General features: G+C 60.7%; 49 protein-coding genes (1 of these 49 only partly in view). 25 read left to right on the top strand and 24 right to left on the bottom strand.

The window, feature by feature from the left end; genetic code table 11:
* The 3 genes in view from FXV83_RS23465 to FXV83_RS23455 are tightly spaced (at most 25 nt apart) and all read right to left on the bottom strand, a layout consistent with a single transcriptional unit that may run on beyond the window.
* Window positions 1–928: the 5' portion of an acyl-CoA dehydrogenase family protein gene (locus FXV83_RS23465; RefSeq protein ID WP_148741728.1), read on the bottom strand. The gene continues 203 nt to the left of window position 1, outside the view; only the first 928 of its 1,131 coding nucleotides appear in the window; its start codon is at window positions 926–928; its stop codon lies off the left edge, out of view.
* Window positions 929–953: 25 nt separating this feature from the next.
* Window positions 954–2,135, bottom strand: coding sequence for an acyl-CoA dehydrogenase family protein (locus tag FXV83_RS23460; protein WP_148741727.1), 1,182 nt, complete (start codon window positions 2,133–2,135; stop codon window positions 954–956).
* Window positions 2,136–2,145: 10 nt separating this feature from the next.
* Complete coding sequence (locus FXV83_RS23455) at window positions 2,146–2,883, bottom strand: SDR family oxidoreductase (protein ID WP_148741726.1); 738 nt, start codon at window positions 2,881–2,883, stop codon at window positions 2,146–2,148.
* Between the two features lie 503 nt (window positions 2,884–3,386).
* Between FXV83_RS23455 and FXV83_RS23450 the strand changes: the two genes are divergently transcribed.
* Window positions 3,387–4,130 (top strand): SDR family NAD(P)-dependent oxidoreductase, encoded by a 744-nt coding sequence (locus FXV83_RS23450; protein ID WP_148741725.1) that lies wholly within the window; start codon window positions 3,387–3,389, stop codon window positions 4,128–4,130.
* A 1-nt stretch (window position 4,131) separates the two neighbouring features.
* Complete coding sequence (locus tag FXV83_RS23445) at window positions 4,132–4,809, top strand: glutathione S-transferase family protein (protein WP_148741724.1); 678 nt, start codon at window positions 4,132–4,134, stop codon at window positions 4,807–4,809.
* Between the two features lie 26 nt (window positions 4,810–4,835).
* On the opposite strand, the gene FXV83_RS23440 is transcribed toward FXV83_RS23445, so the two are convergent.
* Both FXV83_RS23440 and FXV83_RS23435 read right to left on the bottom strand, forming a co-directional pair.
* On the bottom strand, window positions 4,836–6,035 hold the full coding sequence (locus FXV83_RS23440) for a CaiB/BaiF CoA transferase family protein (RefSeq protein WP_148741723.1): 1,200 nt from the start codon (window positions 6,033–6,035) through the stop codon (window positions 4,836–4,838).
* A 99-nt stretch (window positions 6,036–6,134) separates the two neighbouring features.
* The gene (locus FXV83_RS23435) at window positions 6,135–6,767 is read right to left on the bottom strand and encodes a 2-hydroxychromene-2-carboxylate isomerase (RefSeq protein ID WP_148741722.1); all 633 of its coding nucleotides are present in this window, start codon (window positions 6,765–6,767) and stop codon (window positions 6,135–6,137) included.
* A 238-nt stretch (window positions 6,768–7,005) separates the two neighbouring features.
* On the opposite strand from FXV83_RS23435, the gene FXV83_RS23430 reads away from it, so the two are divergent.
* Window positions 7,006–7,518: a winged helix-turn-helix transcriptional regulator gene (locus FXV83_RS23430; RefSeq protein ID WP_148741721.1), complete on the top strand. Its 513-nt coding sequence runs from the start codon at window positions 7,006–7,008 to the stop codon at window positions 7,516–7,518.
* A gap of 26 nt (window positions 7,519–7,544) precedes the next feature.
* On the opposite strand, the gene FXV83_RS23425 is transcribed toward FXV83_RS23430, so the two are convergent.
* The 6 genes from FXV83_RS23425 to FXV83_RS23400 form a co-directional block, all read right to left on the bottom strand.
* The gene (locus tag FXV83_RS23425; protein ID WP_148741720.1) at window positions 7,545–9,347 is read right to left on the bottom strand and encodes an AMP-binding protein; all 1,803 of its coding nucleotides are present in this window, start codon (window positions 9,345–9,347) and stop codon (window positions 7,545–7,547) included.
* Between the two features lie 56 nt (window positions 9,348–9,403).
* Window positions 9,404–10,603, bottom strand: coding sequence for an ABC transporter substrate-binding protein (locus tag FXV83_RS23420; protein WP_148741719.1), 1,200 nt, complete (start codon window positions 10,601–10,603; stop codon window positions 9,404–9,406).
* A gap of 595 nt (window positions 10,604–11,198) precedes the next feature.
* Window positions 11,199–11,819: a TetR/AcrR family transcriptional regulator gene (locus FXV83_RS23415; protein WP_347341079.1), complete on the bottom strand. Its 621-nt coding sequence runs from the start codon at window positions 11,817–11,819 to the stop codon at window positions 11,199–11,201.
* 102 nt (window positions 11,820–11,921) lie between these two features.
* The gene (locus tag FXV83_RS23410) at window positions 11,922–15,032 is read right to left on the bottom strand and encodes an efflux RND transporter permease subunit (RefSeq protein ID WP_148741717.1); all 3,111 of its coding nucleotides are present in this window, start codon (window positions 15,030–15,032) and stop codon (window positions 11,922–11,924) included.
* A 3-nt stretch (window positions 15,033–15,035) separates the two neighbouring features.
* Entirely contained in the window at window positions 15,036–15,494 is a 459-nt protein-coding gene (locus FXV83_RS23405; protein ID WP_148741716.1) for a nuclear transport factor 2 family protein, read from the bottom strand.
* A 40-nt stretch (window positions 15,495–15,534) separates the two neighbouring features.
* Window positions 15,535–16,641, bottom strand: a complete 1,107-nt coding sequence (locus FXV83_RS23400) for an efflux RND transporter periplasmic adaptor subunit (RefSeq protein ID WP_148741715.1) — start codon at window positions 16,639–16,641, stop codon at window positions 15,535–15,537.
* A gap of 178 nt (window positions 16,642–16,819) precedes the next feature.
* Here FXV83_RS23400 and FXV83_RS23395 point away from each other — a divergent pair, with 178 nt between their 5' ends.
* From FXV83_RS23395 to fabF, 3 genes are all read left to right on the top strand, one after another.
* A complete protein-coding gene (locus FXV83_RS23395; protein ID WP_148741714.1) occupies window positions 16,820–17,398 on the top strand; it encodes a TetR/AcrR family transcriptional regulator in 579 nt (192 codons plus the stop codon).
* Between the two features lie 35 nt (window positions 17,399–17,433).
* The gene (locus FXV83_RS23390) at window positions 17,434–18,594 is read left to right on the top strand and encodes an iron-containing alcohol dehydrogenase (RefSeq protein WP_148741713.1); all 1,161 of its coding nucleotides are present in this window, start codon (window positions 17,434–17,436) and stop codon (window positions 18,592–18,594) included.
* 168 nt (window positions 18,595–18,762) lie between these two features.
* The gene (gene fabF, locus FXV83_RS23385; protein WP_148741712.1) at window positions 18,763–20,025 is read left to right on the top strand and encodes a beta-ketoacyl-ACP synthase II; all 1,263 of its coding nucleotides are present in this window, start codon (window positions 18,763–18,765) and stop codon (window positions 20,023–20,025) included.
* A gap of 74 nt (window positions 20,026–20,099) precedes the next feature.
* Here fabF and FXV83_RS23380 read toward each other — a convergent pair whose 3' ends face one another.
* A complete protein-coding gene (locus tag FXV83_RS23380; protein WP_148741711.1) occupies window positions 20,100–20,279 on the bottom strand; it encodes a hypothetical protein in 180 nt (59 codons plus the stop codon).
* Between the two features lie 465 nt (window positions 20,280–20,744).
* On the opposite strand from FXV83_RS23380, the gene FXV83_RS23370 reads away from it, so the two are divergent.
* Both FXV83_RS23370 and FXV83_RS23365 read left to right on the top strand, forming a co-directional pair.
* Window positions 20,745–20,930, top strand: a complete 186-nt coding sequence (locus FXV83_RS23370; protein ID WP_148741710.1) for a hypothetical protein — start codon at window positions 20,745–20,747, stop codon at window positions 20,928–20,930.
* A 29-nt stretch (window positions 20,931–20,959) separates the two neighbouring features.
* The gene (locus FXV83_RS23365; RefSeq protein WP_148741764.1) at window positions 20,960–21,187 is read left to right on the top strand and encodes a hypothetical protein; all 228 of its coding nucleotides are present in this window, start codon (window positions 20,960–20,962) and stop codon (window positions 21,185–21,187) included.
* Between the two features lie 190 nt (window positions 21,188–21,377).
* Here the strand turns inward: FXV83_RS23365 and FXV83_RS23360 are convergent, their stop codons facing one another.
* A complete protein-coding gene (locus FXV83_RS23360) occupies window positions 21,378–22,277 on the bottom strand; it encodes an MBL fold metallo-hydrolase (protein ID WP_187436099.1) in 900 nt (299 codons plus the stop codon).
* Between the two features lie 104 nt (window positions 22,278–22,381).
* Window positions 22,382–23,014: a DsbA family protein gene (locus FXV83_RS23355; RefSeq protein WP_148741709.1), complete on the bottom strand. Its 633-nt coding sequence runs from the start codon at window positions 23,012–23,014 to the stop codon at window positions 22,382–22,384.
* 122 nt (window positions 23,015–23,136) lie between these two features.
* On the opposite strand from FXV83_RS23355, the gene FXV83_RS23350 reads away from it, so the two are divergent.
* A complete protein-coding gene (locus FXV83_RS23350; protein ID WP_148741708.1) occupies window positions 23,137–24,081 on the top strand; it encodes a LysR family transcriptional regulator in 945 nt (314 codons plus the stop codon).
* Window positions 24,082–24,302: 221 nt separating this feature from the next.
* The gene (gene ftsH, locus FXV83_RS23345; protein ID WP_148741707.1) at window positions 24,303–26,144 is read left to right on the top strand and encodes an ATP-dependent zinc metalloprotease FtsH; all 1,842 of its coding nucleotides are present in this window, start codon (window positions 24,303–24,305) and stop codon (window positions 26,142–26,144) included.
* 1,415 nt (window positions 26,145–27,559) lie between these two features.
* Here ftsH and FXV83_RS23335 read toward each other — a convergent pair.
* Both FXV83_RS23335 and FXV83_RS23330 read right to left on the bottom strand, forming a co-directional pair.
* Window positions 27,560–29,350, bottom strand: coding sequence for a sensor histidine kinase (locus FXV83_RS23335; RefSeq protein WP_187436098.1), 1,791 nt, complete (start codon window positions 29,348–29,350; stop codon window positions 27,560–27,562).
* 245 nt (window positions 29,351–29,595) lie between these two features.
* Entirely contained in the window at window positions 29,596–29,949 is a 354-nt protein-coding gene (locus tag FXV83_RS23330; RefSeq protein WP_148741762.1) for a response regulator transcription factor, read from the bottom strand.
* 64 nt (window positions 29,950–30,013) lie between these two features.
* Here FXV83_RS23330 and FXV83_RS23325 point away from each other — a divergent pair, with 64 nt between their 5' ends.
* On the top strand, window positions 30,014–30,199 hold the full coding sequence (locus FXV83_RS23325) for a hypothetical protein (RefSeq protein WP_148741704.1): 186 nt from the start codon (window positions 30,014–30,016) through the stop codon (window positions 30,197–30,199).
* Between the two features lie 286 nt (window positions 30,200–30,485).
* The gene (locus FXV83_RS23320; protein ID WP_148741703.1) at window positions 30,486–31,055 is read left to right on the top strand and encodes a hypothetical protein; all 570 of its coding nucleotides are present in this window, start codon (window positions 30,486–30,488) and stop codon (window positions 31,053–31,055) included.
* Between the two features lie 1,022 nt (window positions 31,056–32,077).
* On the opposite strand, the gene FXV83_RS23305 is transcribed toward FXV83_RS23320, so the two are convergent.
* The 4 genes from FXV83_RS23305 to FXV83_RS23290 all read right to left on the bottom strand — a co-directional run bounded on the left by FXV83_RS23305 (window position 32,078) and on the right by FXV83_RS23290 (window position 36,944).
* Window positions 32,078–32,308, bottom strand: a complete 231-nt coding sequence (locus tag FXV83_RS23305; protein WP_148741700.1) for a hypothetical protein — start codon at window positions 32,306–32,308, stop codon at window positions 32,078–32,080.
* A 170-nt stretch (window positions 32,309–32,478) separates the two neighbouring features.
* Complete coding sequence (locus tag FXV83_RS23300) at window positions 32,479–32,865, bottom strand: hypothetical protein (protein WP_235940117.1); 387 nt, start codon at window positions 32,863–32,865, stop codon at window positions 32,479–32,481.
* 26 nt (window positions 32,866–32,891) lie between these two features.
* Complete coding sequence (locus tag FXV83_RS23295; protein WP_148741699.1) at window positions 32,892–34,400, bottom strand: DUF1254 domain-containing protein; 1,509 nt, start codon at window positions 34,398–34,400, stop codon at window positions 32,892–32,894.
* Between the two features lie 63 nt (window positions 34,401–34,463).
* Complete coding sequence (locus tag FXV83_RS23290) at window positions 34,464–36,944, bottom strand: arylsulfatase (RefSeq protein WP_235940114.1); 2,481 nt, start codon at window positions 36,942–36,944, stop codon at window positions 34,464–34,466.
* A gap of 444 nt (window positions 36,945–37,388) precedes the next feature.
* Between FXV83_RS23290 and FXV83_RS23285 the strand changes: the two genes are divergently transcribed.
* Both FXV83_RS23285 and FXV83_RS23280 read left to right on the top strand, forming a co-directional pair.
* Window positions 37,389–37,652 carry a hypothetical protein gene (locus FXV83_RS23285; protein WP_187436097.1) on the top strand — a complete coding sequence of 88 codons (264 nt, stop codon included), beginning with the start codon at window positions 37,389–37,391 and terminating at the stop codon, window positions 37,650–37,652.
* 550 nt (window positions 37,653–38,202) lie between these two features.
* Entirely contained in the window at window positions 38,203–40,356 is a 2,154-nt protein-coding gene (locus FXV83_RS23280) for a tetratricopeptide repeat protein (RefSeq protein ID WP_148741698.1), read from the top strand.
* A 26-nt stretch (window positions 40,357–40,382) separates the two neighbouring features.
* Here the strand turns inward: FXV83_RS23280 and FXV83_RS23275 are convergent, their stop codons facing one another.
* The 3 genes from FXV83_RS23275 to FXV83_RS23265 all read right to left on the bottom strand — a co-directional run bounded on the left by FXV83_RS23275 (window position 40,383) and on the right by FXV83_RS23265 (window position 44,304).
* Window positions 40,383–40,766, bottom strand: coding sequence for a hypothetical protein (locus FXV83_RS23275; RefSeq protein WP_347341078.1), 384 nt, complete (start codon window positions 40,764–40,766; stop codon window positions 40,383–40,385).
* A gap of 93 nt (window positions 40,767–40,859) precedes the next feature.
* On the bottom strand, window positions 40,860–43,484 hold the full coding sequence (locus FXV83_RS23270) for an arylsulfatase (RefSeq protein WP_235940124.1): 2,625 nt from the start codon (window positions 43,482–43,484) through the stop codon (window positions 40,860–40,862).
* Between the two features lie 157 nt (window positions 43,485–43,641).
* Window positions 43,642–44,304 carry a hypothetical protein gene (locus FXV83_RS23265; RefSeq protein ID WP_148741697.1) on the bottom strand — a complete coding sequence of 221 codons (663 nt, stop codon included), beginning with the start codon at window positions 44,302–44,304 and terminating at the stop codon, window positions 43,642–43,644.
* A gap of 242 nt (window positions 44,305–44,546) precedes the next feature.
* On the opposite strand from FXV83_RS23265, the gene FXV83_RS23260 reads away from it, so the two are divergent.
* The 7 genes from FXV83_RS23260 to FXV83_RS23230 all read left to right on the top strand — a co-directional run bounded on the left by FXV83_RS23260 (window position 44,547) and on the right by FXV83_RS23230 (window position 52,600).
* On the top strand, window positions 44,547–45,656 hold the full coding sequence (locus FXV83_RS23260; protein ID WP_148741696.1) for an HlyD family secretion protein: 1,110 nt from the start codon (window positions 44,547–44,549) through the stop codon (window positions 45,654–45,656).
* 230 nt (window positions 45,657–45,886) lie between these two features.
* The gene (locus FXV83_RS23255; RefSeq protein WP_235940112.1) at window positions 45,887–46,552 is read left to right on the top strand and encodes a response regulator transcription factor; all 666 of its coding nucleotides are present in this window, start codon (window positions 45,887–45,889) and stop codon (window positions 46,550–46,552) included.
* 156 nt (window positions 46,553–46,708) lie between these two features.
* Entirely contained in the window at window positions 46,709–47,167 is a 459-nt protein-coding gene (locus FXV83_RS23250; RefSeq protein WP_187436096.1) for a helix-turn-helix domain-containing protein, read from the top strand.
* A gap of 155 nt (window positions 47,168–47,322) precedes the next feature.
* On the top strand, window positions 47,323–48,390 hold the full coding sequence (locus tag FXV83_RS23245) for a SphA family protein (RefSeq protein ID WP_148741694.1): 1,068 nt from the start codon (window positions 47,323–47,325) through the stop codon (window positions 48,388–48,390).
* A gap of 238 nt (window positions 48,391–48,628) precedes the next feature.
* Window positions 48,629–49,951, top strand: a complete 1,323-nt coding sequence (locus FXV83_RS23240) for a TAXI family TRAP transporter solute-binding subunit (RefSeq protein WP_148741755.1) — start codon at window positions 48,629–48,631, stop codon at window positions 49,949–49,951.
* A gap of 240 nt (window positions 49,952–50,191) precedes the next feature.
* Window positions 50,192–50,872: a bestrophin-like domain gene (locus FXV83_RS23235; protein WP_148741693.1), complete on the top strand. Its 681-nt coding sequence runs from the start codon at window positions 50,192–50,194 to the stop codon at window positions 50,870–50,872.
* 285 nt (window positions 50,873–51,157) lie between these two features.
* Window positions 51,158–52,600 (top strand): DUF1254 domain-containing protein, encoded by a 1,443-nt coding sequence (locus tag FXV83_RS23230; RefSeq protein ID WP_148741692.1) that lies wholly within the window; start codon window positions 51,158–51,160, stop codon window positions 52,598–52,600.
* 356 nt (window positions 52,601–52,956) lie between these two features.
* Here the strand turns inward: FXV83_RS23230 and FXV83_RS23220 are convergent, their stop codons facing one another.
* Window positions 52,957–53,271: a hypothetical protein gene (locus FXV83_RS23220; protein WP_148741691.1), complete on the bottom strand. Its 315-nt coding sequence runs from the start codon at window positions 53,269–53,271 to the stop codon at window positions 52,957–52,959.
* Window positions 53,272–54,006: 735 nt separating this feature from the next.
* Between FXV83_RS23220 and FXV83_RS23215 the strand changes: the two genes are divergently transcribed.
* From FXV83_RS23215 to FXV83_RS23200, 4 genes are all read left to right on the top strand, one after another.
* Window positions 54,007–54,486 (top strand): hypothetical protein, encoded by a 480-nt coding sequence (locus FXV83_RS23215; RefSeq protein ID WP_148741690.1) that lies wholly within the window; start codon window positions 54,007–54,009, stop codon window positions 54,484–54,486.
* Between the two features lie 137 nt (window positions 54,487–54,623).
* Window positions 54,624–55,367, top strand: coding sequence for a chromosome partitioning protein (locus tag FXV83_RS23210; RefSeq protein ID WP_148741689.1), 744 nt, complete (start codon window positions 54,624–54,626; stop codon window positions 55,365–55,367).
* The gene (locus FXV83_RS23205) at window positions 55,364–55,951 is read left to right on the top strand and encodes a hypothetical protein (protein ID WP_148741688.1); all 588 of its coding nucleotides are present in this window, start codon (window positions 55,364–55,366) and stop codon (window positions 55,949–55,951) included. The genes FXV83_RS23210 and FXV83_RS23205 overlap by 4 nt, the downstream gene beginning before the upstream one ends.
* A gap of 37 nt (window positions 55,952–55,988) precedes the next feature.
* The gene (locus FXV83_RS23200) at window positions 55,989–57,590 is read left to right on the top strand and encodes a type IV secretory system conjugative DNA transfer family protein (RefSeq protein ID WP_235940109.1); all 1,602 of its coding nucleotides are present in this window, start codon (window positions 55,989–55,991) and stop codon (window positions 57,588–57,590) included.
* Window positions 57,591–57,671: the final 81 nt, after the last annotated feature.

Below are 57,671 nucleotides of genomic sequence, written 5' to 3'. Positions count from 1 at the left end.
GCGAGATGCCGCTCTCACCGACGCCGAGGCTGAGATTGAGATGCTGCATCAAGGAGAGCGCCTCCTGATGGGCGATGAACATGTCGACCATCCGGTGCTGCAGCACCTGGAAGCTGCCGATGGTGACGCCGAACTGCTTTCGCGCCTTGGAGTATTCCAGCGTCGCGGAGTTCAGTTCGGCCATCGCACCGACCGCCTCGGCGCAGAGCGCGCCGATGGCCCGATCCCGGCACGCTTCCAGCAGGGCGACGCCCGCGCCCTCGCTGCCGAGCAACTCGCCGCGAACGTCGCGGAAGGTGATTTCCGCAGCGCGGCGGCCGTCGATGGTCTTGAAGCTCCGCAGATCGAGATTGGCCACCCGGGCATCAACGACGAACAGGCTGACGCCGGCGCGATCGTCGCGCTTGCCTTTAGTCCGGGCAGAGACGATGAGATAGTCCGCCCAAGGCGCGGCGATGACGGCGGTCTTCTCACCCCTGAGCATGTAGTCGTCGCCCTCGCGCCGTGCCGCGGTCGCGACATTGGCGAGATCGAAGCGCGAGCCTTTCTCGGTCCAGGCCAGCGCCCAGATCTTCTGTCCGGCGATAATACTGGGAATGAAGGCCTGCTTTTGCTCTTCAGTCCCTGCATGCTCGATCAAGCCGCCTGCCAGCACGACCGTCTCGACATACGGCTCCACGACAAGGTGACGGCCGAACTCCTGGGCAACGATCATGGTGGAGAGCGGGCCGCCGCCGAGTCCGCCGCTCTCCTCGGAGAACGGTGCGGCAAGGAGGCCGAGCTCCGCAAAGGCGCCCCACTGCCTGCGGCTCCAGCCGTCTTCGCTGGCGACGATCTTGCGGCGCGCCTCGAAACTGTACTGGTCGCGTAGCATGCGCTGTACACTGGAGCGCAACAGTTCCTGCTCTTCCGTGAACTGGATATCCATCCGATCCTCTTGTTGCGCTGTGTTGCTAGAGACCGAGCACCGCTTTGGCGATGATGTTGCGCTGGATCTCGTTCGATCCGCCGTAGATGCTGAGCTTGCGCGCGTTCAGGTACTTTTCCGACGCGGTGTGGCCGTAATCGGGACCCGGCATGAACTGGTTCGCGCTCAACGGATGCTCGCGAAGCGCCAGCCCGTAATTGCCGATTGCACGATGTGTCAGCTCAGTGATTCCCTGAAAGATCTCGGTGCCGCGGATCTTGAACAGCGAGGCCGCAGGACCCGGATCGATGCCGCGTGCCATCTGGGCAATGACGCGCAGCTCGGTGGCCTCGAGCGCGAGCACATCGAGCTCGATCCGGCCGATCTCCTTGCGAAATTCGAAATGCGCTGGATCATCCGCAGGGATCTCCGCCTTCACGATCTTCTTCAACCGATCGAGATATCGCGTCGAGCGGCCGATCCCGGCCATGCTGGTGCGCTCGTTGCCCAGCAGGAATTTTGCGTAGGTCCAGCCTTTGTTTTCCTCGCCGATCAGGTTCTCGACGGGGACGCGGACGTCCTCGAGGAAGACGTCGTTGACCTCGTGCGATCCGTCGATCGTGATGATCGGACGCACGGTGACGCCAGGCGATTTCATGTCGATCAGGAGGAACGAGATGCCGGCCTGAGGCTTGGCGCTCGGATCTGTGCGCACCAGGCAGAAGATCCAGTCGGCGTGCTGCGCCAACGTCGTCCATGTCTTGTGGCCATTGACGATGTAGTGATCGCCATCACGCACGGCCTTGGTTCGGACAGTCGCGAGGTCCGAGCCCGAGCCCGGCTCGGAATAGCCTTGGCACCACCAATCTTCACCCGAAAGAATCCGCGGCAAGAACTTCTGTTTTTGCGCGTCGTTGCCGAAGGTGTAGATGACGGGACCAACCATGGTGACGCTGAACGCCAACGGCGGCAGCGTCCCGGCCCGGCTGGTTTCCTGCTCGAAGATGAAGCGTCGGGTAATCGACCAGCCGGGGCCGCCATATTCCTTGGGCCAGAGCGGCGCGATCCAGCCCTTGTTGTAAAGAATGCGGTGCCAGAGCAACGATTGCTCTTTGGTCAGGTCGGTCTCCGGATTGGGGACCCGCATTTCCTTCGGATAGTTTTCGGCAATGAAAGCGCGCACCTCATCACGGAAGGCCGCGTCCTCGGGAGACAATGCGAGTTCCATCGGGCGCGTCCTACCACTTCTCACCGAAGGGGCGGATTTCCATCTCGAAGGTCCAGGCGCTCTTCGGCTGCTGATAGAGCTGCCAATAGGACGCCGCGACCGAGGCGGGCGGCATCAGCAGATCCGGATCGTCGAGCGCATTGGGCCCGAGCGCTTCCAAGCGCCGCTGGCGGACCCACTCGGTGTCGACACCCGAATCGATAATGAGGTGGGCGACATGGATATTCTTCGGGCCTAACTCGCGGGCCATCGCCTGCGCCACAGCACGCAGCCCGAATTTGGCGCTGGCAAAGGCGGCATAGCCGCTGCCGCCGCGTAAGGACGCGGTCGCACCTGTGAAGAAGATGTTGCCCTGGCCGCGCGGCAGCATCAGCCGGGCCGCCTCGCGGCCGGCGAGGAAGCCGGAATAACAGGCCATCTCCCAGACTTTGCGGAACACGCGCTCGGTCGTGTCGAGAATCGGGAAGTTGACGTTGGCACCGATGTTGAAGATGCAAACATCCAAAGGCGCGTGCTTGTCGGCGTCGTTCAGGAAGGAGATGATCTCCTCCTCCTTGCGGGCGTCGAGCGAGCGTGCCTGGATCTCGCCGCCGGCGGCCTCGATCTCCTTGACCAGCGGCGCCAGCTTGTCGCCGTTGCGGCGGCCGGCGAAGACGGTAAAGCCCTCGGAGGCAAACTTCTTGGCGATCTCGCCGCCGATGAAATCGCCCGCGCCGATCACGGCGACGGTTGCATTTCTTTTTTTCAAGGGTCTTCTCCCGGTTAGGTTAGGCTCGCTGTTTGCGAAGCTGTTCTGTCGGCGCTGGAACGCGGACCGCAATTGTCACGGCCTATGACGACGTGCACATCCGCTCTCATCTCGCCAGCGCGCTGCCGGAGGTTACCATGGCCAGAGGCGCGGCCCTCGACCGGCGTGGTTCGACCCAGGGCTTTGGTAGGCTGGCGACGAATTGATTGATGGATGCGGCTCAGCAAGTCGAAAACAGTTTCATCGAAACCGAGCGCTTGCGACAGCTTCGCCACGACCAATCGCCTCCCACCTGCAGAACATCGGCGCTTTTCAAAACTGCGCCTCGCAGCGAAACATGCGTTCTTTTTTAGAACTCGTCAATCGCTATTTTGCTGTCAGGGGCGGATCGGAAAATGGCAACTTCGCTGCCATATTCAGGGACTCTCCAAAACTCAGTTTACAACCCGTCTTTCAGCCGATACCGATAGCGTATCAAATAAGAACTTATGGGAGAGACGAGCATGGGAGAAAGTCGCGGGGTCGCGATGCTGGTCGGCGCGGGCGATGCCATCGGTGCTGCCGTTGCACGCCGGTTTGCCAGCGGCGGCTACACTGTTTGCATCTGCAGACGCGATCCAGCCAAATCCCAGGCGCTTGTGGATGAGCTCAGGGCGAAAGGCCAAAGCATCCACGCTTTCAGCGTCGACGCCCGCCAGGAAGCGGAGGTCCAGAAGTTGTTCGCGGACGTCGAACGCGAGATCGGGCCGATCGAGATCTGCCTGTTCAATGCCGGATCGAACGTCAACAAGCCGCTGCTGGAGACCACGGAGAAGCTGTTCTTCAAGGCCTGGGAGCTGGCGTGCTACGCCGGATTCCTGGTCGGACGCGAAGCTGCGCGCGTCATGCTGCCGCGCGGGCGGGGCACCATCTTCTTTACCGGTGCAACCGCAAGCATCCGCGGCAGCAAGGGCTTTGCCGCGTTCTCATCGGCAAAATTCGGCCTTCGCGCGCTGGCCCAGGCCATGGCGCGCGAGCTCGGGCCCGAGAATATTCATGTCGTCCACCTCATCATCGATGCCGGCGTCGATAGCGAAGCCATTCATCAGCGCATGAAGGCGGCCAAGGGGATCGAGGCAAGCGAGATCCCTCCCGACAGCCTGACCAAGACCTCCTCGATTGCCGAAGCGTATTGGTTTGCCCATCAGCAAAGCCGCGACGGCTGGACCCATGAACTCGATCTTCGCCCGGCTGCAGAGAAATGGTGACATGAGCGACAATCCAGACCTCACCCTGTGGGGCGTCGGGACAAGCCGCACCGTTCGACCGCACTGGGCGATGCACGAGCTGGGCCTGGCTTACAAGGTCAAACCGATCGGCCCGCGGACCGGTGAGACCAAGACCCCCGAATATACCAGGCTCAATCCGCGCCAGAAGATTCCGCTGCTGCAGGACGGTGACTTCCGCATCGGCGAGAGCGCCGCGATCGTCGCATATTTGTCGCGCATGTATTCCACGCCGGAGCGTGCATTGATTCCGGAATCAACCCGCGACTATGCCGCGTGGCTGGAATGGTGCTTCTTTATCGTCACCGAGCTCGACTCTACCAGCCTGTACGTGATGCGCCGCCACAGCGCCGATGCGCTCGGCCCGATCTACGGCGTCGCGCCGGAGGTCGTAGCTCAAGCCGCGGAATATTTTCGGGCGCAGTTGCGCCATGTCGAGGTCGCGCTCGCCGACGGCCGACAGTTCCTGATGGGCGACCGCTTCAGCAGCGCCGATATCCTGCTGACGACGTGCCTCGACTGGGCGGTCGCATATGGTGTCGGCATTTGCAACAATGCGCAGCCCTATCTCGAGCGTATGCGAAGTCGGGAGGCTTACCTGCGCGCGGCTGCGGCGAATGCTCCGCTAGCGTCGATTACACCGATGCCTGGCAAGGCCTGAGAGCCGATCGCCCGAAGCGCTTCGGCCTACCCGGCCACGCGCAACGTGCGCGCGGCGACCATGTCGTCGATCGCGTCATCGCCGTAACCCAGCTCGCGCAGCACCTCGCGCGAGTGCTCGCCGACGCGAGGGGCCGGTCCGCCGATCGCGGCCTGGTTGACTTCGAAGCGGGCTGCGGGCTTCGGCTGCCGCACCCGGCCGACCTTCGGCTGATCGAATTCCGCGATGATCCCGCGCGCCACCACCTGTTCATTGTGGATGATCTCGCCGCGCCGCAGAATGGGCGCGCAAGGGACATCCGCGGCGTCCAGACGCTCCAGCCATTCGGCGGTGGTGTGCTGGCCGATATACTCCGCCATCTTGTTGATGCGCGCCGTGGCGTTGACGGAGCGCGCCGACGGGGTCGCAAACCGGGGATCGTTGGCGAGTTCGGGATCGCCGGACGCGCGGCAGAAGCCCTGCCATTCGGAATCGGAGATGGTGCCGGCCGTGATGTAGCCGTCGCTGGTCTTGAACACGAGATCCGGCCGGTCGTTGGGATCGGCGGCGGCGGCCTCGGCTCCGACCACGGTGTACTGCATCATGCCTTCCGGCCAGAGGTAGGAAATCATGGCATCCAGCATCGCGACCTGGATGTGATCCCCCTTCCCGGTTTTCTCGCGCGCATAGAGCGCGGCCGCCACCGCCTGCGCCGTGAACACCGCGGTGGTCTTGTCGCATACGATGGTGCGGATCATCTGCGGGCGATTGGTGACCGGCTGCGACTGGATATCTGCAAAGCCCGACAGGCCCTGAATGATCGGATCGTAGACGCGCTTCTTCACATAGGGTCCGGTCTCGCCGACGCCGCTGATCGAGACGTAGATCAGGCGCGGGTGACGCTGGCGCAGCTCTTCGACGCCGAGGCCGAGGCGCTCCATGGTGCCGGGCCGGAAGTTCTGCACCAGGACATCGGCCTGCGCGACCAGTTTGGCCAGCACCTCGCGCCCGGCTGGGCTCTTGACGTCGATCGAGAGCGAACGCTTGCCGCGGTTTGAAGAGATGAACAGCGCGGAGAACTCGCCATCCTTGTCGATGGTGGCGCGGCTGCGACGGGTGATATCGCCGCCGATCGGCTCGATCTTGAGCACGTCGGCGCCCTGATCAGCGAGAAACATGGTCGCAAACGGGCCCGACACCACGCCGGTCAGATCGAGGACACGAACGCCGCTCAGCGGACCAGCCATTTCACTCTCCCTGGATCTTTTTTTCTGCCAACGGGCCGAGGGTCACTTTAGCTTCCCGCAGGTGCCCTCGTCACGATAGCCCCGGTCCGCAAACGGTAACTAGCCGGCTTTGGAAACCGGCTGCCGGGATTGTTCGACGATCGATTCCTCGACGTCCCGGAGTTGATCCTTGCCGAAGAACATCTCCTTGCCAACGAAGAACGTCGGTGAACCGAAAGCACCGCGGGCGACCGCGTCATTGGTCAAGTCGATCAGCTTCTTCTTGACGTCGTCCTGCTGCGCGCGCGCGACCAGCCTGTCGATGTCGATCCCCGAGGAAGCAAATGCGCTCCGGAACACCTCGGGATCGTCCATCTTCTTGGGCTCTTCCCACATGTGATGATAGGCGGCGCGGAAATAGGGTTCGAACACGCCTTCGAACTGGGCCGCGACGGCGCCGCGCATCAGCATCAAGGTGTTGACTGGGAAGAAGGAATTCTGGCGAAATTTCGTGATGTTGTGGCGCCGGATGAACCGCTGGGTCTCGAGCGCCTGGTATTCCGGCTTGTTCTTGATCCCGCGGAGCGAGTCGAACGGCGACATGTTGCCGGTCGCCTTGTAGATCCCGCCAAGCAGGACCGGGACGTACTCGAACTTCGCGCCGGTCCGCTGCTCGATGCCGGGAATGGCGACTTCCGCCAGATAGGCGTTCGGGCTGCCGAAATCGAACTGGAATTCAACCTTGGGGGTCATGACCGCTTTCTCCCGCAGAGCGCATTGGATGGTCAAAGACCGGCGATCCAATCGCAAGCCTTGCCTGAGCTCATCTCTATAGTTCTAAAATCGAACTGTCAAATTTGGCCGGATTTGCGCTGGTTTGGCCTAGTGACCGGGGTATTGTTTGGAATTCAGTACCTATCTAGAATGCAAGAAATGGAACGGCCTCAGCGACGATTCGAGGCGGCCATGCCGCGACGACTGGAGAGTACGGATGAAGTGGAAGGAACTCGAGGAAGAGCCGTGTTCGATGGCCCGGACCATTGGCGTGATCGGCGACCGCTGGACGCTTCTGATCCTGCGCGAATGCTTTCTGCGCACGCGGCGCTTCGAAGGATTTCAGTCGGCGCTCGGAATTACACGCCATCTGCTTGCTGAACGGCTGAAGAAGCTGGTTCGGCTGGGCATCCTGCGCCGCATTCCCTACCAGGAAGCGCCCAAACGGCACGAATATATCCTGACCCAGAAGGGCCTCGATCTTTATCCGATCATGATGGCGCTGGTGCATTGGGGCGACACTCACATGGTCGACGAGCGCGGCCGGCCGTTGCTGCACCAGCACCGCAAGTGCGGAAAGGACTTCGACCCGGTCATGGTGTGCTCTGAATGCGGCGAGCCGCTTCTGGCCAAGGAGGTTCATACCCATCCGGGCCCCGGCGCCCAAAGCCCGCTGACGATAGCGGCACCTGACAAGCCGAAGGCGAAGGCGCGGCGCAGCGCCGCTTGAGCCGGCCACGATCACCAAACGCGTCCTCAGACTCGAATCACAGCTGCGTCGGGTTCCTCGCAGTGGAGACGCTCCGCTTGTTCGGCCCGGTGTTTGAGCACGGCGCGTTGATTAACATAGGCCTTGTCGGTGATTTCTCCTGCGGCCAATGAAGGCGGATCCTTCAGCAGAGTGAACGAGCAGATTTTTTCGCTGCTTCCAACGGCCTCATTGTATTCCTGCAAGCGAAGTCTCAGGAATTCGATGACCCGGGGATCGCAGGTCAAATCCGCGGCCGGAGCGTTCGCAATCCGCGCCGCCTCGGTCGGATTCAGCCAGCACAGCAGCGCGCAGGCTTCACGGTTTTCTCCCGCAACGACGATGTCCAGCAAGACGCCGCGCGTTGCGGCCAGGATGGCGGCGCGCATAGTCCCGATCGCAACCCAGGTGCCGTTCGCGAGCTTGAAGTTCTCGGAAATTCTGCCCGTGAAACGCAGACCGAGCTCCGGCTTCTCGGGATCGAGGAACGACACGGTATCGCCGATGCGATAGAATCCCTCCTCGTCGAAGGCCTTCGCCGTCAAATCGGCGCTTCCGAGATAACCGGGGGTGACGTTGGGACCCTTGACCCTGGCCTCGTATGTATCGGAAACCGGGATCAGTTTCAGCTGCACGCCCGGCGCGGGAAGACCAATCTCGCCCGGCTGATCCGTTGCCCAGTGGGTCGTGCTGATTGTCGGCGCAGTTTCGGTCGTCCCATAGCCCGACATCACCGGAATCCGCCGGCCCGTGATCGAAGAGGTCAGCCGATAGAGTTTTTCAAGCGTGCCTTGCGAAATTGCGGCCCCCGCGTAGCTCAATCTATCCAGCCGCTTGAAGATGCTCGCGCCGAGGGCGAGATCGTTCTCGATGGCATCACACAACAGGTTATAGCCAGCGGGAACGTTGAACATCGCCGTCGGCGAGATCTCCTTGAGGTTCGCAACCGATTTGTGAAAGAGCTGAGGCAGCGGCCGGCCATCATCAATGTAGAGCGTTCCGCCGTTCTTGAGGATGCCGTGGAGAATGACGTTGCTGCCCATCGTATGGTGCCACGGCAGCCACTCGACCTGGACCGGCGCCTCCGGTGGCGACACGAGCAGGCTTCCCATTTGCAGGGAGCTCGCCATCATGCGGTGCGTGTTCAACACGCCCTTTGGCAGACCGGTCGAACCGGACGTGAAGAGAATTTTGGCAACGGCGTCGCTGGGTACCGGACCCGCAGCACGCGCGAACCCATCGCACGCCGTTCGGTCCGTCAGAACGCGGTAGGGCGTCGTCTCCGGCGCGCCATCGACGCTGATCCAGGCCGCGTCTGCCAATTCGGGAATGGCGCGGGCTGCGGAAAAGTCGCGTCCGCTCTGGACGAAAACGAAGTTCGGCCGCAGCACCCGCGCGATGTCCTTGAGACGCGCAAGGCCGCCGGGCATCAGCGTGTAGTTCGGCGATATCGGCGCCAGAATGACGCCTATCGACATCGCCGCAAAGGAGATCACCGCGTTCTCGATGGCGTTCCCAGAAAGCACCGCTAGCCTGTCGGCCGGCTTTGCGCCCATGTCGATCAGGCTTTGGCCGACCGCCTGGATCTGCGACCATGCCTGGCGATAGCTGATCTCGTCCCATCCCCCTTTGGCATTGCGCTGCGCGAGGAATATCCGCTCTGGAGCCGCGTTTGCCCAGCGCGGCAGAAAGTCGGTGATGCGCCAGTCGCATGGCCCCAATTCAAGCGGCGACCTCAATATGAGCGTGCCGTCGGTCCGGCGCTCGATGGAGAGTTCCCTCGGCGCAAACGTCAGTGGCTTCGTCGACATCGAAAACGATCTCCTGAATTGCCGCGGGTGGATAGAGCGAGCGAGCTGCGCCAGAGTCACTCGGACCTGGCGTCCAGGACTTCTCCGAAGGCTTGCCACGTCGTGCCGGTCCAGCGCTGCAGCCGCATCTGCGTCCAGATCATGTTCTCGGTGTCGCTGGTGTTGACCTTGATCCCAGGCAGTGCAGTCGGAACGACGACATTTTTCAGGTTCTTCGCCTGCGCCAGAATATTCTTCCGCGACAGATCATCACCGCATTGCTTGAGAATCTGCTCGAGCAGGACGCCTTGCTGATAGCCGGTTAGATAGCTGCCGTTGGTGATGTCGGCGCCCGGCAGATACTTGTCGAAAAATGCCCGGTAGGCCTGCATGCCCGGATCGTCTTTCCAGGTGTCATCCAGGATGTCCTTGTTGATCGTCCCGACCATCACGCCGATGGATTTGTCCAGACCAGCCGGTGCAAGCGTGCCTCCGACCGATCCGGACGGGAAATTGATGATCACGGTCGCCTTCCAGCCGATCACCGAGGCTTGCCGGATGGCCTGAGCCGCAAACTTCGGCGTCCCTGCGATCACCAGGGCCTCGGCACCCGAGCTCTTCAGATTGGTGATCTGTGAATCAATCGTCGGTTCAGTGACCTCATAGGACGCGCTGACGACCTTGCGGTCGAAATCCTTGCCGAGAAACGCCTTGAAAGCACCGAGGTAATCTTTGCCGAGATCGTCGTTCTGATAGAGGATGGCATATTTGGCGTTCGGCAGCGTCTTCGTCAGATATTTGGCGTAGATCTTTCCTTCGGTATCGTAGCTGACAAGACCCGTGGTGATCAGCGGGTAGTTGGCGACGTCCGTGAACTTGGACGATCCACTGACGATGGCGACACTCGGTACCCCCTTGGCCTTCAGGTATTTTGCAGTGGCCGAGATGCCGGGGGTGCCGAGCTGGCCGAACATGAACGACACTTCGTCGCTTTCAACGAGCTTGCGGACGTGCTCCACCGCCTTGGGAGGACTATATCCGTCGTCATAGGCGATGTAGTTGATCTTGCGTCCGTTGACGCCGCCGCGGTCATTCAAGGCCTGAATGTAAGCCATGAGCCCCTTGCCCACGAGACCGATCGATGACGCCGGTCCGCTGAAGGGAAAAACCCCGCCGATCTTGATCTCGGTGGCAGAGATTCCCGGCTCGTCGGCGGCGAATGCGGGGCCGCTCAAAAATAGAGTCAGGGCCGCTACGATCTTCCATCTCACCAACATTGCTCGTCCTCCCAAACGTGCACCCTTTTCGGGTACGTGGCTTTGTTTTGTTGCGCCGGTGGCTGCTCGTCGCGCGTCATTGCGAAGACGCATCGCGCTGAACGGGTCCAGCCGTAATCCGGCACGTCGCGGCCGTTGCGTTCGGCCATATTCTTCGCGCAGCCTACAGTTCTTTTTTTGAACTCGTCAAGCGATTAGATGGACATGCGCCGGGCGGTGAACGACAGGCCTACTCTCGTGCACGGCAAGTCAGTCCCGAGATTTGTGCGAAAAACGCCGATGTTTGAGCCACTCTGGCGCGGGCCCGCAGACGAGGTTGTAAGCTGTGAAAGGCGCTTCAATTAATTCTATTTTAGAACCAATAGCTGCTCATTAGTGAGCGCCTGCCATGAAGTAGTTGAGAGATTATTGGACGCCGAGGTTTTCTGGTCTGGAGGTTCGGTCGTCACGCAGTCCCGGATCGGTTGTGGGCGACGGATAATTTATGGGATCTCCTTTCGTCCATGGGAAGAGTGCGGCGTTCATCGTCGCGATCGCGCGTACGGGGTCACCATGTCGGCCCATTCGAGACGTTTGAGGAGCCATGTGATCGTGGCTATGTCCATGCCGGCTCAGACTTGCCGAGCGCCTTCAGGATGAAACGTATCTGGTTGCACAGGCCTGCTTCGGTATCTTCCCCGTTTCGAACGCAGTGCTCGATCAGAACCGGATGGAAGAACGGCATGAACGCTGACTTGACCGCTCGCGCGGCTTCCGCCGCATCTTCGATCACGAACTCGCCGGCTTCGATGCCCTCCCGTATGATTGCCTCGAAGATCGTCGCCATCCGCTGCGTGTGCGCGTTGATGATCGGCCAGTTTTCTTGCGTGGCTGCGACCATCAGGTCGTGCATGTGCTTTTCCCCGATCAGGGTCATCTTGTTGTGGTGGTGAACGGCAGTCAGGAGCTGGCCGAGTTTTTCCATGGCCGGCGCATTCGCGCGCGCGATCGCAAAAGCGAAATCCGCAACTTCGTCCACCATCCGCGCGCAGATGGACTCGTTGATCGCATCCCTGGAGGGAAAGAAGCGGTAGATATTCGTCGGGCTCATGCCGAGTTCGGAAGCTATGTCGGCCACAGATGTCTTATGATACCCGACACGGCGAAAGCGCTTCTCTGCGACCTCGAGAATGCGCGTCCGCGTCTCGTCTGCATCTGTTCCCGTTCGGCACTTCACGGATATCTCCAGAACTGAAACGGGTCGGCCGGGATCGCCCCACGGATCATCAAGCGTACCGAGCGGGCGAAAACTTCAAGCGTCTCCTCCTCCAAGAGAGCCCTACTCGGCAGCCATTGCTGTTCGCAATTCCGGTTCGTTCGCAGAATGCTCATAAAGCTCGTCCGAGGCCGGCTTGATTCGAAACCAGGCGACGTAGAGCGCAGGAAGGAACAGCAGGATCAGGACCGTGCCGACCGCCGTTCCGCCGATCAGAGTATAGGCCATCGAACCCCAGAACACGGAATGCGTCAGAGGGATGAAGGCCAGCACGGCGGCAAGCGCGGTCAGGATCACCGGCCTCGTGCGCTGCACGGTGGCTTCGATGACGGCGTGGTAATCATCGAGGCCGGCAGCACGGTTCTCCTTGATCTGTTCGGTCAGGATCAGGGTGTTACGCATCAGGATGCCCGCCAGTCCTATCAGGCCGAGAATGGCGTTGAACCCGAACGGCTGGTTGAAGGCGAGCAGCATCGGCACGACGCCGACGAGGCCGAGCGGTGCCGTCAGCATGACCATGGCCATCGTCGAGAAGGATCGCACCTGCAGCATGATGACGATCAGCATGGCGGCAATCATGGCTGGGAAGATTTTACCCAGCGCGGTGTTGGCCTTTTCCGCCTCCTCGATCGAGCCACCCAATTCGATGCGATAGCCGGCCGGAAGGGTTGCGATCAGCGGCTGAAGGGCCTTCATGATCTCCTTGGAAACTTCTGGAGGCTGGGTCGCTTCATTGATGTCCGAGCGGATCGTGATGACGGGCGTGCGGTCGCGGCGCTTCAGGATCGGCTCTTCCAGACGAATTTCCGAATGTCCGATCTGGTCGAGCGGAATCGGGCGGCCGTCCCGGCTCATCAGTGAGAAATCCGCCAGACGTGTCGGATCCAGCCGCTCGCCGCCGGCGCTGCGTGCCACGATGGGGACATTGCGGATGTCCTCGCGGACCTGCGTAACGGCGACGCCCGTGAGAAGGAACTGGAGCTGCCGGGCCACTTCCGCTGGCGAGAGGCCGATGAGGTTCAGTCGATCCTGATCCGGGATGAAGCGAAGCACGGGTGTGCGATCACCCCAATCGCGGTTCGCTTGCCGCACATCGGGCACGCCTCGCATGATATCGAGCGCTTTATCGGAGATGGCGTATAGTTGCGCGGGATCAGGCCCCGTCACCCGAAACTCGACCGGGAACGGCGTGTAGGGTCCGAACACAAGCTGAGTGACGCGCACATAGGCCTCGGGTGCAAGCCCCTGAGACACCGCCTCTTGGAGCCGGCGCTTCAAAGCCTCGCGCGCCTCCGCGTCCGGTGTGAGCACGACGATCTTGGCGAAGGCCGGATCTGGCAGTTCCGGGGCCATCGCAAAGAAGAAGCGGGGAGCGCCCTGACCGACATAGCTCGTGACGATCTTGGCCGCCGGCTGGTCCTGCAGCCAGTGTTCGAGCTTCTCGACTGCGGCGGTCGTCGTCTCAATGCTGGTGCCTTCCGGCAGACGAACCTCCACCAGCACTTCGGGGCGGTCGGACGTCGGGAAGAACTGCTGCTTGACCGCGCCCATGCTGACGGCGGAAAGTGCGAAAGCGATGGCGACAATGCTGACGGTTACGAACTTGTGGCGCACGGCGAAGGTGATGAGCGCGCGCAAGCGCCGATAGTTCGGCGTACCATAAATCGCGTGGTGACCACCTTCGATCGGTTTGATCGCGGGCAGCATCTTGACGCCCAGATAGGGCGTGAAGACCACCGCGACGATCCAGGAGACGATGAGGGCAAAGCCCACGACCCAGAAGATGTTGCCGGCGTATTCGCCCGCCGTCGAGCGCGCGAAACCCACCGGCAGGAACCCGGCGACCGTAACGAGTGTGCCCGACAGCATTGGCGCCGCCGTGTGACTCCACGCGTAGGCCGCCGCCGCGATGCGGTCCATGCCCTCTTCCATTTTCACCACCATCACCTCGATGGCGATGATGGCATCATCCACGAGAAGACCAAGCGCCAGGATGAGGGCACCGAGCGTGATGCGGTCGAAGAACCGCCCGGTTTCCAGCATGATGAGGAACACGACGGCAAGCGTCAGAGGGACGGCGGTCGCCACGACGATGCCGACGCGCCAGCCGAGGCTGAGCAGGCTGACCAGCAGCACCACGCCGAGCGCCATCGCAAACTTCATCATGAATTCGTCAACCGCCGAGGTGATGTTGACGGCTTGGTCGCTGACCTTGGCCAGAGTCATCCCGAGTGGCAGCGTCCGAGCGATAGCTGCGGACCTCTCCTCCAGCGCCTTGCCGAGCGCGAGGCCATCCCAGCCCTCTTGCATAACCGCGGCGAGCGTGATCGTGGGTTCACCCTGATGCCGGATGAGGTAGGTCGGCGGATCCTCGTAGCCGCGGCGGATATCGGCAATGTCAGAGAGTTTTAGCGTTCGCCCCGCAGCGACGATCGGCGTGTCGGCAATCGCCTGGACGCTGTCATAGGCGCCGTCGACCCGGATGAAGACCTGCGGCCCCTTGGTGTCGATCGAGCCTGCCGGTGTGACGGTGTTCTGCCGCTGCAAGGCGGCAACAATATCCTGTGCCGACACGCCGAGGGTTGCCAGTTTGGTATAGGAAAACTCGATGAATATCTGTTCGGGACGTTCGCCGAGGATGTTGATCTTCTTGACGCCAGGCACGTGCAGGAGGTCCTGGCGAATGGTCTCCGCTTGCCTCGCGAGTTCGCGCATCGGCATGCCCTTCGCCTTGAGGGCATAAAGGGCGAAGCTCACGTCGGAATATTCGTCGTTGACGAAGGGGCCGAGCACACCAGAGGGCAGCTTGCGCGCTTCATCCCCAAGCTTCTTGCGGGCCTGGTAGAATTCCTCCTGCACGGCAGATGGCGGTGTGCTGTCCTTCAGCGTCACCGTCATGTACGCATAGCCTGGCCGCGTGGTCGTCTCCACTCGGTCGTACCAGGTCAGCTCCTGAAGGCGCTTCTCCAACGGTTCGGCGACCTGGTCCTGCATCTCGCGCGCCGTCGCGCCTGGCCATACCGTCGTGACCGTCAGGGTCTTGATGGTGAAGGAGGGGTCCTCCGCCCGCCCGAGCATGAGGAAGGCGTAGGCGCCTGCGGCTGCCAGCAGGAGGATGAAGAACAGGGTGACGGCCCGTTCGCGAACGGCGATCGCGGAAAGATTGAGGTTCATCTGCTAACTCACAATTGGTTCGGCGACAGCTTCTGTGAGGCCAGCTGCCGCTTGGACGCCAAGCCCACGGGCGGCTTGCTGTGAATCTTGAAATTCCTCGAGTGCATGGACTCTGCCCCACCGCAGAGTGAACACGTGGAGACCGCGGTTGACGTACGAGGCGTCGCCGTCGAGAAGCGTTGCGGTACCGTCCCACTCGACAAAGACTGTGGTGTTCCAGGGCCAGCCCTTCACCCAGACGTTGTTGACCGTGAGATGGAGAGTGGGCAGGACGCGTCCGAGCCGCTCAAACCAGCGGCGCACGGCCTGTTTGTCGTGGCGCTCGCCGCCAAGCGCGTGGGCGCCGGAAACGCGGTGATGGACATGCGGCGCAACCGCTTTCACCGCTTCATCCCAGCGATGGTTGTTGACATGGTCGAAGGTCTTTCGGATTTCTTGCTCGACGATGTAGCTGTACAGCATGTGGCTTCTCCAACGGCCAGCGCGGAAAGATTGAGACGCTTCAGTTGTTCCGGCTTTCAGCGGCGGTCCTGACGTGAGCGCCGTCCTGCAAGAGATGGGCGCCGAGCGAAACAATCCGATCACCTGAGCTCATCCCGGAGATCACGGCGGCTTCGCTGGTCACACGCACAAGCTTGATGGGCCGAAAATGTACGGTCGAGGTCGCGCTGTCGAAGACCCAAACGCCGGTCTTTCTGCCGTCGTCGAGCACGGCTCCCAGCGGCACCTGGACTTCCGGCTGACTCTCCTGGCTTGCGAGCCGAATGGTGACCGTCGCGCCAAGCGGTGCCGCCGCGGCTTCACCATCGAGCACGTAGCGGGCCTCGTAGGTGCGCGTCTGGGCATCGGCGGAATCCGACAACTGCCGGAGATGAGCCGTCCAGCGGCGACCATCGCTCCCATACAGGCTAGCCTCAGCCACCGAGCCGATCGCCGGTCGGACTTTTTCGGGAAGCGTGACCACCGCTTCGCGAGGACCGGCCTCCGCAAGCCGGATAACGGGCTGTCCCGCGGAGACCACTTGTCCCGGCTCACCAAGCGTTTGGGTGACCGTCCCATCCGCGCTCGCCACCAGGACGGAATAGGTCTCCTGGTTCTCGGCCACCCGTGCGTCAGCTTCGGCCGCGGCAAGTTGCGCCTTGGCTGTGTCCGATGCGGCCTTGGCCTGCTCATAGCGCTGTCGGGAAGCCCAGCCGTCGCTTACCAGGCTGGCGTATCGTTGCTCATCCGCGCCGGTCTGAACGACCGATGCACGAGCTGCGGCAACAGCGTTGCGCTTGGCCGCCAGCGCAAGGTGAAGGTCGGTCTCGTCGATCCGCATCAGCGGCTGTCCGGCCTTGACCTGCTCACCTACATTCACAAGCCGTTCCACGATCTTACCGGCGACGCGAAAGCCAAGATTGCTTTCCACCCTGGCCCCCACGACGCCCGTGAAGCCACGGTCGGATCCAGCGGCTCGCGCTGCCCTCACCAGGCTGACGATCGGCGGTTCCTGCCTCGGGTCGCTCACGGCAGCGGCTTCGTGCGCGGGAAGGACAATGGTCACGAATGTGGCGACCCCCGCCGGGATCAGAATACCGGCCAACACCGCAAAGCCCCGCATTTTCATGTCCGTCTCCCGCCTTTTAGATTTCGCATGACCTCTATAGGCTTTATAGAGTTCGTTCGCAATCTAAAAAGCGACGCTGACTAAGGCGCTGACTAAAACGTGATCTCCACTTGATAGATTGCGGGTGAAATCTATGTGCAATATTAGATTACGGACGAAATCCAAACGGAGTTCCACGATGCGTGTGAGTCGCATTCAAGCCGCTGAAAACCGCCAAGCCGTAATCAATGTGGCAAGTCGCCTTTTCCGGGAGCATGGCTTTGACGGCATCGGTCTCAAGGATCTGATGGAGGGTGCCGGACTGACCCAAGGTGCCTTCTACAAGCAGTTCGCGTCCAAAGAGGATCTGGCAGTCGAGGCGTCCAGACGGGCGCTGGAGAGCGCGTCCCGCCGATGGTCGGACGCGGCTGCGGAGAATCCTAGTGATCCGCTTGGCGAAGTGATCGCGTTTTACCTGAGTGCCGACCATTGCGAAGAAAAGATGGACGGCTGCCCGATCGTGGCGCTCGGCTCAGATGCCGCCAGACAGGGGCCAGACGTTAAAGCGGCGTTCGAAGCGGGCATCAAGGCGCATCTCGAAGTCCTCGGCCACTTCATTGCCGATACCCCTGGCGAGGAGTCCGGCCGCAAGGCCATGGCCATTCTCTCGACCATGGTCGGTGCGGTGATGCTATCGCGCGTCGTCAACGATCCCGAACTGGCTAAAGCCGTTCTGGATGCGGCGACAAGACAGGTTCGCGAGACTTTCGCCGCTTGAGGCTCTCGGCCACGGCACTGATGGGAGGACAAAAAATGCGCAGCACCGGCGTACATAATTTTCCAGCAATTGACCGCGTCATTTACGGCAAAGCTGCGTCCGAGGCGATCAGCGAAGAGGCGGAGCGGCTTGACGCAAAGCGCGTCTTCCTGATCGTCAGCCGAACCTTGAACACCAAGACCGACGAGATCGAGAAGATCCGGCGGAGGCTTGGCGACAAGCATGCAGCGACCTTCGATGGAATTGCGCAGCACACCACGCGCAAGCAAGCTGCCGAGGTGGCCCGTCAAGCCGATGACGCAGGAGCCGATCTGGTCGTCGCGGTCGGCGGCGGCTCGGCGATCGACCTCGCCAAGATCGTCATCATGGCGATGGAACACGACATCCGCGATGAAGCGGGTTTCGATCCATTCCCCATGGGCCCGGGCGTCACCGTTTCTCCGTTCCGATCGCCCCAGATCCGACAGATCGCGGTACCGTCCACACTGAACGGCGGCGAATACAACGCGGCAGCGCTCGTCACGGATGAGCGCCAGAAGCTGAAGCAGATTTTCTTCCACCCTAAGATGATGCCGGTGGCGATCATTCTCGACCCCGCCCTCACGCTTCATACGCCTTCCAAGCTCTGGATGGGATCGGGAACGCGCTCGATGGACCACGGCATCGAAGCATTGTGCTCACCCGCCGGCACGCCGCTCGCCGACGAGGTCGTCCTGGCAGGCATTCGTACCCTGCGCGAGGGAATGCTCCGGACCTTGCAGCAACCTGATGATCTGGAGGCGCGCCGGCTGTCTCAATACGGCGCGTGGCTCGCCGCTTTCGGCCTCCAGGCGCGGGTCCCGATGGGAGCCAGTCACGGCATCGGCCACGTCCTTGGTGGGACCTTCGGCGTTCCGCACTACTATTGCACACCTGTCATCATGCCGAGCCTGCTCCGCTACAACAAGCCGTTCACCGAGGATGCGCAGCAGCGCCTTGCGTCGGCTCTTGGCGAGCCGGGTATGGAAGCCGCAGCTGCCTTCGCAGAATTCACCAACAGACTTGGACTGCCCGGCCGCCTTGCCGACGTCGGTATCGGCGAAGACAAGTTCGACCAGATCAGCAAGATTGCGATCAATCATCGCTTCGTCCAGGCCAATCCGCGGCCCTTCAAAAGCGAAGCCGACATCGTCGATCTGCTGCGAATGGCCGCTTAGCCGAATTCGCACGGAAAAATTTGGCCATGACAATCAGCTCGGTTTGCGGAGCTGTGGTCCGGTCGGGCGCGTTGCGGTGCTCTGCCAAGGACCCCATTTCGGTTCGAACGCGAGCTCTCGGTCGAGCCGAACGGCGTGGTTGATGGGCAACTCAAAGAGGTAGTCTTTATGCGTCGCGTTGTCGTTACAGGATTGGGCTTGGTATCGCCGCTGGGCTGCGGCAGTGACTTGGCATGGTCGCGCTTGTGCGCAGCCCGTTCAGGACTGGTCGCCTTTCCCGAATGGGCGGCTGCCCTCCCCGCGCGAGTCGGTGGACTCGTGCCGACAAAGGCCGACGATCCGGATGGAGGCTTCGATCCGGATCTCATTGTGCCGGCGAAGGATCAGCGCAGGATGGATCGCTTCATCCTGTTCGCATTGGCCGCCAGCGCCGAGGCCATTGCGCAAGCGGCATGGACCCCTTCCGACGCACAGTCGCTGGCGCGCACGGCAACCGTGATCGCATCGGGCATCGGCGGCTTCCCGGCCATCGTCGAGGCGGTCCGGACCACCGAACAGCGCGGGATCAGGCGGCTCTCGCCCTTCACCGTGCCGTCCTTTCTGGCAAATCTCGCAGCCGGTCACGTCTCGATCCGCTACGGCTTCAAGGGTCCGATCGGCACGCCGGTCACCGCTTGCGCCGCGAGCGTGCAGGCGATCGGCGATGCCGCGCGCCTCATTCGATCCGAAGAAGCGGATGTTGCGATTTGCGGCGGCTCGGAAGCCTGCATCGATCTGGTGAGTCTCGGCGGCTTCGCGGCCGCCAGGGCGCTTTCGACCGGCTTCAACGAAACGCCGGCGCGTGCGTCGCGGCCCTTCGACCGCGACCGCGACGGCTTCGTCATGGGCGAAGGTGCCGGTATCCTCGTCATCGAGGAACTGCAACATGCGCTGCGCCGCGGCGCCCAACCGATCGCCGAAATCGCGGGCTATGGCACGACGGCTGACGCCTATCACATCACCTCAGGACCCGAGGACGGCGACGGCGCGCGCCGCGCCATGGAAGCCGCTCTGCGGCAGGCCGGTCTCGAGCCGGGCGATATCCAGCATCTCAACGCCCACTCCACCTCGACGCCGGTTGGCGACCTTTCCGAACTGGAAGCGATCAAGGCCGTGTTCGGCCGCGAGGGGCGAATTGCCGTCAGCGCCACCAAATCGGCGACGGGGCATCTGCTCGGCGCGGCCGGAGGAGCGGAAGCGATCTTCACGATTCTTGCGTTACGCGATCAGGTCGCGCCGCCCACTCTCAATCTCGACAATCGCGACGCCGCCGCGGAAGGTATCGACGTCGTCGCCCGCGAGGCCCGGCCGATGACGATGGAACATGCGATTTCGAATGGATTCGGCTTTGGAGGCGTCAACGCCAGCGTCATCTTCCGGCGCTGGCAATGAAGAACCCGGGCCGGTTTCGTACGGCGTACTCGACCAGGCACGACATGCCTGGATGGTCGCCGTAATTCCACCAGTCATCCGACGTGCCATCGCCCCTTATGGATATCGAACTTCACCAGGCCCTCGTCCCGCATTTTCAGCAGCAGGGTCTGGCAAGCCTCCTCATTCGTGACATTGGCGCGTTTCATGACCTCGTACACTTTGAGCGGCTTCTCTCGAAGGGCAACCAGGATCTTTTCTCGTTCATTCAACACGGCGAAACTCCGACGCTCATCAAGCGCGCCAATCACTGAAAGTACGACAGCTGATCTTCCGTTACGACCCGCTCGACATTGTCCGACTTGCTCTTGATACGGTACCGAAGACGCCCATCTGCCTCGATCGGCATACATTGAACGATGGTGTAAACCATCGGCGGATCAGTTGCTTCACGTCCTTGTGGACCCTGGGGCTGGTGGCGAACGTCTTCATTCAGCTTATAAGCATATGACATGTGCTTGCTCACCTCTAAAGTTCATCTACGGCTGCTCTAGCGTGGAGCATGCTGCAACGCAATGCATCCGGACGCTGAAGCCGTTGGTTTAGACCGCACCCACTTTCAAGTCGCCGCCTGCGCGACAAACGTCTATCATAGACCCCAGAAATGATTTGGATAGCTAATGATTTGGGTAGCTCTGGACCAATCATGGGTGCAAGGATCTGGGTGCAAGGATCTGGCAATGACCAAACGGAAGCGCTCCGCCGAGCAACAGGTCGCGGATGAAGCGGACCGAAAGGCGCAAAACCCCGTTGGGGCGCGGCAAACGATAGCGGACAGCCACGCCGATCCAGAGTTCCAGGAAAACCATAAACGTCTCAGGGCCGAGCGCCTGGCGCGAGATGCCGGGCTCAAGAGCAAGAATTGACCCCTGAGAGAAGCATCAGATTGGAAAAGATGACAAAAACATTTGGTGAATACGAACCGCCGAAACCGATCAGTAAAGCGGAGCGTGAAGCACGCAAGGCCTTCCGCCAGGTCGACGCGGAGAAGGCCATGTCCGAGCATGCGCTCGCCGAGAAGGCCTTTTCTCAGAATCGAGAGCGGCTGAAGGCAGAGCGACTGGCACGGGAAGCCGCAGCGGGCCCGGTGCCAAAGAAGCAACCCAAGGCGAAGAAGAAGTGAACCCGCACGAATAGCCGCACGGCTTGAATTGCCATATCCCGCACGACTACGCCGTGAACCGAACGTGTGATCAGTGCTGGTCGCTTGTCCGGCAGGAAATCAAGGACGCGAAGGAGAGCGGCCGATTGCGGCCGCTCTCCTTCAGGAGTCTTCCGTCCAAGCTCAGATCGGATCGAGAGCGGACGCAATATCAACCCCACTTCATTTCACCCTTGGCGACCTTCGAGCCGATATCGAGGGCGACGCCCATGCCGAGATTGGGGAATCTGGCGTCCATCGCGGCCTTCAGGGCTGCGCTGTCCTTGGCCTTGGCCAACTCTTCCTCGAATGCGACCAGATACGCTCTGGTGTGCTGAACGCCTGAAAGATCTGTCGGAGCACTGGGGGCGCTATGGCCGGCGACCACGATGGCCGGTTTGCGCTCGGCGATCTTGTCGAGGTTCGCGATCCACGCCGCTCGCTGTTCCTTAGTCGGCGTATCGGCGGTCCAGACATGGACACCGGAGAATATCATAACGCCGCCGAAAACGGCCCTGAGCGAAGGGACCCAGAGATAGCGGCGGTTGGCCAATCCGTCGGCGGCGACGATCTCGACGGTCTCGCCGTCGATCGTCAAGGACGGGCCGTCAAAGGCCTCGGGCAGCACGACATCGGAAAGTGTCTGCGGGCCGTTTTCCTTGAGTTGGGGGCCCCATACCGCGAGCTTCTTCTCGACATTGCCCTTGATCGCTTCGAGCGTCGCCGACGCGGCGATCACCTTCACCCGCGGAAAGGCTTCGCGAACCGGCTTCAGGCTGAAATAGTAGTCGGGATCCGACTGGCTGATGTAGATCGCAGTCAGCTTCTTGCCCGTCGCCTTGATCGCCTCGGCCAGCGCGCGTCCATCCGGAAAGCTGAAACCGCCATCGATCAAGAGAGCTTCAGTCGGGCCGGACACCAGGACGGGGGCGCGGAAGAATCCGTTGGGGCCCGCCGGAAAATGCTTCCAGCTCAGCTTGCTATCCGCCGCTTGGCCGAACTTGGCAGGAGCAAAGACGGCTGCTGCGCCGGCTGCCAGGGTGGTCTTCATGATATCTCTGCGTGTGGGCATCTGGATTTCCTTCGCGCTTGTGAGACAGAGGCGATTGCCGCGGGAGAATCCCCGCGACCATCCCCCTGCGAGAAATCGGCATCGCCTTGGCGCTGCTGGCAGGATCAGGCGGCCTTCAGCTGTGAGATGAGAAGGTCGAAGCGCCCGAACAGAAGATTGCCGGGCAGCAGGTGGCGCTCGGCGCCGTCCCCCACCAGCACGGCCGGAACGCCCGAGATGCCGAACCGCTGCATCTCGAACTGCGCGGCCTGGATCTCGCGGCGATAGGTCTGCATCAGTTCGCTGTCCTGCGCCCGCACACGCTCGGCGGCCGCGGGCAGACCGGTGGATCGAAGGATGTTGCTGACGCCGGCGAGGCTGGCAATGTCCTGAGCATCCACGTACCGGGCACGCTGGATCGCTTTGAGCGCTTCAAGCTCCCTCGCTGGCTCCGTAGCGCGGACCGCGATCACGCCGAGGGTTGCCGGCGCAGAGTCGAACATGCCGCCGAGCTTGCCCAGGACCTCGCTGCGGTAACGTTGAGAGAAAGGCTGGCCCGTCAGGCGCGCGATCCGCTGGTCGTTCTGCCAGGCATAGGCGGCAAATTGTGCGTCCATTGCGCGCGCCCCCTCGCCCGCGAACAGGCCTGTCGGCATGAGCGCCAGCGTCACGTCGTCGAGTTGGGCAAGCTTTTCAAGGATGGGCGCTGCGCCGTAGCACCAGCCGCAGAGCGGGTCGAACAAATAGGTAATGCGCATGTGCAACTCCGCGGCAGGTTTGCTTGAGGGCGGAGAGATAGGCGAATTTCATTCATTGATAAATAACGTCTAATACGACAGACTGTATGTAATTGACTTACAATCTACCTCGATGGCACGGCATGGAATCGATCAATCTCAACCGGCTCGCCTACTTTGCGGCGGTCGTCGACGCCGGGTCGTTTACCCGGGCGGCTGACCGGCTCGGCATCACGAAGACGGTTGTCAGCCAGCAAGTTGCCCGGCTCGAGCGGGAGCTCAAGACCGGGCTGCTTGTGCGGACAACGCGGCGGGTCGAGCCCACGGAAGCCGGCCGCCTGCTCCACGCGCGATGCGTCATGATCCTGCATGAGGCCGAAGCCGCGGTGGCGGAGCTGGCGCAGACCAATGCCGAGCCGATAGGACTGTTGCGGATCGCTGCGCCGAACGACTACGGCTCCTACAGGCTTGCGCCCCTAGCCGCGGCGTTCTCGAAAAGATTTCCCGCCTGCCGCGTCGACTTGATGCTCGCCGACACCAAGATCGACCTGATCGCGAACCAGATCGACCTTTCGATCCGTGTCGGCTGGCTGGAAGATTCCAACCTGCAGGCCAAACGGATTGGAAGCTTTCGGCAGCTGCTGGTAGCGGCGCCGGGCGTCGTCAAGAAAGGCGCCGTGGCCCGGCCGGAAGATCTGGCGTCACTTCCCTTCGTTGCCAACGCCGCCCTGAGGGAGCCCCTGGAATGGCAATTCGCCAAGACCGACTTCGAACGGCAGACCGTTCGCATGAACCAGACGCTGACCATCAATACAACGCCGGCCGTTCTTGCCGCGACCATCGCGGGAGCCGGCCTGTCCGTATTGCCGGATTTTCTGGTCTTGAACGACATCAAGGCCGGCCGGCTCATCCACATTTTGCCAGGGTGGACGCTTCCGGCCGGCGGCATCCACGCCGTTTATCCGGCGTCTCGTTTCCGACCCCCCAAAGTCATGGCGTTCGTGGCGATGCTTATGGAGGAGCACAAGCGCGCTGCCTCCCGTGCTCCGAAGAGCCAGGAGCGAAGCGCGGCGAGGCTGTCTCGCTGAAGCGAGAGGCTTGAAGTCCGGTCCTAGTTCGAGATGCAGCTGCGCGGCACGCTTCCACGCGGGTGTGAACGCCTGCCGGGGGCTCTTGCAGGCCAGGAACTGGAGGCCAAGGGAAGCGTTCTGTCGGTACGATCTAGGTCCGAACGAGCATCCGGGCCGAACAAGCGCGCAAAACACGCCCTGCTGTCCGGCGGCGCAACGATATCGGATCGAGCTTCCGCATGAACAAAAACGTCCGCTTCAATCTCGGATATGCTGTCGCCGCGATTTTCGCTGTCCTCCTGATCCAGCATCTCATCTCGGCGGCCAACCAAATAGCCGTGATTCCCTACAGCGAATACCAGCAGTTGCTGCGTCAGGGCAAAGTCGATGCCGTCGGCATCTCCGATCGCACCCTGCAAGGCACGCTGAAGGAGCCGCTGCCGGGCGGCCAGAAGCAATTCATCACCACGCGCGTCGACCAGGAGGTTGCGCAGGAGCTGGAGAAATACAACGTCCGCTTTACCGGGCAGATCGAGAGCACATTCCTTCGCGACCTGTTGTCGTGGGTCATGCCCGTGCTGCTGTTCTTCGGGCTCTGGTGGTACATCGGCCGGCGCATGGCGGAAGGCGGCGGGTTCGGCGGCGGGCTCATGGCGATCGGCAAGAGCAAGGCCAAGATCTATGTCGAGTCCAATACGGGTGTCACCTTTGCCGACGTCGCCGGGGTCGACGAAGCCAAGGACGAGCTTCGCGAGGTCGTCGATTTTCTGAAGAATCCCACTGATTATGGCCGGCTTGGCGGCCGCATGCCGAAAGGCGTGCTGCTCGTTGGCCCGCCGGGCACAGGCAAGACCTTGCTGGCCAAGGCCGTCGCTGGCGAGGCCAGGGTGCCGTTCTTCTCGATTTCGGGTTCGGAGTTCGTCGAGATGTTCGTCGGTGTCGGCGCAGCGCGGGTGCGGGACCTGTTCCAGCAGGCGCACGAAAAGGCGCCGGCGATCATCTTCATCGACGAGCTCGACGCTCTCGGCCGCGCGCGCGGCATCGGCCCTTTCGCCGGCGGCCACGACGAGAAGGAACAAACGCTCAATCAGCTGCTGGTCGAACTTGACGGCTTCGATGCGCGCTCGGGGCTCGTCATCCTCGCCGCCACCAACCGGCCGGAAATTCTCGATCCCGCCCTGCTCCGCGCCGGCCGCTTCGACCGGCAGGTGCTGGTTGACCGGCCCGACAAGAAGGGGCGCATAGAGATCCTCGAGGTTCACATGAAGAAAGTGCGCCTCGCCGCGGATGTCGAGGCAGACGCCGTCGCTGCCTTGACGCCGGGATTCACCGGTGCCGACCTCGCCAATCTCGTCAATGAAGCAGCGCTTCTGGCGACTCGCCGCGGGGCCGACGCGGTCAGCATGAGCGACTTCAACAATGCGGTGGAACGCATGGTCGCAGGCCTCGAAAAACGCAACCGACTGCTTAATGCAAGGGAACGCGAGATCGTCGCCTATCACGAGTTGGGGCACGCCATTGTCGCGCTCTCACTGCCGGGGGTCGATCCCGTGCACAAGATCTCCATTATCCCGCGCGGTGTTGGCGCGCTTGGCTATACCATTCAGCGGCCGATCGAAGACCGCTTCCTGATGACGAAGGAGGAGTTGGAGAACAAGATGGCGGTGCTGCTCGGTGGCCGCGCCGCAGAACTGATCGTGTTCGGGCATTTGTCCACCGGTGCGGCCGACGATCTGCGCCGCGTGACCGACATCGCCCGCAGCATGGTGACGCGTTACGGAATGTCCGAGAGACTTGGCAGCGTGGCCTATGAGCGCGATCCCGGCAACTTCCTTGCGGGCGCCGAACGCCCCTATCCGGTTCGCGAGCGCGACTACGCGGAGGAAACTGCAGCCGCAGTCGACCACGAGGTGAAAGCCATTGTCGACCAGGTCTTCCAACGCGCCGAGGGCATCCTGAACACGCGGCGGTCGGTGCTGGACCGCGCCGCGACGAAATTGTTGGAGAAGGAGACACTGGAGCAGAGCGATATCGATATGCTGTCCCGGGAAATGCCCAAGGAAGGATTACGCGCGATCTAACGAGCTCCGCACCGAGCGGGCGCGGCGTTCAATGGGTACAGTAGCGCAAGACAGTTTACGCAGGCCGCTTCCGCCTAACCTCCGTCGGGAGCTCGATCACGTTCCCTATTGATGGCGAACTGCTTGAGATGCTTGGCAAAGGCGAGCCTCCGCGTCTTGAGGGCTCGATCTTGATACCTGCATCGGCACGCTTGGCCTGCCACTCGATGAAAAGGTGGCCGGCCACCAACATCATCCCGGCGCAGAACAGCGCAAGGCCAGCCCTTACAAGATCACGATAGTCATCCATCCCACGAACCAAACAACCGTGCCGATCAGCTGCCGGTGGCAGCCTCACGGACGTAACCGCCTCGATGGTTTTGAACGATAGCTGCCGCGCATGGCGCGCTGCGCTGGCGAACACAAGCAGGCGGTTCAGGCCGTCTGCCGGTGCTCGAGCAGATCGTGACCGAAACCAAGGGCGGAAAGCCACAAAGGGGCAAAATCATAGGTGGTCATCCATCAGAGCAAACATGGTGACAGGCGCGCTGGATGCCGTGTCCGGCGGCACGGCTGAAACGATTAGAGAAGAAATCATATGGTTCGGTATTTCCGCACGCCTGCGTTGAAGTGCATTCACCCTCTCTGTCGACGCGCTTGATGGTCGGACACGCGCTCCAGCGACTGCGGGCAGGCCGGCATGCGGCTTGAACCGGGAACTCAGCAGCTAAAGTGCTGGCTGGGGCGGGAGGGATCGAACCTCCGAATGGCCCACCTCTAAACCATTGAAAAGACGCGCTATTCACACACCATTGCTGCGGATGTGATACACACGAGTGCGACACTGCGCAAGCCGGCAATCGCGGGTGCCGCGCCGATCGCGGCAATCTCCCGGCGTCAGCGTCCACTTTGGCGCAATGACAGCCGGTGCTGCCCTGCGCCGCGAGATTTGATGCTGAAGAGGAGCGGCGGATTGGGCGCATCCGCTCGTCCTCTAAACAGATCGAGTCGTTCAATGACGCCTTATTATTCCGACGAAGCCCGATAAGCTTTGCAAAAACCGCCGAGTGAACTTCGGGTTCGCACATCTATTCTGGAATGGCGCGCCACTCAGAATAAAACTGCGAACTTGTATGTTATTGAAATAACAACGTAATTTTTTATTTCAAGCTGAGGGATCTGCCTGCTAAGGCTCTGGCTCCCTGAGTAGGTGCTGTCCTCCAGCTGACTGTTCATGCAGCTGGCCCCGTTAGTTCTACGTCCATCAACACCGCCGAGCGATCGGCTCAGTGCGAGCTGAGGTTCGGCGGCGATCCGGTCCTTGCCAGAGTTGCTCGTCATCACCGCGCGGGTCCAATACGGCCTGCAGCCACTATCATACGCCGACGGTCGACCGCATTCGCGCGTGTCATAGTCCGCTGAATGCTTGTTGCCGTTCAGCCCGCAGCCATCCTGGCGAGCGGCAGTCCGAAGAAGAAGGCCGCGCCCCGCCGGCGATTCTCCGCCCAGATGTCGCCCCCGTAGCTTCGAAGGATCGTTCGCGCGATGGGAAGTCCAAGACCCGTTCCTTGTGGCTTCGTTGTGAAGAATGCGTCAAAGATAGTTGCCAGCTTGTCCTTGGGGATCCCTATACCAGAGTCTGATATCCTCACCTCAACAACTTTGGTTTCCGGATTTTGACGGGTCCTGATCGTCAGATTGTGTGGTCGGGGCTCGCCGTCCATGGCATCCATGCCGTTCATCACCAGGTTGATCATCACCTGCTGCAAATGGATCGGATCGCATCGCACCAGCAGTGCCTCGGGTGCAAGAATGGTGCGCAGTTGAATTGCCCGCTTATCTATCTCCGGTGCAACGATCTTGACGACGTCCCCAACCGTATCGTTTAGATCGAACGTACGCAGATCGGCCTCAGTTCTGCTGCTCAGCAGTCTCCGCAAACCATGAATGATCTCGTTTGCGCGCTGTTCGTCCCGGACAATGTCGGAGAGGATTTCGTCGATCTGGGCCAAATCCGGCGGACTGGCTTTGAGCAATAGCTGCGCGGCTTCGGTATTGCTCAGAATCGCACCCAGCGGCTGGTTGAGTTCGTGGGCGATGGATGACGACAGAACGTTTGCGGTCGTGACCCGGTTCAGCCGGATAACCTCGCGGCGACGGCTGTTCGCATCGGCTTGCGCGAAGCGGCGGCGTCGCCGCTCGATCAGCAACCAGGCAATGATCGTGGCCTGCAGCAGGAGAGCAGCACCGCCCGCCGCCATTTGTGGCCGATATTGCTCCCACAAACCGGGCGTACGAAAGCGAACCTCGCTGCCCGGGGGCAATCGGCTTTCACTGATATTCCAGCGCTGGAGTTCTCTCCAATCATACATTGGCGTTCCGTATCCGATCGGAGCCACCTTGATTGAGCCGGGCGGCTCTCCGTCCATAATACGCACCGCAACACTCGCGGACTGCCGGCTTAGATCTGCGATGACGGTCAGCGGTCCGCCAACGATCCCCTGGCCAAGAAAGACATCGAACGCCGCAAACATGGGCGCGTTGGCGACCGCGTGCAGCGCGGTCAACGCCTTCCCCTCCTCGTGCGTGACGCCCGTCGCATCCGCCAACAACAGGGTAAAGAGGATGGCGGACTTTGGTGGAAGTGTGGAAGCACGCTGGAGCATCTCCTCAAACGACAATTCGTTGAACCATGTAAACATGACGCGGTTCTCAAGTGTCTGAAACTCGGTGCGCAGACGCTCCATCCAATATTTTTCGATGGGCGACGCGCCGATCACAATGGCTACGTTGGCCGTCTCCGGAAGCACGCGCAGAATGTTAGCGACCACGGCGGAAGCGTTATTGGCAACCGCGACCACAGCTTCATTCGCCGTGAGCGGTGGAACTCGCTGCTGATCCAAGCCAGAGTAAACAGCGGGCGTGGAGGGGAACAGCTGTTGCCGGTTCCGGTGGAAGAAGCTGACGGCAGGACCGCCGATCGCAATGACAAGGTCGAGCTTGCGGTCAACAAAGAGAGCCCGCAAATAATCAACAAACGGCCGCTCGTCGTCGCCTGCGTAACGCGCGGTCGCCAGCGACGCCTCGAAGATATCGACAGGCTCTTTCGATTGCCGGCGGAGTTCCTGACGAAGGATTCTGGCGTGCTCATTCCATGGCGCAAACTCGGAGCCGAAAGAATGCAGGAGCAGGACCCGCCTCGGCTCAGCCAAGGCCTCGCTGGTCATGGCGATTAGCAACATGATCGCACTTAGAAGTGCCCGAACTCTCATGCGGTTGCGACGCCACTGAAAAGAATTTTGAAACCGTCACCGGATCACTGGAATGTCTTTGCGTCCGGTACCGGACGCTACCTCAAATGTGAACTGCGCGGGAGCACACTTATTTGATCTCGGTCAATGAGCACGCGGCGACTGGCCGCCGCATGAGTGAGTACGCCGCCCGTAACTCGCTGGCTCATAAAGGGATTTCTTCACGCAATACCATTAATCGCATCGATGAGTAGCTTGGCTAGGAAGGGCTTTTTGAGGAAACCAACGCCGCCCGCATCAAGTGCCTCCCGGCGAATGGCCTCACTGTCGATCGCAGTCATAAAAATGACGGGCAGATTGGTGCCCGACGAAGTCAATCGCCTTTGCAGTTCGATTCCTGAAATACCACCGAGATGGACATCCAGCAGAAGGCAGTCCGCTTCGCATTTGGCGATATCATCTAGAAATGCTTCCGCCGATGCAAAAGTCTGAACGCGGAATCCGTGCGCAGACAAGAGGCGGTTGAGACCTTGCAGCATGCTTGGGTCGTCTTCAACGACAGCGATGGTATGCATCCAATTGCCAATCAACCCGAGCCAGCGGAAGATTCGCAGGCGATGATCTATGCAGATAACACCCATGCAACCGCATCCATTTCGACGCTATCTGCACATCGAATCTCTCACACCGAGCTGCGGCGATCTGCCGATCCTGCAGACCACACTCCTGCAGCGCCCCCCCAAACGCTATGCAAAATCCACCGCAACGCTGACATTTTCCGACACCGGCCCCGAGCACACCGTGAGCGAGGGGGCCCTCTTTTGATCTTGGTCACCGGCCCCTTCGGGCGCCTGCCGGGCCGTCAGGTGCAACCACTAAAAGGCTGCTCACGATCCTTCATCGTTGCCGTCCAGGATGCGTCGTCACCGAATTTGCGATGTCTGATTTTGCATAGCCGTTCAGGCAGAGTGTGCGTAGCTTCGTCAACGAATCCGCGGAGCTGGCTGCAACCAACAGCTAACAATTCCTACTGAAAGGGACTTTCCCTGACCGCAGGCAACCAGACCGTCGCATCTTAGAACGAGTAAGTGCCAGTCCAAAGGAGACGACAATGACAACCATCAATTCGCCAGTAGATCAGTCGCGTCGCGGGCTCATCTCGACTGCGGCCGTAACATCTGTCGCGGGGCTGGCCGCATCACTGGGGCTCGCAAATAGGGCGCGCGCTCAAGACGAGAAGCCGATGCTGATGTTTGTGCAGGTCGCCGAGGACCTCAAGGCGGACACGGCGGCGCAGACCATTCGTCTGGTGAAGGTCGGCCAACAGACCCTATATTTCGCGGATCGGCCTGAGCGAATCGCCGGCCATATCAAAATGGCCGATTACCTTACTGAATGGACATCGAAGGCTGGCAAGGACAACTTTGGGAAAGACCCGCCTAACGCGACGCTATCCGTCTATGAGCCGGGACAGGCTAACAACAAGATTGCCGTGATTACGATCACCAATCCCAAGGTCGACGGCGCCGACCTCGTCTACAATTATCAACTAATCGACGGCAGCATTCCAGCGAACGGCGGCGCAACATCGCTCTTCATTGATTGGATAGGCGTCGGTGGCGGCGTCGGCTTTGGCTTCCACGGCGTCGGCGTCGGCTTTCGCGGACGTGGTTTTCGCTGAACCAGGCCTATGCCCGCGAGATCGTCGATATTGCGCTCGTACGGCGGTCTCGGACTACGCAGGAGTCATCAAAAAAACGCCAAGCGTGCCGCTCACGTCCGCTGAGAACCTCGCTGATTGAAAGCAATTACGGCGCTTTAAAGCACGATTCGACACGCCGATGGCCACTCGGCTTCTGTTGGAAGATCATGGCGCTTCTTCTACTGCCCTCTAGATACGAATGGAATGGGTGGAATGCACGATGTCGCAGACGGGTGACTGGCCATCATATGATTAGGATTATATCCGTGTTAGCGGCAGCGACGATCTGCGCCTCCTGCCAAACCGACTCGAGCCCCGATCTAAGTCGGGCCGATCCCATCGTAAGCAATGCGGACTACAACGCGCGAGAGGATTGTCTGCAGCGGGAGGTTGCCAGACTTCTGGAGCCGAAGAACAGTCCGATGATCTCGCTTCAAAACATCGCCATGACAGCGACCGACTTTTGTAGCCGCGAAATAGCGGCGAAGCTGAAAGGCAGGTCGGCCTCCACGGCAAGGGACGATCAGATTGCGGCGGAGCAGCGTGCCTTCGCGATAGGATTGGAGCTGAGGGAAAAGAACGTTTCACGGTAGCTATGGCTGCAATAGGCTGAAGTTAGGTCGGTCGTTGGGCTAGTTCGACCTTCACTGCCATTTCGGGAGCGCGCCTGATCCGGTATCTCGCGTTGCTGCACTTAAGGGCCCATCCCCCGCGGTCTGGCCGGGAGCGTTTGGCATCCCTCAGAGCACCGAGCGGCTTGTCGCAAGTGAAACCTTGCGCGCGGATCTGTACCGCCAGCATCGATTGCAGCGTTTCGGCTGCAACCGGCGTTGCTTTTGCTTGTTGCGGCCGCGCTGACGGAAAGTAGAGAATAGCTGCGGCAGCAAGCCGCATTGGCCCAAGCGATTTGTACAGGACAGCAATCCTGCTTTTTCTCTGTAACAGCGCCTCGCTGCCGACGATGGTTGCCGTGAAAACGCGACAACGCCGGCAACTCATCCTCAGAACTGGCCAGCCTGAGCGGGTGGAGCGGGCCAATCTGACTGCAGGTTGTTCGGGTTATTACGATCGAACAAGTCTTGCCTTAAAACAAAGCCGGTCTTCCTAATATCCGATGGTCGGATTTTCCAAACATCATGGGTGGGCGCAGCTTTCGTACGAGCAGTCTTCGCGAAAGCCGTCGTCGGGAACGCCAGAGCACAAAATATGGCAAGCATCTGTGCCTTTTTCATTGGAAAAACTCCCTTCCAGCTGCGGAGCCGCCGCCGTCTTTTCTTGAGCAAGGCAACTGCGGCCCATAGCAGCCCCCCATTCCCGCGACACCTAGATAATAAAGATAAACAGTTACGATCAGATTGTAAGCGAGCGTCGCTCGCGTGACAGGTGAACGCCTCCGGCGTCGTCACCTCTCATTGGTGACAAGCCATGCACGACCAAGAAGGATCGCGAATATCGCATGGAGTGCTATTGCGGGCCACAGCAGGATGCCCGTCAACTGGCCATCGATCCCGACGTAGAGGAGGTAGACAGCCGCCAGCACGTTGTAGGCCAGCAGCGCGCGGACGGATGCCAGGCCACTTGTCGCGCCGGACATCGGCCAGGTCGCGAGCGCCAGACCGAGCAACGCGATCGCAGCAAGCCGGGCGAGCGCGCGACCGGCGTCGGAGAATTCGCCATTGAACACGAGCCACGCGAACAATGACGGCCAAAAGAACAGGAAGAGGCCGGTCGCTGCAGCCTCAACGGCCGCGGCGAGAATGGTCCATTTAGAGGTCTCCGCGCGCTTCAATATGTCGAACTCTGCCGACACCGGACTTATCCCACCCGCTTGACCGGCGGTATCTTGTAGCTGCCGTCGAGGAACGGCTTGCTGGGCTGATACGCGCGGATGGTCAAGTTGAACGGCAGGCTCGGCGGGCAAGGTAACCAGTTTGACTCCTTGTCCGCACCGGGCGTTGTTGCCTGGATGTAGATATCCAGCGAGCCGTCCGCGTTGTACTTGAGGGGCATTCCTGAAAGGATCCCATAGCGGTTGATCGAGTTCCGCACATAGAAATTCTCCCGATAGGGCGAGACCGACCAGACGCCGCTGGCCGAGGGCGGAAACTCATCCTTGCCGAAATGCAGAACGTACTTTGCGGCGCCGTCCAGAGCCTTGCCGTCGCCATCGACGAATGCACTGGGATAGACACAATCATCCGAGGTCAGCGCGCCAAGCCCGAGCCACGCGATGAGGGCACGGGTGTTGTAGTCGGTTCCATATCTACCGAGATTGAGCATGTTCAGCCAGCCATTCACCGCCGGCGTGTCGTAGGGCGCTGTCTGAAATTTCAGCCATACCTCCGAAGGAGCCGCGTTCAATCCCTTGAGGATGGCGGGATCAAGCTTGCTGGTATCGAACTCCTTGCCCGGCTCGATGCCAAATTTCTTGAGCTTTTCAAGTATTCCGGTGTCGGCCGGATACGGCGGGTTGTCCTTCAAGAGCGTCGCCAGGCGTTTGAAGAACATCTCGCCCGTCATCAACCGTACTTGATCATACGGGCTCGCCGTGAGGTCGACAGCAGGATCGACGCGAACGTCGCTGGGCGGTGTATACGGCTTGCCCCATGCGCTGAGCGGCGTGATCAGGAGTTGATCCTGCAGTGCGTGGATTTCCGGGAAATCCTGCGGGCCGGCGGCCGACATCTGCACCAGCAACCACGCAAACCGCGTGGGGCAGCGGTAGACGTCCTTGATGTCCGACGGTGCGGTACCGTTCCATTTCGGCCCGGCGATCAGGAATTTGCCGGCACCCGAACCGGTGGTGCGGCTGCCGATTGAGGCAAACTCGTCAGTCCACATATTCATCAACTGCAACACGATGTAGCGCCCCTTCGTGTCGGGATGCGAAGCGATCATTGGCTCCTTGTCAAGATCGAGCATGGCGAACGACCACACCGTGCTCACACTGATCCGCACGACATCCTTGAAGTCCGGGCTGACGTAGCCCCTCATCCGACCGAACTGGTTGAACGGCGCCTTGTATTCGCCGGACTTTGAGGTCGCCGTAACCACGCCATTTGTCACGTCCATCAAGACGAGTGGGAAGCCATAGACGTAGCATTCCATACCAAGCAGGTACGCAACCTCTTCTTTCACGTCGTCCTTCAGGTCTCGCAGGTCTCCCAACTCTCCCTTCAAGAATTGGCCGAGCTTGTCAGCTCGACTCTCCGCAGCGCTCGATCGCGGCAGTGTCGCGGCCGCGCCCAGCGCCAGAGCACCCAGACCCAGATCTCGGCGCCGCAGGCTGATCGACTTCATCCACTGATTATCGGCGATATTCATGGCTTTCTCCATTAGCGGTCTCGGCGGCCGCGGCAAAAAATCAAGACGCTTTTCATTGTCCTGCTACTTTTGCGGTTTCCCCACGGTGCGATCGGCCGCGGCCGCTTCCTGCTCCGGCGCGAAGGGCTCGAGCTTGAAGGTCAGCTTGTTGATCTTGCCGGTGAACTTGAACGGAGACTCGTAGCGATATTCCACCATTGCGACGCCGGTGCGGGTGTCCTGGCCAACGTCGAAGGTCTCGTCTTCCGGGAACGTGATCGGCGTGGTGTGCTCCAGGGAGTTCTTGGCGACCACCTTTCCATCGACGGAGAGCACACCCGTCCCTCCCTTGCCCAGGCCCGGTCCATCGGCCTTGAAGTCAAAGACGATGGTGTGCTTGCCGGCTTCAAGCTCGGGGCCCTCCCACGTCGTGCGCTTGAGGTCGAGCAGGTTGTAGAGGAACACCACCTTGCCGCGGCCAATGCCAAAGTCGCCCTTGCTCAGGAACAGGCCATAGCCGCCGAAGCGTCCGCCTTCGGTGACGATCATGCCTTCCGCGCCGCCCTCGGGGATGTCGACGTCGGCGGTGATGGTGTAGGACTTGTTCAGGATGCTCGGAGCGGCGCTGGCCGGCACGCCGGTCAGTTCGCCTGAATAGGTGAAGACCGTCCGTCCTGCCGTGAGGCTCGGGCGCGGCGTGTTCCAGCGGGCGAGCGAGGAGTTGTCGAGCGGCAACACGTTGTACTTCGCCGCTTCGGCATAGAAGAGGTCCTGCAACTGCTTGAGCTTGTCGGGCATCTTGCCGGCAAGATCATTGAACTGGGTCGGATCCTCGTTGACGTTATAAAGCTCCCAATCGTACCCGGTGATGACGTCCGGAGGCGTCGTGGTGCTAAGCTCCCAGGGGAGTGTCGCGGGGGTCGTGGCCGCCACCCACCCGTCGTGATAGATGGCGCGGTTGCCAAGCATCTCGAAATATTGCGTCGTGTGCCGGGTCGCGGCGTTGCCGTTTGCCTTGTCCCACGTGTACGCCATGCTGGTCCCTTCGATGGGGGTCTGCTTGATCCCGTTGATCATCTCGGGTTGCTGGATTCCGGTCGCTTCGAGGATGGTCGGAACGATATCGATCACGTGATGGAATTGACTGCGGATGCCGCCCGAATCGTTGATATGTCCGGGCCAGGACATGACCACGCCCTGCGCGGTGCCGCCGAAGTGCGATGGCACCTGCTTCACCCACTTGAACGGCGTGTCCATTGCCCAGGCCCACGGCGCCGCATAGTGCGGGAACGTCCGCTCCGATCCCCAGAACGGGTACCAGAGAAACTGGTCCTTCACCGGCACCGCAACGCCATTGAACGTGGTGAACTCGTTCGGCGTGCCGTTGACCATGCCTTCGGCGCTCGCGCCGTTGTCGCCGCCGATATAGATGATCAGGGTGTTGTCGAGCTCCCCGAGGTCTTCGACGGCCTGGATGACACGACCGATCTCATGGTCGGCATAGGCAAGGTAAGCACCATAGACATCGGCTTGCTTGATGAAGAGCTTTTTCTCTTCAAAGCTGAGGGAATCCCACTGCGGCAGCTCTTTCGGCCACGGCGTCAGCTTGGCGTTTTCGGGCATGATGCCCAATCGCTTCTGGTTGGCGAAGATGGTCTCGCGCACTTTGTTCCAGCCTTCGTCGAACAAGTGCATATCGCTGACCTTCTTGATCCACTCCGGCGTCGGGTGATGCGGCGCATGGGTGGCGCCAGGCACGTAATAGACAAAGAACGGTTTGTCGGGCGCGATCTCTTTGAGCTGCTTCATGTGCTGGATAGCGTCGTCCGCCATCGCCGTCTCCAGATTCCACTTTGGATTGCCCTCGAACGGATAGATGGCTGTCGTGTTGCGGAACAGGTTCGGCTGCCACTGGCTGGCATCGCCGCCGACGAAGCCATAGAAATAATCAAAACCCATACCGTTGGGCCATTGCTCGAACGGCCCGGCCTGGCTCGACTGGTAAGAGGGCGTGTTGTGGTCCTTGCCGAACCACGAGGTCGCGTACCCGTTCGCCTTCAAGACCGTGCCGACGGTGCCTTTCTCAATCGGGATGATCGAGTCGTACCCCGGAAAACCCGTCGCGATTTCACCGACCACTCCATAGCCTACCGAGTGATGGTTGCGTCCCGTGATGAGTGCTGCCCGCGTCGGTGAGCAAAGCGAGGTCGAGTGGAAATTCGTGAAGCGTAATCCCGTCTTTGCGATGCGATCCATGGAAGGCGTCGGTATGACGCCGCCGAAGGTGCTCGGTGCACCAAAACCCTGGTCGTCGGTCATGATGAGCAGCACATTTGGCGCGCCCTTCGGTGGGACGACACGCGGGGCCCACCACGGCTTCGACTCCGTGGCCTTCTCCTTGATCACGCCTCCGAATTTCGGGTCAGGCGGCGGAAGTTGCTTTCCGTCGATGGTGGTGGTGGCGCCGGGCGAACCGGGGACACCCGTGACCTGTTGAGCCAGTGCGGAGACGCAACCAAGGACGAGAAGACCAACACCCGCAAACACGCTGCGACTTATCTTCATGGCTGAAACCTCCGGTCAAAAGTCTGCGGCTAGACTCTGATAGAGCGCCTTCGCTCTGTCGCGCTATGCAGTTTCGACCCTCCCGCTTTTGATGTAGGGACGTGCCTTCCAGTGCGCTTTGAAGCTCAGTAGCAAGTGATCGCCGCTACACGAGATGCGAACCGTATCCATACGGACTCCCGGTCTTGCGATACCTCGGCACAACCGATTTCGAGAAGTTTCGGTTCATTTGCTCACGGCTCGCGAACCCTTATGCGTCAGTACGGCGACCTCGCGCTGTCTGATTTTGCATAGTCGCCGGCGCCGATTGTGCGTAATGTCGCCAATCAGTAGTGCTACGAGCGGGCTTATCAAGGTCAGGGTTCAGACGGGCCTCTTCATTCCTTATTTCTGCGGCGCCCTTTACGCGCCGATCCGGGCTAATCAACGTCAAGGGAGATTGCGATGAAGAAGATCAGCCTGAAACGTGCGCTCTTGATTGCCGCCGTTGCTTCCTTCGGAGTCTCCGGTTCGGTTGATTGGTCACAGAACGACGGTCTGTCATTGTCCGTTGCGGGCGCGCAAGCCCGCGTAGGACGACCGGCGACCCCCGCGAGTGTTGCCGGCGTTGCACGTCGAACGACGCGGCGAGCGGTGGTCGGTGGGGCGGCCGTGGTGGCGCCGGCCTGCGTCCGCGTGCTGGTGAACGGAGCGTATGTCTGCCGCTAGTCGGTCAGTGCCATGAGCGTGGTTTGCGCCACGAGCGCCGTAAGCGACGCGCCCCGTCCGCGGACGCGTGGCGCGTTGACCGATGCACACGATCTGCTTCACATCCGCCGCTCACCGTCCGATAAACTACTCGCCTGCCTGCTTGACTCGATCGCAGGGCAGTTGATGATGCGGTAGTCCCGTTAAGGATTGCTTGATCGCGCTTTGACGATCTCAGCGCTGAGGGGCTACGCCGTTGGCACGCAAGCGACGCAAATCCGGCACCGGGGATGGATCGCGGAGGCCCGCCAGAGAGCCCTCGCAAGTCGCGCCCACGCAACGGCTCGTCCCTGACCGATCCGAAACCAGCTTGTCGCAACGCAGGATCTGGATATCCGCGGCAACCGCAGCTTTGGTTGTCATCGCCGCCGGTTTTGGTCTGCACCTTCGCGGCAGCGGTGGGGTCAGGGTGCAAGACTCAGCCGCCGCAACGTTTGTCGGCAGCGAGACGTGTGCGGGTTGCCACCGGGCGGAAGCAAAATTGTGGGGAGCCTCGCAGCATAAGGTCGCGATGCAGCACGCCACCGACACGACGATGCTCGGCAATTTCAACGACGCCAGCTTCGACTACTATGGTGTCCATTCCCGCTTCTTCCGCAAGGACGGCAAATTTCTGGTCGAGACCGATGGGCCTGACGGGAAGTTTGCGGTGTTCGAGGTGAAGTACACTTTCGGCATCGATCCGCTGCAGCAATATCTCGTCGAATTCCCTGATGGACGCCTGCAAGCCCTGTCGCTCGCCTGGGACAGCCGGCCGCAAGATGCCGGCGGCCAGCGCTGGTTTCATCTCTATCCCAACGAAGAGATCAAGCACGACGACGTCCTGCACTGGACCAGGCTGAACCAAAACTGGAATTTCATGTGCGCGGAGTGCCATTCGACCGGCGTCGCCAAGAACTACGACGCCAAAACCGATCGGTTCGCGACGACCTGGACGGAAATCAGCGTGGGTTGCGAGGCCTGTCATGGACACAGCTCCCGCCACATCGCCTGGGCGCGCGACCAGAGGAGTTGGTGGCCGTTCGGCAAGCGCGACGATCAACGCATGGGACTGCTGGTCCGCTTCGACGAGCGCCACAACGCCGCATGGCCGATTGATCCGCAAGGTGGGACGGCACGACGCACGGTCGAGCCCGCCCCCCTCCGCAAGGAGGTCGAGACCTGCGGACTATGCCACGCGCGCCGCGCCGGCTTCAAAGAGGACTGGGAGCCCGGTCAGTGGCTGTCGCAGACGCACGTGGTCGAGGCACTCGCGCGCACGACCTATTACCCGGACGGACAAAATCGCGACGTGGAGGAGCCGTACAATTACACACCGTTCAAGCAGAGCAAGATGTTTGCAGCAGGCGTCACCTGCAGCGATTGTCACGAGCCACACAGCGCAAAACTCCGCGCCTCCAGCGAAGGCGTCTGCCTGCAGTGTCACGCACCTGACAAATATGCCGATGCCAGGCATCGCCGCCACGCGAGCGTCGATCCGCCACCGACGTGCATCTCGTGCCACATGCCGGCCCGCACCTACATGGTCGTCGATCCGCGTCACGATCACTCGTTTCGAATCCCGCGGCCCGACCTTTCGGGCACGCTCGCGACCCCCAACGCTTGCAACGATTGCCATCGCGACAAGTCACCGCAATGGGCCGCTGCTGCTGTCGAAGAATGGTTCGGCCCCAACCGCGGGGGCTTTCAGACCTATGGGGCGGCATTCCATGCCGCGCGCACGGACGCAGCCGACGCTGCCACCCTTCTTGCCGCCATTGCCGCGGACGGAAAAGCGCCGCCAGTTGCGCGCGCGACTGCGCTTTCGGAGCTCGCCTCTCATATCTCGCCTGCGAATATCGGTGCAGCGCGATCCGGGCTTGCCGATCCCGACCCGATGGTGCGGATAGGCGCCCTTGATATGATCGAGAACCTGCCCGCCGGTCAGATCTGGTCCATCGCTTCTCCGCTTCTCGCCGATCCGGTGCGCGGCGTGCGTATCCGGGCAGCTTCGCTGCTCGCTGCAGTCCCGACCGCGAGCCAGCCTCCGGCAGATCGCCAGCGCTTCGACCGGGCGGCAAAGGAGTTTGTAGATGCCCAACGCTTCAACGCCGACAGGCCGGAAGGTCGCACAACGCTGGCCAATTTTCTTGCCCAGCGCGGACAGGCACCTGAGGCCGAGGCTGAATACAAGGCTGCGTTACGGTTGAATCCGCAATACATCGCGGCGGCAATCAACCTGGCTGATCTCTATCGGCAACACGGACGAGACAGCGAGGGAGAAATCATCCTTCGCAGCGCTCTTGCCGCCGCTCCGGACGAAGCCGCAGGACACCATGCGCTCGGGCTGACACTAGCCAGGCTCAAGCGACCGGACGAGGCTCTCGCCGAGTTCCGGAGAGCAACTGAATTGGAGCCAGATAGTTCGCAATACGCTTATGTTTACGCTGTCGCGCTGCACTCCGACGGCCAACGCGACGAAGCTGTGGCGGTGCTGAAGGAAGCCCTGAAGAACCATCCCGGCGATCATGACATCCTGTCAGCACTTATTTCGTTCAACCGCACCATTGGAGACGTGGCCGCAGCGCTCGCCTACGCGGAGCAATTGGCGGCCATTATGCCGGATGACCGCAACCTGGCGGCACTCATCGGGGAGCTTCGACGTCAACTTCCCAAACCGAACTAACGTTGCCGGGCAAGGGCCTTACCTGTTCACCTGCGACGCCTAACAACAGGGGGAGGTGGTCCCAAATCGCGTACCCAGATCGTTCCGTTGTCGAACTGAATGGTCATGCCATCAGGCGAATAGAGGGCGCCCTCGTTCCAGGCATCGATCCAGATCCGGGTCGCGGGCGCAAACCAATCGGGCCATGCGCGGGCGGGCTGACCGGCTTCGTTGAGAAGATTGAGGTCCGGTCCGTTCTGGGTGATGAAGGCTGGAGCACCGACCGGCCCCGCCCGGCACGCTTCGGCGCATCTATACGCGCCGGTGAGATTGATCGATTGTCCCGACGCTTCAGTTGCGACCAGCACGGCCAGGACAGCAATGGCCGACGACACTATTTTCATGAGAAATCGCTCCAGTTTGCCAATCAAAAAAATCGTCGTCAGGAAAACGAACTGTGACCTTCGTTCATGGGAAAACGCCTCGTCTCACGATGACCATGCTTTGTGATGCCCTAACGGTAGTTATTCACTCATGCATTTCTGGACGAAGCGGATTCTTTCGAGAATTCCAGAACTTTCCACTTCGGCCTGTTTGCGGCAGGCTTCCCGCTTGTCCAAGCGCAGCTCGACCTTCTGAAGCAGGCTCAGGCCGACTCCGCTCGAAATCTCCGGCGTGGCGGACTCAGCCGAAGTTTTTCCTGTATCGGTTGATGGCCCGTCACCGGCGGCCCGTGCGGCGGCTTCAAGACGCTTGATGTCTTCCGGACTCAATTTGGGCCGATCGATATTCAGCGTGATCTTGCTGAGCTTCCCGGTGAAAACAAACGGCGTGCTGTAGTCGTTGTCGTCGACCGGCGTGCCGGTGTCCGACCCGATATCGAGCGCTTCATCCCACTGCAGGATGAAGGGAATGGTGTGCTCCATCTTCTCGGTAGCAACGGCGTTACCGTCGACCTTCAGCACCCCGGTCCCGCCTTTTCCGATACCGCTGTAATCGCCAAAAACCATAGTCGCCGTGCCGAGACCGTCATATTTGAAGTCGAACTCGATCACGTGCTTGCCGGGCGTCAGCTCCGGTCCCTCCCAGCGCACGCGCTTGAGGTCGACGAGGTTCCAGGTGAACACGGGCTTGTTCTTGAGGACGTAAAAGCCGTAGCCACCGAACCGCCCGCCCTGCGTGATCAGCATGCCTTCGGCGCCACCTTGCGGAATCTCGACGTCAGCCTTGAGATTGTAGGAGGTGTTGAGCAGGCTCGGTGCATCGCCGTTCGGCGTGCCGGTGAGCGGCCGGGTCCAGTTGAAGGAAGTGCGACCGGCGCTGAGACTCGGCCGCGGCGTCACCAGGCGTCCGGCTACGGAAGAATCGAGCGGCAGCACCTGATATTTCTCCGCCTCCTTCCAGAACAGATCCTGCATCTCTTTCAGCTTGGCAGGATTCTTGGCCGCAACGTCCTCATACTGCGTCCAGTCGTTCTTGAGATCATAAAGTTCCCAGGGGTAGTTCTCGGGGCTCGGCAGCTTGGCAATCGTCACCCATGGCGGCCGCAGCACCTTAGTGCTGGCGATCCAGCCGTCATTGTAGATCGCACGATCGGCAAACATCTCAAAATACTGCGTCTTGTGCGTCGAGGACACGTTCGCGTTCTTGGCGTCGAAGGTGTACATCATGCTGACGCCCTCGATCGGACTTTGCTTGATGCCATCAACCATCGTCGGCTGCTTGATACCTGCCGCCTCAAGGATGGTCGGCACGACATCAATGACATGATGGAATTGATGACGAACACCGCCTTTGTCCGCGATCACCTTCGGCCATGAGATCGCCATGCCCTGGCGGGTCCCGCCGAAGTGCGACACGATCTGCTTGGTCCAGGAGAACGGTGTGTCGAACGCCCAGGCCCAGCCGATCGACATGTGGTTGTAGGTGCGGTCGGTGCCCCAGACGTCATAGAAATACTTCAGCTGTTCCTCGACCGACGGATTAGCCTGATTGAACATCGCCACTTCGTTCGGGGTGCCGTTCGGCTGGCCTTCGGCGCTCGTGCCATTGTCGCCGTTGATATATATGATCAGCGTGTTGTCGAGCTTGCCGAGGTCGTCAATCGCCTGGATGACGCGGCCGATCTCGTTATCCGCGTAAGCGACAAAGGCCGCGAAGACCTCGACCTGCCGAGTGAACAGCTTCTTTTCGTCGGCGTTGAGCTGGTCCCACTCCTTGATTAGGTCCTTGGGCCAGGGAGTCAGCCTCGCATTCTGCGGAATGACGCCAAGCTTCTTCTGGTTTTCGAAGATCGTTTCGCGCAACTTGTTCCAGCCCTTATCGAACAGCTTCATGTCGCTGATCTTCTTGACCCATTCCTGGGTCGGGTGGTGCGGTGCGTGGGTGGCACCCGGCGCGAATTTGATCAGGAAGGGCGTGTCTGGCGAAAGCGCTTGGACGCGATTTACATAGTCGATCGCTTCGTCCGCCATCGCCGTCATCAGGTTCCAGCCCGGCTTGCCTTCATAGGGATAGATTGGCGTGGTGTTGCGGACGAGATTACCCGGCTCCCACTGGTTGGTGTCCCCGCCCATGAAGCCGTAGAAATATTCAAAGCCCATACCGGTCGGCCACTGATCGAACGGTCCAGCCTGACTCGCCTGATATTCCGGCGTGTTGTGATTCTTGCCGAACCAGGCTGTGTGGTAGCCGTTGTCCGTCAGGATCCGACCGATCGTGGCCTTGTCCTTCGTAATGATGCTGTCGTACCCGGGGTAGCCGGTTGCCTGCTCGGCAACCACGCCGAACCCGGCGGAGTGATGATTGCGGCCGGTGATCAGTGCGGCGCGGGTCGGCGAACACAAGGCGGTCGAGTGGAAGTTGGTGTAACGCAAACCATCCCGCGCAATCCGGTCAAGCGCCGGCGTCGGAATCACGCCGCCGAACGTGCTGGGGACGCCGAAGCCGGAATCATCCGTGATGATCAGAAGGACGTTCGGCGCGCCCTTGGGCGGCACTATACGTGCGGGCCAATAAGGGTTTGACTGGGTTGCGTCACGTTCGATCTTGCCGCCGAATTGCTGCGGCGGCGCCGGGAGCTGGTCACCGGGAATGGTGATGGTCGCGCTTGGCGAACCAGGAGTGCCGGTAATTTGCCCTTGCGCCATTGCGTAAGGGCTGTGGATGAAGCTGAGCAACAGTCCGAGTGAGAAGATGGCGGGACTTCCCCTCATGGCACTCTCCCCTTGTCTATCAAAAACGCGGTCGTTGGTAACCAAGGCGACGAGTCCGTTTTCGACGGACGGCCGCGTCTGATTGTGCGGCTCAGTAGCAGGGTGGATACGGGTAATAACCGCAGGCCGGACGGCCGTATGCGTAGGCGTAGGGCGCCGCGTATGCAGCCGCTCCGACCGCCCCGGCATACATGGCACCACGAAATGCCGAACGACGAGCAACACCGGCAAACGACATCGGCGTGAATGGCCGGCCGATGATGTCGATGAATAGCGCAGCCGCGCCATCCGCTCCGGCCAGATCGCCTTCAAGCGCCTGGACAGTGAAGGTCAGCTTGTCGCCTTCGAGTTTCGGGTTCTTCAGCACCACCACGGCGTCCTTCACCGAACCGTCCTTGCCCAGCACGGACACAGTGGCGTTCGGCGGATTCTTGGCAAAACTGTCGTCCCCCGAGCCCCATTCGGCGATGACGTCGGCGGTGGGCTGATGGCCCGCGGCTCTGACCGGGCGATCGGCGAAGATGATGGAGCTCGGCGTGACGCCAGTCAGGGTCAGGGTGTCGCCTTGCAGCGTTGCGCCGCGCGAGTTCAGCACGAACAGCGACGGTACGATCTCGGGCTTGGCCGCCGCGGAAGGCGTGCCGATCGTCTTCATGGAAGGCGCCGGGGCAGTCTGAGCAAGGCCCGTTACCGGGCCGAACATCGCCGTTACCACGAACAGCCCAGCGATCTGGGCCAGTCTTGCGCGCTTCATGTCCGCCTCTCCTGTTGGGATTCGGGTGAACGTTTCGCGAAATTGCCTTCGCGGGGCATCACGCTCGTCTGCAACTATGGAAAGGCTACGCAGCATCGACTATGCAAAAACGAACGGGCACCCAAATATTGGCGGAGCGTTTGGGAAGGAGAACGAGCTTGGCCGCGCCGATTTTGCATAGCGCCCGCCAACGAACGCCCCGCAAATGGACCTTTGGCATCAACGAATGACAAGGGCCCGCCGTGGTCATTATCCTGTGCCTCTACATTGTCGCGCTATGGGTGGTGTTCTCGAAGTTCAAGCTTGTGCGCTGGGGCTGGCTTTCGGGGACGGTCGCGACACTTGTCGGCGTGTTCATTTTCGCGACGTTTCTCGCGCTCTTCAATTATCTGACGCCAGCCGGCAAGGTTACGGTGACGGGCAAGGTCGTTGAGGTAACGCCGAATGTAACCGGCCAGATTGTCGCGATTCCAGTCAAGCCGAACCTGCCCGTGAAGAGCGGCGACGTGCTGTTTCAGATCGATCCGGCACCCTTCCAGTACAAGGTAAAGCAGCTGCAGGCGTCGCTGGCCGCAGCCCGCCAGCAGGTCCAGATATTGAAATCGAACTATGAGCAGGCGACGGCAAACGTCGCCGGGCTGACCGCCCAGCAGAAGTTCAATACGAAGCGCCTGGCCGACATTCAGACGCTTGCGTCGGAGGGCGCGAACACCGAATTCAAGGAACAGGATACCCAGGTTCAATACGAAACGACGTTGGCGCAACTCAATGCCGCCAAGGCAACGCAGCAGAGTGCCAAACTCTCCATGGATTCCGAGATCGGAGGGGTCAATACCACCGTCGCACAGGTACAGTCGCAGCTTGAGAATGCCGAATGGGAGCTGTCGCAGACCACAATTCGGGCACCCGCCGACGGTTACGTGACCGTTGTCGCATTGACGGTCGGCGATCGGGCGCTGCAGGCCCGTTCGGCGATGTCGTTCGTGGTCGAAAATGAGATTACAATTGTCGGAATGTTCTCACAGAATGGCTTCCAGACGATCAAGCCCGGCGCTGCTGTCGATATTGTTTTCGACAACGATCCGGGCCGTATCTATCATGCAAAGATTACGGCCATTCCCAAAGGGGTCGGTCAGGGACAGATCGCCGTATCCGGAACGCTCGCGCGGACCAATGCGCTCGGCGGGACATCTGCCTTTCCGGCCGTGATTTCCATCCCCGATGAAATGAATCGCGACTCGCTTCGGCTCGGAATGTCTGGAAATGCTACGGCTTTCTCGGAGAAAGCGGGGGTTATTGGACTGCTCGCCGCCATTCTGGTCTGGATCAGCGCCTACACCGCCTACCTTTAGCTGGCGCCGTACTGTAATAGTGTTATCGCACGGTCGCTGTTGCCAAAAGTGCATGCTGCTGCCGCAATGCACAACCCTGCGTTGACGCCCAGTCGCGCGCGAGTTATGCTCGCAGTGCCACATTTATTGCAACTACCGAATTTTTCGATGCGTGCGGGTTGATCCACCGCAAATGCTGGATCATGTGCCCCGCTACAAGGCTTTTTCAGGGGGTAGGAGCAGCAGCCCTGATGAAGGCGACAGAGGCAATGATCGACGCCGCCGTGATTCACATTGTCGACGATGACGCGTCGTTTCGTAGCGCGATTTGTCGCTTGCTGAAAATCTCGGGCTATGAGGTTGCCGACTATGAATCGGCCACCTGCTTCTTGCGAAGCATTGCCGATGCCAAACCCGGCTGCCTCCTGCTCGACGTCCAGATGCCCTCTTTGGGCGGGCTGCAGTTGCAGGAGGAGCTTGCCAAATTGTCCCAGCACTGGCCAATCATTTTCATGACAGGCCATAGCGATCTTCCCACCGGCGTGCGCGCCATCAAGGCCGGCGCGGAAGATTTTCTCGCCAAGCCCGTGTCCCGGGATACGTTGCTGGAGGCGATCGAACGGGCGTTGGTTCATTCTGCGGGGATACGCGAGAGCCGGGATCAACTGAATTCCCTTAGGTCGCTAATCTCCACGCTAACTCCTCGGGAAGCCGAGGTTTTCGCGCTGATGGTTCGCGGCAAACTGAACAAGCAAATTGCCCATGTGCTTGGCACATCCGAACGGACCGTCAAGGCTCATCGCCATATGGTGATGCAGAAGCTGCAGGTTCAGTCGTTTGCAGAGGCTGTCTCCGTTGCGGAGCGGGTCGGAATGCTGCCTCGCTCCTTCGTGGGACGCGGAGAAGCCTGCTCATAATCCCGCAAAAATACGGACTAACTCACTCCCAGCACCCTGGCGTTTGCGCCATAGCGCATCCCCCGATTTGCCCCGAAGGACAATAGCGGCCGCGCGCCCGATCGCGTGTGATCGGGAGGAACAGATTAGACGCGCCCTTTTGAGAGGATGTTTTCGATGAACATTTATCAATGGCTCGCAATTGCGGCGGAAACGCCTTTCACCCCGGACACCGACCCATGCAGCGATCTCGTCGCACAGGCGGAGAGATTGGCTCTTGCCCATCTCGACGAGCCACTGCACATCTCGGTCTTGTGCCGCACCCTGGAGGTAAGCGAACGAACGCTTCGAAAGGCATTCCACAAGATCCACGGCGTGACGCCGTGCCGGCATCTTCGAGCGGTGCGGCTCTCTCAAGCGAGACGCGCGCTCTTATCGGCGGATGGCAATTCCGTAACCGTTACGGAAATCGCGACATCTTTCGGCTTCGTGGAGCTTGGGCGCTTTTCAGTCGAGTACCGTAAGGCCTTCGGCGAAAGTCCTTCGCACACACTGCAGCGGTCAGCAGGTCGGAGCGGCAGGACAGTCACCGTCTGGGGGCTTGAGGACGTAGCTGGTTTCCGCAATGCCCTGTGAGGTGAATGGTCCTCGATTGCCGGGGTGACCTTGCTGCAACAGCCGCGGCGAATTCTCAGTGGCGGCCGTTTTTGCATAGCGATGGCTGGCAGCAAGCCAATCATTTTATGGCAATCTAACGTTGATGGACCGATTTTCAAACACGGGGCCGACAAATGACGCACCGCACATTCGAGCAAAATCCGCGCCGTTGGCTCACGCACTGCGGCATCGGCCTGGCCTTGCTGCTGTCCCTGTCCGCACCTGCGTCCGCCGACGAGAGTGGCGTATCATACTGGCTCCCCGGCCGGTTCAGCAGCCTGGCGGCGACGCCCCAGGTGCCCGGATGGTCCATGGCGGAGGTCTACTATCACACCTCCGTATCGGCGTTTGGTACCGCAGCGGCGGCTAGGGAGATCCAGATCGGCAGATTTCCCGCTGCGGTGAACGTCAATTTGAATCTACATCTGAATGCGCAGGCCGACCTGGTGCTGCTCAACCCCACCTACACATTCGCGACGCCGGTGCTGGGTGGGCAACTGGCGATCGGCGTCACCGGCCTATTCGGCCGAGCCAGCACCAGCCTGGACGGGACTCTCACCACAGCATTCGGTCCGCTCGTTACAACCCGGACAGGAAGCATCTCAGATTCGGTCACATCAGTCGGAGATCTGTATCCGCAGGCGACACTTAAATGGAACGCCGGCGTGCATAATTTCATGACATATGTGACCGGAGACATTCCGGTCGGGGCTTACGATCCCAGCCGCCTCTCCAATCTCGGCATTGGTCACGGCGCCATCGACGGCGGCGGCGGCTACACGTATTTCAATCCGGCTACCGGCCACGAATTTTCGGCGGTCGGCGGATTGACCTACAATTTCAAGAATCAGGACACCCAATACCAGAACGGGATCGATTTCCACGTCGATTGGGGTGCTTCCCAGTTTCTCTCGAAGCAGATCTTTGTCGGCCTTGTCGGATATGCGTATCAACAGATCACTGACGATTCCGGCCAGCATCCTATCCTCGGCGGCTTCCGCTCTCGCGTCGTCGGAATTGGCCCACAGATCGGATATCTATTCCCGGTTGGAGACATGCAGGGATACCTCAATCTGAAGGGATATGGCGAATTCGCAGCGGAGAATCGACCCGCGGGTTGGAACACCTGGCTGACGTTCTCGATCTCGCCCATGGCGCCTGTGAGCACCGTGGCGCCGACACGGCGAATGGTGACGAAATAGTAGCGATCCGAGTCGGATCGCCGTCATCTACAGTCACAGCGGGATAGGCTCACATCGCGGCAATCCGGACTTCATTGACAACTATTGATCTCAATCCTCGCAGACCGACAGCTTGCGAAGCAGCGTTCGGCCGCAGCCGGTACGCTCGAATTGTCCGATTTTGCATAGTCGACCGCAGGCTGCGCGCGTAAGCTTGCCCGCGGCGGATCTGATCGGCGGAGCGTTGAGAGCAATGAGCATAATGTCGGCAAAATTGCCGCTCTGGCTTCGCCTTTTCCTCCTTGTCGGCGTCATCGTCTTTGCGGCGGGCGCGGGTCTCCTTGCCTATCGGTACTACACTCATCCGGTAACGCTGACCGTGGCGGCCGGCTCGATCGACGGCGAGGCAGCGAAGGCAATGTCAGGGATAGCAGGCGAGCTCGTTTCAAGGAACGCGCCGGTGCGACTCAAGGTCATCGACAGCGGCACGGCGCTCGAGGCCGCTAACGCTTTTTCCGCCGGTAAGGTCGATCTCGCCGTGGTTCGCGGCGATGTCGGCGACTTGTCGCAGGCGCAAGCCGTCGTCGTCGTTAGCCACATGGTGGTACTGATCATCGCGCCCCCGGGATCCTCCATAGACAGCATTGAAAACCTGAAGGGACGCACGATCGGTGTTGTCGGCGGAGCAGCGAACGCCAAAATTGTCGATGTGTTGACCAAGGAATATGATCTGGCGAGCGCAAAAGTTGCGTTCAAGTACATTGGGTTGACGGATGTCCGGCAAGCCATTCAGTCAAAACAGGTCAATGCCCTGCTTGTCGCGATCCCGCTAGCCGATAGATATCTCTCGCTCGTTCGCGGATTTTTTCAACTGGATCACAAAAAGGTTCCGGCGTTGATCCCAATCGAATCTGCCGAGGCAATTGCAGGGACCGAACGCGCCTTTGAGAGTTTCGACGTCCCGAAGGGCACGCTGCGGGGTTCGCCGCCGGTCCCGGAAGACGATCTGACAACATTAAGGACCTCACTATACCTCGTTGCGCAAAAGAAGCTCGGCACCGACCTGGTAACCAGCCTCACGCAGGCGATCATGAGCGCGCGCAGGGACCTTCTGCGCGAGCAGCCGATTTTCGCGCAGATCACCGCGCCCAGCACGGACCAGGATGCCTACCTACCGCTGCACCCAGGAGCGGCGGCCGTTTACAACAGCACTACGCAGAGCTTCATGGATGAATACGGCAACTGGATCTATCTGACGCCGATGGTGCTCGGAGGTGCCGCCACCATGCTTGCGGCGGCGTGGAAATTCCTGGGCGTCGGCAACCGTGCACCCGAAGGCCCGCTCGATTCTCTCTATGCCCTAGCGCGCCGAATTCGGAAAGTCGATACCGAGGCTGAGCTGTCGGACATCGAAGAAGAAATCGACGGCATTCTAAAGGCGGAACGCACTAAATCAGCTGGTGGAGACGACAGCGCCGTGGATGATGCCACATTGAACGTGGCAGCCCACCGGCTGGAGAGCCTGATTCACGACCGACGCACGTTGATCGCGAAGAGACCCGTGGTTGCCTCCGCGGCCTAGGCGACACGCGCTAAGTCGCTCACGACGCTGAACTGACGGAACCACGCAATAGCCGCCCAAGGAAGAGCCGTCATGAAACATTCGATGATCCCGGCATTGCAGCGATTGCCGCTGTCGTGTCGAGACAAGGGTGAACCATGAATGCAATCACATTGTCTTGCATCACGTTTGCATGCATCTCCGGCGGAGCCCTGCTCGGTATGTTCCTTCCAGGACATCACCTGAGCAGCCCTGCTCGGTATGTTCCTTCCAGGACATCACCTGAGTGCAGATGACAAGGATGTTGTCAGGCTGGGTACAGGCCTCATCGGGACGATCGCCGCGCTTGTTCTAGGCCTCCTGATCGCCTCGGCGAAGAGTTCCTACGACACGCAGAGCACTCAAGTTACGCAGATGACAAGCAATATTGTCCTGCTCGACAATCTTCTGGCGGAGTACGGATCAGAGACTAACGAAGTACGCAACCTGTTACGGCGCGGCGTCGCTGCTTTAGCCGATCGAATGTGGCGCGAGAAGAGGCCAGATGCTACTAAGGCTCGTCCGTTCGAGGCGAGCCCCTCGAGCGACGCATTCTTTGTGAAACTTCAGCAACTTTCACCACCGAATGATTGGCAGCGCTCCCTGCAGTCCAGGGCAATACAAATCGCTACTGACATTGCGCAAACGCGCTTGCTGCTGTTCGCGCAGACGAACAACTCGATCCCTATGCCGTTCCTGGTGGTGTTGATTTTCTGGCTCACCATCATCTTTGGAAGCTTTGGTCTGTTCGCCAAGCCCAACACAACCGTTTTTGGTTCGCTGTTCGTTTTTGCGCTGTCAGCCGCGGGCGCGATTTATCTTGTCCTAGAGCTGGGTCAGCCGTTTGCGGGGTTGATGCAAATCTCCAGCGTACCCCTGCGCATTGCACTAACGCCGCTCTGATGCAAAAGCGTTGACGCGCCGAGATCGCCGAGATGAGCAACTGCGGCTTCGTCGTCGGACGATCGTGCGGCAAGCAGAATTCTGGTTCGACAAATTGGCGATGAGAAAACACCCGCCACAACGGCGGCAATTGCGCTTCCGACAATCACCGTCCGAAAATCATCGGTCCAGCATTCTCGGGTGTCCGTTTTTGCATAGTCGGTCCCGGCAGCGCACGCGTAGGTTTCGTGCGTCTGGTTCTCGCGCTGGCACAGCAGCCCAGAACACAATTGAGGAGATGTTCACATGTTGACGAAACGCGATCTGCTTCGCTCCGCTGCGGTGGCCGTAATCATCACTACGACGGCGAAGGCTCCCCCCGCGAGTGCGCAGAACAAAGCCGAATGGCCCAGCCTGTTCGAGGCCAAGGACATCGCCGAAGAAGGCTTCATCTACGGCTTGCCGCTCGTGATGAATTATGCGGTCATGCAAGAGTATGCCGTGGACAAGAATTCGGGGCAATTCAAGGCGCCGTTCAACGAAATCAAAAATCTGCACCACGTCGCCACGCCAGAGGATACGGCGGTCATCACGCCGAACAGCGACACCCCTTACTCGGTGCTCTGGCTGGATTTGCGTGCTGAACCGATGGTGATCTCGGTGCCGGCGATCGAAAGGGACCGCTACTACGCGGTTATGCTCGTCGACGGCAATACCTACAATTATGGCTACATCGGCACGCGCGCCACGGGGACGGAGCCGGGCGACTATCTGGTGGTAGCCCCCGACTGGAAGGGTGAAACGCCCACCGGGATCAAAAAGGTCTTTCGATCGACGACGCCGTTCTCCCTCGCGGTTATCCGCACTCAACTCTTCAACGCAGGCGACATGCCGAACGTCGAGAAAATCCAGGCCGGCTACAAGGCGCAGCCGCTTTCTGGCTTTCTTAAGCGTCCGGCCCCGGCCGCCGCGCCAAAGATCGAGTTCCTTCCTGCCACCACTGCCGGGATCAAGGACAACTTCTTCCAGTATCTCGACGCGGCCCTGCAATTCGTCCCCGAGACGCCAAGGGACAAGGCGATCCGCGCGAAACTTGCGAGAATTGGCATTGGTCCCGGCAAGACCTTCGCGTTCAAGGATCTATCGCTCGAACACAAGGCCGAAATCCTGGTGGGCATGAAGCAGGGTGACGACAAGGTCGACAAATGGCTGGCCAGCGGAAACAAAGACATTAACGGCTGGAACGTTGGCTCGTTCTTTGGCGATGAGGCCTTCTACAACGGCGATTGGGCGATGCGGGCCGGTGCCGCCAAGGGCGGCATCTATGGCAATGATGCCGTAGAAGCGATGTACCCCTATACCCGAAAGGACGCCACCGGTGAGTTGCTCGACGGCAGCAGGCACAAATACACCATCACCTTCGCACCCGGCCAGTTGCCGCCAGTGAATGCGTTTTGGTCCGTTACGATGTACGACGGCAAGAGCCAACTCCTGGTCAAGAACCCCATCAATCGCTACCTCATCAACTCCCCAATGTTGTCAGGGATGAAAACGGACCCAGACGGCTCGCTGACGCTGCTTATTCAAAAAGAGAATCCCGGTGCGGACAAGGAATCAAATTGGCTTCCGGCGCCGGATGACAAAATCTATCTCGTGATGCGCCTGTATTGGCCGAAGCCTACGCCGCCTTCCATCCTGCCGGCGGGCGAAGGGACTTGGCAGCCGCCCGGCATAAAGCGAGTTTCATAGCACAGAGATAGTCGCTGGCGCAGGCAACAAACGGAGTGCAATGTCTCTAGATACGCCAACTGTCAGCCAGCCATCGCACGTCATCTCCCAGTAGGCGGCGCCAGCATTCCTTCTGGGAGCGCTGGCCGCCTTCATTGCTGTCCTGATTCCCGCCTGAACAGGATCGTCGATGGAGCAATCCTCCTGAACGGTATCGCCGACAAAGACACGGTCAGGTCCCGGCTAAAGGTGGATCTTCCGCGCCTGATGCGGCGTGCGGCCATGCTGAACCGGGCAGTCTTCTGGGCAGTGATCGGCAGTATCGCGGTGACGGCCCTTGTGATCGCCGCGCTTGCAAGCCATAGCTTGAAAATACATCAGGGCTTGCGAGCCCACTGATCCATCTGGAGACATGTCAGCAAGCTGACGTAGCTTGGCGTGCCACCAACGGCCTCCTGGGCGGTGCAGCTAGCCTTTTGCGGCGCCGACATTTTTGACCAAAGGGCGCCAAGCTGTTGTCGTGCCTTTTGCTCATCATTGATGCAGCTCTTAAGCGACTGATCGACGGTGAGCCCGGCCGTAGCCGCCACGTCGAGCTTGCAACTGCGGGCAATGTCGAATTTCGGTACGTTATCGGCTACGGTGACGACCAATTGCGAACTTAAAATCATCATCGATATCGAAATAGGCATGATGGTCTCCTGCCCGTTAGAACTCGCTAGACAGCCACTCTAGTCTGTAGTCCACGGTGGCTTTGGTCTATGCGAAAACGGCCCCTCGAAAAGCCGGTCTGGCTCCCCACTGTCGCAGGCCCAGAGCAGTCGCGTGGAAACCTACCTCCTGCAAACCCGACGCGGCCGCAGGGTGATCGACCGCGAGTGATCAGGGATTCCACGGCGCGCACCGGGGATGCACAGGTGTGCAAAAGAACTGACTGGTCTTTTGTGTGGTACTTGCTGTGGTTCTTGTGCGGTACTTTATGGCCCCTCTGAGGACCACGGTGGCCATGCATGGTCCGACTACCAGGCGAGAGCTGCTCGATCGGATGGATCGGGGGAGTTCGCGCCGGCCGTGAATTTTAGTCTCTGAGCCTTTGAGGAAGCCAAGGCGAGATAGCTTGGCACGGAAACGGGTGGCGTCGATCTCCCGTTCCGCTTTGCAGGAGCCGCGCCCCGGGCTTGGCCTGCTCGGATTGCCCAACGTCCGTCGTCCCACCCCGTCGACGGGACGGCCGATTTCGTTAGGTCCGGACGACTGCTTTTCCTTCGGGATCCGTCGCGCCTTTGCTCTCACCGTGAGTTCGGAGCCGGGGTGATTCAAATTTGCGCGATTCCGTTGGTATTTGATTGGCTCTGCCTTGGCCTACGTGTGGCCCCGCGCGTTCCCGGGTGGCGCCGTTAACTTCCGGTCGGTTACGTATTGGCATTATGAAGATCGATCTCAAACGTCTGCGCGGCGACGTGAAGCGGCTCAAAGCTGATCGCGTTGCCTCGCCGATAGGGAAAATCAAGACAGGCGCTACCGAGATCATCCGGAGCAATTTCGAGGAGCTTGAGCGCTTGCGCCGTGAGGACGGTGCGACCTGGACCGAAATCGCCAGTGCTCTGGCGGCACAGGGAGTAACCCAGGGGGAAGGCCAACCGCTTACAGGTCGGCGGCTGACTGCGTTGATGCACAACATCAGAACTCGCGCAGAGAAGCTCAAGGGCAAGGCGATCGTACGAGATCGGACTAAAATGCTGCCCGAGCGCCTTCAAATGGACGGCCGGACGGCAAAGAGGACCGTCTCTCTCAGCCCAGAGATGAGTAGGCCGCTCGGCGGGAGTGTGCCGGACCAGACCATCAGCGAGGACGAGATCCGACGCACCGCACTCGCCAAACACGCCCACCTGCTTCGAAAGCGCTAGTCTCAGTTCCCTTTTTACTTTTGCATTGCAAATCGTGAGTGCGGCTTTTCCTCTAACGACCGCTCCTTCCACCAGCCAGCACGCAACAACGCGTCAAGCCCGGCTGGGTTGTCGGTGTTCAGTTTAGGAGTAGTCCCATGCCACGCCTTTTGCTCGTTGCCCAGGAGACCGGCGGTGTCGGTAAGTCCACGCTCACCCGTGGGGTCGCGGAAGCCGTGCCCGACGCGCCGATCATCGAGTTGGAGTCCACGCCCCGCATCCTGGAGTACGACCACAGCAAGACCAAGGGTCCGAAGCGGGTTTCGCATTTCCCGGTGCGTGCCGACCGTGCCTCCATCGACCGTACCGGCGGCCAGGCCGCTCGTGCCGAGTTCGATGGGCCGATCAACGCCATGGTCGGCGCCGAGTTGCCGACCATCATCGACGTCGGCGCCAACACCGCATCGTCGTTGCTGGCTTCATTCGACGACGAGTTCGTAGCGGGCATCGCGGACACCCAGATCGAAGTGGCGCTCGTCGTGGTCGTGACCGCCGACGCCGCGGCGTTGACCGACGGCGCCAAGCTCCTGGCATCCTCGAAGCGCTGGGCCAAGGCTCGCTTCGTGGTCGAGAACAAGCTGCGGGGCGACGTCGACCCCGCGATGCTGAAGCGGGTCGCCGACGGCGCGCAGGTCACGGTGCTGCCGAAGTTCGAGTTCGAACCGCGCACCCTCGGCTTCCTCCAGGCCACAGGACTCTGTGCCATCCCGCAGTTGAAGTCGTCCGACTTCCAGAAGGAGTACGGCTTCAACGAGGCACGGCGCATGGTGAGCGACCTCAAGGCCTTCCGCCTCGCGGTGATGGAAGCGGTCCGCCCCGCAGCGACCTGGCTCGCGTCATGAGCCAGCGCCTGGAAACCTTGCGCAAGCGGTTCATCGACGCGAAGGCTGACGCCGATGCGTCGAACCGCGAGATGCGCCTGGCGAGCGTCGCCAAGCTCGCCGAACTTCGCGCTTTGCCGGACCCCACCGCACGTCTGGCGGGCCTGAAGGATCCGGCGTTGCTTCCCTACGACCGCGAGATGCTGGAGCGCACGGTCGCAGATTTGTTGCCACGGCGCCGCATCAGGCTTCCTCGTACGATCGGGGAAACCATGCGGTCGGGAATCCGGCACGCCCGCTACCATTGGCGGGGTTTGGTGGTGCTCACCCTGATCTCGATCCCCGTCACGGTGATCGGCGGCTTTGCTGTCCATAACACCGGTCACGCGATAGTTCATTTCGACCGAGAGCTCGACCTGACCTGGACATTTCCGGACGGGCATACCGAACTTCGTCGCCTGCCGACCGACACTGCGGTTGTCGTGATGGGCCGGAATGCGGCTGGAGACGTTCGGCTGCGGTTCTGGTCGGCCGAAGAAGGGCACCTCGAAGCCATCATGCCGGCAGAAGCCTACGACCGTTTCGTAACCTCCACCTCGGAGTAATCAGGTGTTCTGGAAGATCTTCGTGCCCCTCACCATGATGGCCTTCGTGCTCGGCTTTCCTGTCGCCGAATTCATGGTGCACGGCCTCGACGCCTCGCTGTGGCCGAACACGATCCAGGCTCCCTCCGCCTGGTTTAGCGCGATGCTGCACAGTTGGGGTCGGGATTCGCTGCTCGCCTACCGTGACATGGCGTTCGGCCAGACCAAGGCCTTGGGCCCCTATGGCCGGGCTGCTCTCGCCTCGATCCTGGCGGGCCCTCTCCTGGCGTTTGTCGCTTGCTTTGTGCCGTACTATGGCCCCCGGCGTGACCCCCGCGGCACGTATGGCGATGCCCGGTGGGCCAGCCGCAAAGAGCGCGGCCGGATGCGGATCGGCCTTGAACTCGGCCTCGATCCCGATACCCGGCGGCCGGTTCGGGTCTCGACCGAAAGCCACATCGTCACCATTGCGCCGCCGCGTACGGGCAAAACGTCAGGGCTGTTGATCCCCAATCTCGCGGTACCCGACCACACGGGCTGGTACGGGCCCGCCATCGTCATCGATCCGAAGGGCGAGGCTTATCGCGCGGTGGCCGAGCGCCGGAGGGCGCTCGGGCGAACCGTGCGCTGCCTGGACCCGATCGGAATTGTCGGCGGCTCAGATAGTTGGAATCCGCTTGCAACGATGGACCCGGAGGACATCCTGCATCTGCAGCGTGTCGCCCGCGCGCTGTTGCCGGAGCAAGCCAATGGCGAGGCGGTGTATTTCCAGAACCGCGCGGTCGACGTCATCGTCGGCGCCTTCCTGGTGGCGCATGCAGCCAATTGCGCAACACCTGCAAATGCCGCCTGGCTGTTGGCGAACCTGGAGACCTTCGAAAAGAGGCTGATGCTGCTGAAGGGAAACGCGGCGGCGGCCGCCAGCGCTGTGCTTGCCATGGATCCCAAGGGCCGGGATTCGATCGTGTCTACCGCAGCCCAAGCCTTTAGTTGGTGCGCGGACAAAAGGCTGCAGCGGCTCACGTACAAGAGCACCTTCTCCATGTCGGATGTGACGACCGGCAACATGGACCTGTTCATCACGTTGCCCGCCGAGGATATGAAGACGCTGACCCCGCTGATGCGATGGTTGCTCTGCGAGCTCTTTACCGCTGTCCGGCGCCGCCGGGCCCGGGAGCCGATCATGTGCTTCATCGACGAGGCGGCGACCCTCGGCCGTTTCGAGGAGCTCTTGGTCGCTGCCGGCGAGCTTCCCGGACAAAATCTGCGGCTCTGGACGTTCTGGCAAAGCCGAAGCCAGATCATCGACATCAACGGCGCGGATGGTGCCCGTACCCTGCTCAACACGGCGGAGTTCACCACTTATTCCGATCTACCGTTGATCGATCCGGACGAACGCGAATTTCTCTCGCGGTCGATCGGTGACTACACCCTGATGGAATCGGTCGAGACCAGGGACGAAAACACTGGAAAGACCACCCGGGCTTTTCAGCCCAAAGCGGTGCGCTTGATGACGGAGGATGCCATCGGCCAGGTCCCGACAACCGACCTGATCGTGTTTCCCAACAGCAAGCGGTACACCAAGCGTCCGATGATTCTGCGCAAGACCGCCCACAGCGATTCCCGACTGACGAATCTTATCGTCTCCGAGCAGCGCTGAGGAATATCGTCGAGAAGGATTTGACTCAAGTAGGGGGTGATCGCGGCAGCATCGCCAAGCTGGAGCTTCGTGGCAGTGATG

Source organism: Bradyrhizobium hipponense (genome assembly GCF_008123965.1).
GTDB classification, from domain to species: domain Bacteria; phylum Pseudomonadota; class Alphaproteobacteria; order Rhizobiales; family Xanthobacteraceae; genus Bradyrhizobium; species Bradyrhizobium hipponense.
Note: the sequence above shows the minus strand (reverse complement) of the source record. Positions and strands in the feature narration are given on the sequence as shown.

What these genes read in the sequence shown, in the direction of transcription:
- FXV83_RS23330 (WP_148741762.1), bottom strand. Translation starts at nt 29,949, where the DNA reads ATGCATACCATCGCTGTCGTTGAAGACGACCCAAGCATGCTGCAAGGT.
- FXV83_RS23335 (WP_187436098.1), bottom strand. Translation starts at nt 29,350, where the DNA reads ATGACCAGCGAGGCCTTGGCTGAGCCGAGGCGGGTCCTGCTCCTGCAT.
- FXV83_RS23245 (WP_148741694.1), top strand. Translation starts at nt 47,323, where the DNA reads ATGACGCACCGCACATTCGAGCAAAATCCGCGCCGTTGGCTCACGCAC.
- FXV83_RS23445 (WP_148741724.1), top strand. Translation starts at nt 4,132, where the DNA reads ATGAGCGACAATCCAGACCTCACCCTGTGGGGCGTCGGGACAAGCCGC.
- FXV83_RS23265 (WP_148741697.1), bottom strand. Translation starts at nt 44,304, where the DNA reads ATGAAGCGCGCAAGACTGGCCCAGATCGCTGGGCTGTTCGTGGTAACG.
- fabF (WP_148741712.1), top strand. Translation starts at nt 18,763, where the DNA reads ATGCGTCGCGTTGTCGTTACAGGATTGGGCTTGGTATCGCCGCTGGGC.
- FXV83_RS23295 (WP_148741699.1), bottom strand. Translation starts at nt 34,400, where the DNA reads ATGAATATCGCCGATAATCAGTGGATGAAGTCGATCAGCCTGCGGCGC.
- FXV83_RS23250 (WP_187436096.1), top strand. Translation starts at nt 46,709, where the DNA reads ATGAACATTTATCAATGGCTCGCAATTGCGGCGGAAACGCCTTTCACC.
- FXV83_RS23405 (WP_148741716.1), bottom strand. Translation starts at nt 15,494, where the DNA reads ATGCTGTACAGCTACATCGTCGAGCAAGAAATCCGAAAGACCTTCGAC.
- FXV83_RS23400 (WP_148741715.1), bottom strand. Translation starts at nt 16,641, where the DNA reads ATGAAAATGCGGGGCTTTGCGGTGTTGGCCGGTATTCTGATCCCGGCG.
- FXV83_RS23435 (WP_148741722.1), bottom strand. Translation starts at nt 6,767, where the DNA reads ATGACCCCCAAGGTTGAATTCCAGTTCGATTTCGGCAGCCCGAACGCC.
- FXV83_RS23280 (WP_148741698.1), top strand. Translation starts at nt 38,203, where the DNA reads ATGCAGCACGCCACCGACACGACGATGCTCGGCAATTTCAACGACGCC.
- FXV83_RS23215 (WP_148741690.1), top strand. Translation starts at nt 54,007, where the DNA reads ATGAAGATCGATCTCAAACGTCTGCGCGGCGACGTGAAGCGGCTCAAA.
- FXV83_RS23205 (WP_148741688.1), top strand. Translation starts at nt 55,364, where the DNA reads ATGAGCCAGCGCCTGGAAACCTTGCGCAAGCGGTTCATCGACGCGAAG.
- FXV83_RS23460 (WP_148741727.1), bottom strand. Translation starts at nt 2,135, where the DNA reads ATGGAACTCGCATTGTCTCCCGAGGACGCGGCCTTCCGTGATGAGGTG.
- ftsH (WP_148741707.1), top strand. Translation starts at nt 24,303, where the DNA reads ATGAACAAAAACGTCCGCTTCAATCTCGGATATGCTGTCGCCGCGATT.
- FXV83_RS23290 (WP_235940114.1), bottom strand. Translation starts at nt 36,944, where the DNA reads ATGAAGATAAGTCGCAGCGTGTTTGCGGGTGTTGGTCTTCTCGTCCTT.
- FXV83_RS23255 (WP_235940112.1), top strand. Translation starts at nt 45,887, where the DNA reads ATGAAGGCGACAGAGGCAATGATCGACGCCGCCGTGATTCACATTGTC.
- FXV83_RS23230 (WP_148741692.1), top strand. Translation starts at nt 51,158, where the DNA reads ATGTTGACGAAACGCGATCTGCTTCGCTCCGCTGCGGTGGCCGTAATC.
- FXV83_RS23355 (WP_148741709.1), bottom strand. Translation starts at nt 23,014, where the DNA reads ATGCGCATTACCTATTTGTTCGACCCGCTCTGCGGCTGGTGCTACGGC.
- FXV83_RS23430 (WP_148741721.1), top strand. Translation starts at nt 7,006, where the DNA reads ATGAAGTGGAAGGAACTCGAGGAAGAGCCGTGTTCGATGGCCCGGACC.
- FXV83_RS23305 (WP_148741700.1), bottom strand. Translation starts at nt 32,308, where the DNA reads ATGAAAAAGGCACAGATGCTTGCCATATTTTGTGCTCTGGCGTTCCCG.
- FXV83_RS23200 (WP_235940109.1), top strand. Translation starts at nt 55,989, where the DNA reads ATGGCCTTCGTGCTCGGCTTTCCTGTCGCCGAATTCATGGTGCACGGC.
- FXV83_RS23395 (WP_148741714.1), top strand. Translation starts at nt 16,820, where the DNA reads ATGCGTGTGAGTCGCATTCAAGCCGCTGAAAACCGCCAAGCCGTAATC.
- FXV83_RS23220 (WP_148741691.1), bottom strand. Translation starts at nt 53,271, where the DNA reads ATGCCTATTTCGATATCGATGATGATTTTAAGTTCGCAATTGGTCGTC.
- FXV83_RS23425 (WP_148741720.1), bottom strand. Translation starts at nt 9,347, where the DNA reads ATGTCGACGAAGCCACTGACGTTTGCGCCGAGGGAACTCTCCATCGAG.
- FXV83_RS23285 (WP_187436097.1), top strand. Translation starts at nt 37,389, where the DNA reads ATGAAGAAGATCAGCCTGAAACGTGCGCTCTTGATTGCCGCCGTTGCT.
- FXV83_RS23420 (WP_148741719.1), bottom strand. Translation starts at nt 10,603, where the DNA reads ATGTTGGTGAGATGGAAGATCGTAGCGGCCCTGACTCTATTTTTGAGC.
- FXV83_RS23365 (WP_148741764.1), top strand. Translation starts at nt 20,960, where the DNA reads ATGACAAAAACATTTGGTGAATACGAACCGCCGAAACCGATCAGTAAA.
- FXV83_RS23370 (WP_148741710.1), top strand. Translation starts at nt 20,745, where the DNA reads ATGACCAAACGGAAGCGCTCCGCCGAGCAACAGGTCGCGGATGAAGCG.
- FXV83_RS23270 (WP_235940124.1), bottom strand. Translation starts at nt 43,484, where the DNA reads ATGGCGCAAGGGCAAATTACCGGCACTCCTGGTTCGCCAAGCGCGACC.
- FXV83_RS23450 (WP_148741725.1), top strand. Translation starts at nt 3,387, where the DNA reads ATGGGAGAAAGTCGCGGGGTCGCGATGCTGGTCGGCGCGGGCGATGCC.
- FXV83_RS23410 (WP_148741717.1), bottom strand. Translation starts at nt 15,032, where the DNA reads ATGAACCTCAATCTTTCCGCGATCGCCGTTCGCGAACGGGCCGTCACC.
- FXV83_RS23210 (WP_148741689.1), top strand. Translation starts at nt 54,624, where the DNA reads ATGCCACGCCTTTTGCTCGTTGCCCAGGAGACCGGCGGTGTCGGTAAG.
- FXV83_RS23350 (WP_148741708.1), top strand. Translation starts at nt 23,137, where the DNA reads ATGGAATCGATCAATCTCAACCGGCTCGCCTACTTTGCGGCGGTCGTC.
- FXV83_RS23440 (WP_148741723.1), bottom strand. Translation starts at nt 6,035, where the DNA reads ATGGCTGGTCCGCTGAGCGGCGTTCGTGTCCTCGATCTGACCGGCGTG.
- FXV83_RS23325 (WP_148741704.1), top strand. Translation starts at nt 30,014, where the DNA reads ATGCAACCGCATCCATTTCGACGCTATCTGCACATCGAATCTCTCACA.
- FXV83_RS23390 (WP_148741713.1), top strand. Translation starts at nt 17,434, where the DNA reads ATGCGCAGCACCGGCGTACATAATTTTCCAGCAATTGACCGCGTCATT.
- FXV83_RS23320 (WP_148741703.1), top strand. Translation starts at nt 30,486, where the DNA reads ATGACAACCATCAATTCGCCAGTAGATCAGTCGCGTCGCGGGCTCATC.
- FXV83_RS23360 (WP_187436099.1), bottom strand. Translation starts at nt 22,277, where the DNA reads ATGCCCACACGCAGAGATATCATGAAGACCACCCTGGCAGCCGGCGCA.
- FXV83_RS23235 (WP_148741693.1), top strand. Translation starts at nt 50,192, where the DNA reads ATGTTCCTTCCAGGACATCACCTGAGTGCAGATGACAAGGATGTTGTC.